The sequence below is a fragment of the Paenibacillus sp. 01T47 genome, assembly GCF_056398245.1.
On sequence record NZ_JBFTPA010000016.1, the window covers coordinates 115344 to 173014 of the forward strand.

Below are 57671 nucleotides of genomic sequence, written 5' to 3' on the forward strand. Positions count from 1 at the left end.
AGCCGCTACGTGATTGATAAGCCTCCGGATTATGCTTGGGAGGAAAGCCTATCCATACATCCAATTCATCGCGGAATTCTCCAATCTCATCCTGCTCATACCAAAGCGCATAATCCGAAATGCCGCACATTGCCGTAGCTGCGGCAAAAAAATCCGGAAACTTTGCGATTATGGCATAAGCGTTCCCGCCTCCGCCGCTTCCACCCTCGAAATAGACCAACTGAGAATTACTAATGTATTCTTGATAATGGTCTTGCACAAACCGGACTGCATCTATTACATCGAGCAGCTCCCACCCATTGCAGTCAGGGCGGCCATCAGAGAAAGCTCTCCCTCGCATATCAACCTCGACCACAAGATAGTTGCCACCCCCGTAAGGCTCTTCCCTATGTTCGAAGGGTGGGATGCTCATATGCCATCCATGTGTCGTGACTAAAATAGGCGAAGGCTCTGTAGGCTTTAATATTCTCATCGCCAGGCGAAGACCAGGCTCCTTGGATGACGGGTAATAAATAAAATCACAATAGGGTGAATATTTATTAAAGCGTTCATCATGGCTTTGGCGTTTTTCTATAATCCGATCCTCATACTTCTCTAAGGTCATGCTGCTTGTGCTCCCTTCAAATGCGGTTTAATTATTCCAAGCTTATCGAGCTGTACAATTACCGTCTATAATCATCGCCGAGCGAGTTGGCTTAACCTTGCACACATAATCTTTAGCGAGTCACCATAATCATTGACGGAGATAGCCGAGAAAGGGCAGCTACATCAGTCATTTCAATATTTTCGAGCCCCACGCTTTGCGTGTAAAATCAAAAAAAATAAGCCTCGGATTCCACTTTGATTGTGGTTTCTGAGGCTTATTCTTTCAGCTCCTTGCGACCGAACAGGCATTGTTTTCCCATTTCGTCAGAGCCTCACTATTTATAAGGAATAAGGCAGTCATTCCATACTAAAAAAACCGACTACTCAATGTCGGTTTCTTAGTCACAGCGAAGCGAATACTCGACTAGCTGCAGATTTTCTCCAATTTTATTTTGAGCGATGCCGTTGTAAAGGGCTTGCCAAGATACTCGCAAACCCTATTTTCAAAATTATACTAATTCTTAGTTTCTCCATCACCGGCGATAACCTGAACATTAGTGAATACTGCCTTATTATCACTTGTACTAGCTGGATTGCTGAGTGCCAAACCTATATAGACATCATCATTCATAATCGTTTCAAAACTGCTGACTACCGTCCAGTCCACTCCATTATTTGAAATTGAACCGGTAAATACATTGCCGCTGCGATTCAGCTTAAGCCACAATGGCGGACTACCAGCCATCGTCTGATCGACGGTGCCTCCCCCCTCATTTTCCCGATATTGAAAGGTGGCTCCATTAACTGGGGTAACCATCATGTCTACATGCTTAGCGTCCACGTCCAACGTCTCACGAATCATCAAGCCTGCTTTGGCCCATTCACTCATTTCTTCCATCATAGTCACTTGCGCTATAATCGATCCATCCCCATGCAGTGGCTTATAAATATAATTTAATAGATCGTTATTTCCCCAAATATCGGTTGAACTTCCTGTTAACGTGAATGTCTCGTCCGCCGCATCATAGGATGCATCGCCAGTCTTCAACCCGATATTTCTAGCTTTCCAAGGCTGTGGCAGAACAGCATCATAATCATGCTCCACAGGCGGCTCCCAGCCTGCAGTTGGCCAAGCTCTTCTCGCATCGATTGCTTTAAGCACATTCCAATCCCAAGCGCCATAATTAAAGTAAGAGAGATGTGTAATAGCAGGAAAGTTCTCTCGAATTCCGCCATACACCGCTTGATATTCGTCATCCGTCCAATTGTCATCGAGCGTTGGCACGATCGCTACTCCAGAACCAACAAGGAACGATGTATCGGATAAAATCCCGTTCTCGTCATAGACCCATTCCTCATCGAATCCCCAATCATCGAAATAAGCCATCGGAGCTACAAAATTTACTGCATCCTTGAACTTCGAAGCATTTTGGCCAACCTCTACGAATTCCGGAGGCAAAATGAAAACGCCCAGCTCCATGCCCGCTTTAATCTGCTCGATATCCTCACGAACATCCTGCACATAGCCGCCGATTTGATCCGTTCTCCATTCATTCCATTCAATCCTGCGAGTAGAATCTTCATCAAAGTTAATATCCAGCGGCGAATATCCGTATATGCTCTCGTACAGGTTAACCGTGTAGCTGCTTACATCCATATTGTAATTATCGAATCTCAACCAATCGAGAACCACGCCATCTATATCATAATTGCTTACGACCTCTTCAATAATCGAGCGCTCATAGGCTTGAACATCGGGATGGATCGGGTTGACGAAATACTCACTGCCATTCGAGCCTGTATAAGGAACTGCAATACCGTCAACTAAAGCGTGCATCTGCCAGCTTGGACCCTTATGAAAAGCTGCCTGATCATGGAACTGAGGAATCCATGCACGAACCTCAATACCCTTCTGATGCGCCTGCGTGATCACTTGCGAAAGAGCATCAAAGCTCTCATAGCCATCGGCTATGGGGGCGATCGCACTGTTGTAAAATACATGGCCTGAAGGCACTTCATCGTCTTCGTCCTGTTTGACACTCATATTAATAATATCCACATTGTACTTAACGGCTTGCTCAACAAAGTCCGCTACATCACTTGCACTCCGAAACTGGTTAACCGTTCGTACCGTAATCTCGGTTTTGAACGGCGTGTTCTCTTCTTCAACTGGCGAGGTTACTCCCCCGTTGCCGTTGCCTCCATTATTGCCGCCGCTATTGCCGCTTCCGTTATTGCCGTTTCCACCAACATTCCCGTTTTCCGGTTTGATGGGAAGCTGGCTTAATTTAACTTGCAGCGAGCGATCCAGGATAACCACCAACTCCGCACGTGTCAATGGATTCAAAGGCTTAAATGTGTTTGCAGAATTATAGCCGCGCATTATACCTTGAATGACCACATTGCCAATTGCTTCCTTGGCCCATTCGGCAAATTGTTCACTATCCGAAAACTCCATCATCGCAGCATTTTTATCCACTTGCAATTGAAGCAGCTGATTTATAACAACAGCCGCTTGCTGCCTTGTAATGAACTCTCTCGGCGCGAATTGCTTTGCACTCTTGCCGCTGATATAACCAGCTGCGACAGCCTTTGCAACATCTTGATAAAACCAACTATGCTTAGGCACATCCTGGAAGGTCAGCTCGGATTCATTCGTGAATTGAAAGGATCGATTAACAAGCGCTACAAATTCGGCTCTTGTTAAAAGCTGATCCGGCTGAATTGAACCATCCCCGTAGCCTTTCAACCAACCCTTATCCATCCATTCTGTTAATTCCTTATTAGCCCAATGATCGACAATATCCCGTTCCGATTCTGCCTCCGCTGCAAAGCTAAATGAAGTGAATAACATACTAAAAATAAGCATTAATGCAACGATCCTATATGATTTTAAATGACTCATACTCCGGCCCCCCTATTGTAGAACTGGGTTACACCTTGCTCCACTCAATATTCGGCATTAATTTTCTTAACATTCGCCTGCCATTTCTCGGTTTTAAATTCGAGCAGCCGCTTCAGTCCTGCTTTTTCTGCGTCATTTGATGTTTTCTCTAAGATGGATGCGACCTCATCATCAGATTTAGCAAACACCATATTTGCAAAGGCTACTGTGAAAATATCAGAGATTTGCTGTGAGATAATGCCGAGCTCTGAATCAGGCAGCGGATCCACATTGACGAATTCGGTAATGTCCTTTGATGTCTCCCAAGTGACAGAGCTTTGCGCTATCGTCTCCCATGATCTTAGCTTCTCCGACAAGGCCATCTCCAAGCTTACCTTGGCTTTATCGATGAAGGTCGTGTTGCCCGCCCAGTTGAAATCTTCAAATTTCCTCATCGTTTCCGAACGCTTATTGACGTCCCCATTTTTATAGTTTTCATTCGGAATTGGAGATCCATCCTCATTTTGCTCATCCCAATAAAGGCCTTGCGGTCCGAAGAATAGTACCTTCTGTCCTTCAGGTCCTGTAAGCCAGTCATAATAAGCGAAGATTGCTTCGGGATCTTTGGCTTCAGTCGTAATAACGTTGACATTCCATCCTAAGCTTTCAAATCCACTCACAAAAATATTCTTTTTGTCCAATCCAGCTTTATGAATCGGCCAAATAATTTCGTAACCACCGTCTGGTTTAACCTTAGTCAATTCACGATGCCCTTCTGCTCCGTAAGTTGTAATATTCGATTCGACCATAACAGCCACTCGGCCTGTGTTTACTTTTTCTTTGACTGCATCCTGGGTTTGTGTAATAGCATCTTGGGTAATCAATCTCTCTCGGAATAGCTTGCTAATATACTTCATCGTTTCCTGAAATGCAGAGTCCTCATAGATCGAGACTAGCTTGTCGCCTTCCGGATAACCCCTCATACCGATGAATTTGCTAGTTACACCTTCTTTGAAGCCTCCGTACAACAATTCCAAGCCGGCGCCCTTCTCCCCAACTTCAAGCGGTACAACATCTGGGTACGTGTCTCTGACTTTAATTAAGTAATTGTATAGATCATCGAATGTTTCCAGCTTCGGTCTGCCAAGTTCATTATAAATTTCTATGTTTACCATCCATCCGCCGTTCCCAAAGGTTCCCGATGTATACCAATTTGGAATTTGATAGATTTTCCCATCCTCGGAACGAAGTAGATTGAGCGTAGATTCCTTCACATACTTTTTGAAATTGGGATACTTATCGTAATACTCATCAAGCGCCACAAGCTTTCGTGCTTGAACCAAGCGGTCAACTGTCGCACCGCGATCAGTAAATATGACATCTGGCAAATCGTCAGAGACAATCATCGTGTTCAGCTTCTCCACCGATGCGCCGCCAGATTGAATCGGCTTAACGGTAACTTTCTTGTTGTCCAAAATCCATTTGGTCGCTTCGTTATCCGCCCAAGGTGCCGTCGTTAACCAATCATAATGACCATAAAATGAAAACGTTACCGGCTTTGGACCGTCGTTTCCTCCGGAATTATCCGGGTTGTTCGATACTTGCGGCCCATTGTTGTTGTTTGAACAAGCAGCCAGAAAAACCATCAGGACAATCAATAACGACACCCATCTCAATCTTGTATTCATTTTTTCCCCTACCTTCTTTTTTTTATTGGGACTATCCCTTTATCGAACCGATCAATACCCCTTTGACAAAATATTTCTGCAGGAAAGGGTAGGTCAGAATGATGGGAATAGTAGCAACCATCATCGTAGCCATCAGAAGAGACTTTGTCGTTATGCTTCGGTTTCTGTTGATATGTTCCATTGCGATTGCATTGCCGGACGACATTTCTGTCATAATATTCGAATTCATAATTTGCCTTAATAAGGTCTGAATGGGCAATAGCTCATCCTTGGAAATATAAATGGCTCCGGTAAACCAATCATTCCAATGCCCCACCGCCGTAAATAATCCAATGGTAGCTATAATTGGACCCGAAATAGGCACAACAATTCGAAAGAAGATTCCGTAATTGCTGCATCCATCGATCTTCGCGGATTCTTCCAGTCCGTCGGGAAGCGCGGAGAAAAAGGTACGGAAAATGATCATATGATAAACACTGATCAATCCCGGAATAATCATGACCCAGAACGTGTTCATCAATCCAAGGTTTCGCACCAGCAGGAAGGTCGGAATTAATCCGCCGCTGAAAAACATCGTCACAATGAAGAAAATCATATAGTAATTCCTTAGCTGTAGATCTCTCTTAGACATCCCGTATGCCAGCAGCGACGTAACGAATACGGACAGAATCGTGCCGATCACTGTACGCATCACCGAGATCCAGAAGGAATTCAACAATCGAGTATCCTTGAATACAACATTATAATTTTCAAGTGTAAATGCCCTCGGCCAGATCGTAACTCCGCCAAGTGCCGTATCTCTTCCTTCATTAAAGGAAATAACTAGAGAGTTCCAGAAAGGATAGAACATCACGATCCCCAAAATGACCAGGCTCGCATATATCAAACTCTGAAATACTTTATCACCCGTGCTTAGCCTCATGCTTGCATTCCCCCCTTTATATTGCAAAATGAATTACCAAAGACTAACTCCCGCCCTGCGTGCCACTCTATTGGCTATTAGCAGTAAAACTACACTAATAATAGATTTGAACAAACCAACAGCTGTCGCGTAAGAGAACCGTGAATTTTGAATGCCTACTCGATAAACATAGGTATCTATGACATCTGAATATTCTCTGAGAATTGGATTGGAGGCTAGCAATAGAATATCTTCAAATCCAGCACTAAGGATCCCGCCAATGGCCAAAATCATGAAGATGATAATAACCGGGGTTATACATGGAAGCGTCACTAAATACATTTGCTTAAATCGGCTTGCTCCATCAATAGATGCAGCTTCATACAGCGTCGGATCTACTCCTGCAATGGCGGCTAGGTATACAATGCTTGCAAACCCAACCTCCTTCCACACGTTGACGCTTACTAGAATCGACCAGAAGTACTCAGGGATGGATAGAAAATTTATGGGATGCTCTATGAGATCCAGTTTTGCGAGAAGAATGTTCACTGTACCGTTATCAACCGATAACAATGAGACGACGAATCCGGATACGATGACCCAGGATAAAAAATAAGGCAGGTAACTGACCGTTTGAATGATGCGCTTAAACGCCATATTTCGAATCTCATTAAGCATGAGAGCCAAAATAATCGGTGCTGGGAAAGAAATGAGCAGCTTTAAAAAACTGATAGCTATCGTGTTGCGCAGCACATTAAAAAATTCCGGAGCATTAAAAAATAGCCGAAAATTAGTCCATCCCACCCACCGACTATCCCAAATCCCTGCGAAAATGTCATATTGCTGAAAAGCCATTAATACCCCATACATCGGAATATAACTGAATACAAATACGAAAATGATTCCGGGCAAAACCATAGATTGAAGATCCCATTGTTTCATAAATAGGCTGCGTCTAGTTGGCTTTGAGTTGATTTTCATTCGCCTTTTGCTCCTTTGCCAAGATTAAATAAATCAGATAACATAGGTATTTAATATCTCTTGAGTTGCTAGTTTGAACCGCTGCTACCTGCTGCTGTAGCAACTCATCCTTCCTATAGGAATAGTTCTAACAATGGAATGGAACCGCTTTCAGTATACGAAAAATTCAATGACACCAATTCTGATAAAGAGCATAACTGGCATGATGCGATTACAGATAATTCCCACTCACTATAATTATTTTTTACATCGTTTTTTAAACATTTTGAATATTTCGAATATTTTTTAGCTTAAATTCGGTTAAGTTATTCATAATATCGGGTGATACCTCCTCACCACTGCTCTCCATGGCTAGAATGAGAGCACCAACCGCCGGCTCCGTATGTAAAATAGTAATCGAACAACGCGGCGCTGCTTGCTTAACCTTTCGTTCAATAATACTCCGCAGCAGCCCGTCCTGATCGCCGCGTGTCAATATACTGCCTGCCAAGACAATATCGAATTTCTCCTCGTTCATGGCTAATCGATTGATAGTTGCTGCGGCCGCTAAACCCAATTCTTCGCCCTGCTTTATCAAGATACGCCTAGCTACTTCATCCCCTTGCTGCACGGCATCGAACAACAATTTTGCAACTTCGACAGGCAAATAGTTGGAGTAATCAAGGAAATTATCCCTTAACGCCTCAACGCTTTCATACCCTAATTTATTTATCAGCAAATTCGATAAGCTCGTTTCTTCCTCTCTTCCCTCCCAGGCACGCATTACACTGCGGAATACCTCTATACTCAAATCTTGCCCTCCGCCAAAGTCACCGAACATATAGCCGAATCCCCCGCATTGAAAGGATTCGCCTTTTCTGTTCATTCCCGAGCAATTCACCCCTGTTCCACAGATGAGAACAACACCAAATGGCTGATTCGTTCCTGCTCGAAGCGCTATTGTTGTATCACACGAAATATTTGTATTCGGAAGATTCATCTTCTGAATGATTGGCCTTAAGATGCGATAGTCGCTTTCTCTGTCCGCACCAGCTAAGCCAAACCAAGCAAATTCGATTTGATCAACGGTTAATTGGGCTTGCCGTAATGCATCTGAGACTGCACTACGCAGGCTTTCTTCCGCTTGATCACGATTTGTTTGGTGATTGCCGTTTCCCCCTCTTCCTACACTCAGAATGGTTCCCTCAGAATTAGCGACGAGGGCATAGGTTTTACTTCCCCCTGCATCAATACCCATATAATATTTCAAGTAAATCGTCACTCCTATTTATATCGAGTTATTTTTTCTCAAGTAGGCCGTTGATTCTCTAATTAATAATTGGGGTGTAAGCTTGGTGATCGTTGTTTCCTGAATCGTGCCGTTAATATGCTTCAGGAGCAGTTCAACACCGATAGTGCCTAATTGTGCTTCAGGTTGCCTGACGGTCGTTAATCTTGGGAAAAACCCAGCAGCCAGCACCTGATCATCATAACCTACGACTGAAATATCATGAGGAACACTTAGCCCTTCTTCGCTTAGAGCATGGATAACCCCAAGTGCAATGAAGTCATCTGCTGCGAATATGGCCGTCGGCAGGCTGTCATCTCTGATCCATTTCTTAGCTACCTTGTAACCATCACTTACCGTAAACTGACTATACTCAATAGCAAATGGGGTTAGCCCTGCTTCGGACAAGGCTTGCAAGTACCCCCTTCTTCGCTCCTTAACACTCAAGAACAGCGTTGGTCCCCCAATATGGGCAATCTCCGTATGACCTAGATCTATCAAGTGCTTCGTAGCCTCATACCCACCTAAATAATTGTCTACAACCACACTCGATACATCCTCATGCTCTTCTTGATTATCCAGTAGAACGAAAGGAATATTCTTTCTTTTCAACTCGGCGATATAGCTTTCTTCTTCAATCGGGGAGAGGACAATAATGCCATCCACCCTGTCCTTCTGAAATAAGAAATTGCTGGTGTCCCCTTCCCCCTCATTTTCCGAAATTGACAAGGTTAGAAAGTATCCTTGCTCTGCTAATTTCCGATTGGCTGCCTTAATCACTCTATCGTAAAAAGAATCGTTAAGATTCATAATGGTCATGCCAATAATTCCGGTCTTTCCTCGAATTAGGCTTTGGGCAGCGGAGTTGGGCTGATAATTCAATTCTTCCATCGCCTTTAATACCTTCTCCCTGTTCTTTTCACGAACAGACGGTGCATTATTGATGACTCGAGAAACCGTTACAACAGATAAACCGGATTTTTTTGCCACATCATGTATATTCACTGTAATGTTGTTCTCCTTTTAGTAAGTATTAAAGTTAAATCCTTTTAATTTCAATGTGATGCTAGCATCCATCCAGCATTGTGTCAATCCTGGATGGATGCTAGGCGTTGTGTACCCTATAAATAGCTGCTTAACGCACAATCTTGACCTCATTGAACAAGGCCTGATTGGAGGTAGAACTGCCTGGATTGCTTAGAGCGAGCCCAATGTAAGCTCCGCTGTTCATGGTCAACGTGCGTCTGCCAACCTCTGTCCAGCTGACCCCGTTGGAGGAGATATAGCCAATGAATTGATTGTTTATTCGCTCCAGCTTAACCCAGCGCGGCAAGGATGCGGCAGTTACGGTGTCCGTTGTTACGCCTCCAGCTGCCTGCCTGTATTGAAATGATGCTCCATTGCTAGGGGTGATAAGCATGTCGACATGCTTCGCATTGGCACCCAAAGTCTCACGAATCATGACTCCCGCTTTTGCCCATCCGTTCATATTTGTCATATTGGAAACCTTAGCGATAATCGATCCATTACCGGTTAACGGAAGATAAGCATATCGCATTTTGTCTGCGGTTCCCCATATATCAGTGTCTCTGCTCGATAAAGTATAAGTTCCTGACTGAAAATGGGCAGCTCCTGTAGTCGAGTTAATATCCGTGGTTTTCCACAGTACAGGCAAAGCGCCGCTAAGCGAGACATGATCGATTATGGCTTGACTATTGGCCGAGCTGCTAGAATTGCTCAGTGCCAAACCTATATACACATTACTGCCCATTGCAATTGATGCGCTGCTCACTGCGGTCCAGTTTTCCCCGTCTGTAGATATCGAGCCTGTGAACTGATTGCCGCTGCGCTCCAGCATTAACCACGACGGAGGAGCTTCAGCTATAATATGATCGACTGTGTTCCATTGGTTAGCTGCTCGGTATTGAAATGCGGCTCCATTCACAGGAGTTACGATCATGTCCGCATGTTTAGCATCCACAGCAAGCGATTCACGGATCATTAAGCCCGCTTTCGCCCAACCATCCATATTATTCATTCCTGCAACCCGAGCAACAATCGCTCCATCCCCTTGCAGAGATTGATAGATGTAGTTTAATTGATCCTCATTGCCCCATATATCCGATGAGTTGCCTGACAATGTGAAGACCCCGCCGCTATAGCTAGCACTACCTGGCTTAAAGCCAATATTTCTTGCCTTCCATTCCGTTGGAATATTCGCTGCATAGTCTTGTGCCACAGGCCAGGTCCTTCGCGAATTAATATCGCTTAGCACGTTCTCATCCCAAGCTCCATAGGAGAAGAAGGAGAGATGAGTCACTTGTGGAAAGTGATCTCTAATACCGCCATATACCTCCTGATATTCATTCACTGTCCAATCGTTATCCAGTGTTGGAACAATCGTTACTCCAGAGCCAGCAAGCGACGATGTATCTGACAAAATCCCATTGGCGCCATAGACCCATTCCGTGTCAAATTCCCAATCATCAAAATAAGCCATTGGTGCAACAAAATCAATCGCATCCTTGAACTTCGCAACATTCTGACCAACCTCTGTGAATTCCGGCGGCAAAATATAAACACCGAGCTCCATATCTGCTTTTATCTGATCGATGTCTTCACGAACGTCCTGCACATAGCCGCCGATTTGATCCGTTCTCCATTCATTCCATTCATTCCTGCGATTAGAATCCACATTAAAGTTAATATCGAGCGGAGAATATCCGTAAATACTCTCGTATAGGTTAACCGTGTAGCTGCTTACATCCATGTTGTAATCGTCAAATCTCAACCAATCGAGTACCACGCCATCTATATCATAGTTGCTTACAACCTCTTCAATTATCGAGCGCTGATAGGCTTGAACATCGGGATGGATCGGGTTGACGAAATATTCACTGCCATTCGAGCCTGTAAAAGGGACTACATTACCGTCAACGAAAGCGTGCATTTGCCAGCTTGGATCCTTAACAAATGCTGCCTGATCATGGAACTGGGGAATCCATGCACGAACCTTGATACCATACTGATGCGCCTGTGTAATCACATGCGAAAGCGCGTCGAAATTCTCATAACCGGCGGCAATCGGGGCAATCGCACTGTCATAGAATACATGACCAGAAGGCACCTCATCGTCTTCATCCTGCTTTACGTTCATGCTAATAATATCGACATTGTACTGAACAGCTTTTTGAATGAATGCCGTTACGTCAGCGACATTTCTAAATTGGTTAACGGTCCGCACAATGATCTCGGTTCCGAACGGTGCTTGTTGGCTTGCCTGAACTCCCAATGAATGAGTAGGAAATAGGACACTGACAAATAACACAAATACCAGCAATTTCAAACCTTTAGTTTTAATCACCCTAACATCTCCACCTTTTTCGTTAAAAGTTTAAAGCATTTAACTTTCAGGCTAAAAAAAATGTTAAAAACGTGAGATCACATATCGAGCGACTAACTGTTTGATGACTAAGTCCTAACAATGGTTTGTTTTTTCAAGTTGTTATTCAATCCACTGCAAGCGCTTCAAAAGTTTAAAGCTTTTAACTTTAGCTAGATATTATCACTCAATCGGAAATACGTCAATAACTGGAAGAAAAATATTGTTCTTCAGTGCTAAGCGATTCAGTACTGTACTGACAAGAGGAACACTACATTCAGGAGGAGAACTAGATGCCTCGCATTTATCCGATCACGTTCGCAGTGGACACAAAGGGAATAAGGGGGTAGAAAAAGGAAAAGAACTCCTTACACCCGTCCCCAAGCGGAGCGTGCAAGAAGTTCCTATCGAAATATTGGAGTTATAGCGTCTACTTGTTCTACCTAAGCTTCTTCGACATACTCCCAAACTGGATAAAAACTACATTATTTAACGACGCCATGGGGATCTATAACAAATTTCCGGGAAACGCCGCGATCAAAATCTTGATAAGCTTTTGGAGCGTCATTTAATGATATAAGCGTGGCATTCACGGCTTTAGCAATTTGTGCACGTCCGCTCATGATCGCCATCATTAATTCTCTGTTGTATTTCATAACTGGCGTTTGGCCTGTCACAAACGTGTGGGACTTCGCCCAACCGAGACCAAAACGAATTTTCAATGTTCCAATTTTCGAATCCTCATCCACAGCACCCGGATCTCCTGTTACATAAAGTCCCGGAATTCCTAAGCTGCCGCCTGCACGAGTAACTTCCATAATGGAGTTCAATACCGTTGCTGGCGCTTCGCCATGCCCCTCCCCATGCCCATGCGCTTCAAAACCAACACAATCTATCGCCGAATCTACTTCAGGAGATCCCAAAATTTGATCAATTTGTCCGGCCAAATCACCATTCTCGCGAAGATTAATCGTCTCACAACCAAAGCTTTTCGCTTGGGCAAGACGCTCTGCATTTAAATCACCGACGATAACAACCGCTGCCCCTAGCAATTGAGCAGAATGCGCTGCAGCAAGACCTACCGGACCTGCACCGGCAACATATACCGTTGAACCTGGGCGAACCCCAGCACTAACCGCACCATGGTAACCTGTTGGGAAAATATCGGAGAGCATCGTTAAATCCAGAATTTTTTCCATTGCTTTCTCTTTATCTGGGAACTTCAATAACTGAAAGTCTGCATAGGGAACCATGACATATTCGGATTGCCCGCCCACCCATCCGCCCATATCCACATAACCATAAGCAGAACCAGGACGGTCTGGATTTACATTTAAACATATATTTGTATTACGTTCTTTACAACTCCGACAACGTCCGCAGGCAATATTAAATGGAACAGAGACCAAGTCACCCTTTTTGATAAACTCGACATCACGACCTACTTCAATAACTTCACCTGTTATCTCATGGCCTAAGATAAGACCGGATGGAGCCGTTGTCCTTCCTCTAACCATGTGCTGATCGCTTCCGCAAATATTCGTTGTAATCACTTTCAGAATAACCCCATGCTCACATTTACGTCCTACATTCAATGGATTGACACCCGGCCCATCCTTCAATACCAAGTCTGGATAAGCGGTGTCTCGTACCTCAACACTTCCTGGTTTACTATAAACAACTGCTTTATTTCCAGACATGTTCTCATCTCCATTTACTAGATTATTTAATTACAGTTTAGATGCTTTATCAGCCTGTATGCCTAAATAATGAAGATCCTTTACCACGAAATTATGCAAGTGTAAGCTTAGTTATACGTCCATCGAAAATCCATTCCGCAACATAGACAGAACCTTTGGAATCAACACAAATACCATGTGGTGAACTAAATTTATTATCCCTGTAGTAAGACTTAGGCAAATTCGGCCAGCCTGCTTGTTTGTAAGCCTGCTGATCTTCACCTAAATGACAGATCAACCGATCATTTTTGTCGAAGATCGTAATCCGACTGTTTAAGTCTGGGAAAAAGAGATCGTCCCCGTGATAATAGAAGCTGCAGGGCTGATCCATATCATCGACGATGGCTCTTTTGAAATCGCCCTGTAGAGTGAAGACTTGAATCCGATGATTGCCACGATCAGCTACATAAACTTCTTCTATACCGCTGCGAATATCAATGGAAATACCATGCGGGCAGTTCAATTGTCCTAATTCTGTACCTTTCCCACCCCACGAACGGATATATTCTCCTGCGGCTGTATATTGATGAATCCAGCTTTGTCCATAACCATCGGATACATAAATATCACCATTTGCCGAAACGGCTACATCTGTAGGGACATATTTAAGCTCCTCGTTATAAATATCAGGACGATCAGGTGTTCCCAATGTCAATAAGTGCTTTCCGCTCAAATCCATTTTCACAACATTACCGCGAGCTGTGTCTGTGATATAAAGGTATTCGCTATTTTGCTCCTTATGAAGATAAAATCCGTGTGCGCCACCCTCGAACTCTTCGCCCCAAGCCGCTTGAAACTCCCCGTTCTGATCAAATTTGAAAATGGAGGGTTTTCCTGTATGAAAGACATAGACATTATCCTGTTGATCTACGACGATTCCATGTGTATAGCCAAACTCCAAGTGAGCAGGAAGCTGTGCCCAGCCTTGAACAAGATCATAGCTGCGTGCGGTATTTCCTAATTGCGGTGTTTTGTTTGTGATCATATTTAAATCCTCTTTTCCTTAGTTGAGTGATTAACTTTTTTGTTAGCAAACGCTATCATGAATTGGCTCATCATTTGATTTAAGATCAGCTTCTACCCGCCCGCGAATCAACAAATGATAGTGTTGTCTGATATGATAAACTCCCAAACTAAATTAGTCTTTGAACAAACGAGACTTAATTTTGCACTATGTGGACATTTTGATAAAAAAACGGAGATTTTGATCATTGGCTTCTTCGATAAAAAAGAAGGGAAGGCTTTTTTGCCTCCCCCTCTTCTTAGTTAACCCAGTATCAATCTAGCAACAACTTCAAGATCCGACCGCTTTGGCCCTGAATTAATCCTTCACCGTTTCACTATTAATTCGCCTTATTATTTATGTTCCAACATGCCTAAGATCATGACCACCGCTTCCGCTCTCGTGGCGTTCTCATTCGGTGCGAAGAGATTCTTCCCGCGCCCCTTAATGAGCTTCGCTTCATACGCTGCGGCCACAGAGGGTCTTGCCCACTCAGCTACCTTGTCTGCATCAGCAAAAGATAACTTCGCATTCGGATCGACCTTCAGCCCCAGTGCACGAACGATCATTACCGTCATTTCCGTGCGGGTAATATTACGTGTCGGACGGAAGGTGTTATCATCATAGCCCTTCAAAATTCCTGCTGTTATCGTTCGTGAAATGGAAGGTCTAGCCCAAGCGGGAATCTTATTAAGATCCGTGAAAGGCAGCTCTTTTTCTACGCCTTCCAGTTTCAATGCACGGCTCAACATGACTGCGAATTCACTTCGTGTTGTTTGTGCATTCGGTCGGAATGTACCATCTGTATACCCCGTAATGAATCCAAGCTTCACCGCTTCTTCGATAGACAATTTCGCCCAGTGACTAGAAATGTCAGTTAATCCGCTGCCAGAAGAACCGTCGCTTTTCACATCAACTTTCACACTGCCAAGGCTTGAAACAACCTTCGACTCTAACTCGGAATCCACGAGCTTCATACTTGAAAGTGTAATTTCGGCCGATCCCGCAGTAATTGCCTTAAAGGTTAGTGTAGCCAGAGTCACATTCCCCTTCTTGCCTGCTGTGTTTCCTATTTGTGTATGCGCTAACTGAATCGTATTCTCTTTCAAAATCGGACTTACTCCGAACCCTTCTTTTCCAAAGTCCGCGCTCACAAACTGCAGTCGTTTCGAATCGTAAGTTAGATTAATTTCGTAGGCGTACAAATCGATAACATTTGTTCCATTCACTTTGACTTGAAAGGTTTGGTTCGCCTTTGAACCGGTATCTTCGATGGATAGCGAAAATGCTTGATCATTCGCAGCAAACGTAGTTCTCGGAGGCAAGCAGGATATACACAGAAATAATGCCAAGCTGCATAAAAGTAATTTACGGATCATCATTGAACCATCCCTTCGGTAAACAAAGATAAGAGTGCGAGAGTAGCCTATTAATGTTTGACCACTCTCTCACCGTTTACTACTATCAGTATATGTTGATAATCCTACATAACTAAACTATAAAAATCGGAGAAAACAACAAAATCTATGCATTCGTAGCAACAAAAAACAAAGTACTTCATTGAAAGCTTGTTATTGTTGACTGCCTAATTATTCTTCGCATCAGGGTATAATCATTTATTATTCTTTAACTCATTGATATAATCTTCCATCAAAATAACTCGGCTTTCCAAACGTGATTTTTCAGCGGCGAAAGCAATCAGATGGCTCTTTACAGAGACACCTGCACCTGTAAGCCCTTCTTCCTTCCCATCACTTCGAACAAGACGTACAAAATCGCTCATTATACCTGTATCACCGCCGCCATGACCTGCCAAGTCCGTATCCAAAGTGATAGTCTCCGTCTCCCGAGTAACGAAGCTCGTCACTTCAATTACATTCTTCTCCATATCGCCTCTGATCTGACCATGAGTGCCCATTAGCTTCACCGAGCGTCCGCCTTCATAAGTAAATGCGCTCATTGTGAACGCAACCGTCACTTCATTTGCAAATTCCATGTTCACTACCTGATGATCGACCACATTGTTATCGCAATGATACACGCATCTTCCATATGGCCCATTTTTCAGTGCTCGAAGCACTCCCTCATCACTTGTATCGTTGCTAACAACCGTGCGAAGCACTTCACCCACCCAATCATCTCGTTCAATATACATTTTAGGTGCATAATAAGGGCAGCTGTCCTGTACCGGGCAACCGTCCAAACAGTACTTAGGCGCGCCTTCCGGCGCACTTTCTTTGCGGAAATGAGTTAATGAGCCGAAAGATGAAACCTTAGTACAATCTGCATCAACAAGCCATTGTAATATATCCATGTCATGGCAGCTTTTTGCCAGAATCATTGGACTCGAAACCTCTGAATCACTCCAGTTACCTCTTACAAAGCTATGTGCTTGGTGACGATGTTCTACATTTTCAGTATGTTGAATTGAAACGAGTTTGCCGATTTTTCCCTCCGTAATAATCTGCTTGATTGTTGAAAAAAAGTCCGTATACCTAAGTACATGACATATCGAAAATACCCGATTATATTTCTCAGCATATTCCCCCATGACAATACATTCTCTTGGATCGGGTGACATCGGCTTTTCCATTAGCACATGGTACCCTTTCTCCAATGCTTTCAGCGCAGGCTCATAGTGCATTTTATCCTGAGTACAGATGAGAATCGCATCGGCTAGCTTCGGCCCTGCAAGCAGATCCTCCCAGTTCGAGTAACAATTCTCATTCAGAACACCATGGTCTTTTTGGAATCGCTCTATTCGCTCAGGATCGATATCCGCAACGGCAACGAATTGAATGTCGTCTGGATGTTGCAAGGCATATGGAGCGTAAGCACCTCCCCCTCTTTGTCCAGCTCCAATTAATACAGCAGTAATTTTTTTCATTCCTGTGCTCCACTCCATCTCTATTGTTAGTTAATATCAGCTTAAATAGGTTCGTCCATTTTGAAAATAATAAAAAGTTTGTATTTCTTCGAAAAGTAATACAAATCGACTACTATTTAATATCATTTCTCTGAATTCAATCTGATAACTTTCAAGTTAATAAAAAAAAGCCCAATATCCGCAATGGAATCAGGCTCTTCAGAACGATACTAATATTGAAATGGCATATCATTTTCATGATCTATCTCTTGCCCAAGCTGCAGTCTGTAATCACTCAAAGACATGCCAAAATGCTTTTTAAATCGCGTGTAAAAATAATTATTTCTCTCTAGTCCCACCTTTTCAATAATGGATGTTAAAGGAAGCTGCGTATTGCGCATATATTCGTCCAGTTTTTGCATTCGCGTGTCGAAAATATACTGCGCAATAGACTGCCCATGTGCAGTTTTGAATATATGGCCGACATAGTTAGATGATAACCGTAATTTTTCGGCGATAGAGCTCAGGCATAATTCTGTGTTGGAATATTCTTGCTCGACAATTGCGACAATACGTTGGATCAGATGATCATTACTATTGGAAGTGTTCCTGAGAACCTCCACTTTATTACACAGCTTCTGTAAAAATGAATCCATTACGCTGTCCATATCTGTACTCACTTCTGCATTTTGAATCCCGCGCAAAAACTTTTGTAGTGTTAAATCCTGACTATCCTTTACTGCAGGCATCTTGCTTAGCACACTGGAGTAAACACTGTAAATCAAATGAACAATGCAATACAAAATTTCGTCGTAAGTGTATTGATATAACTTTGGACTAATACTTTGATAGATTGCGGCAGCAGATTCATAATTGCCCTCGAGTACTTTCTCAACCAACTGCTCTTCTTTCTTGACGGGTATATGAAAATTATCTGTGTTGATTTCATCCATCATGTAAGGAGTAATAATACAACCATGTCCGTAGCGCATCTTCAACAGAATGGAGCCCTTCATATTATTGTACATGCTAGGTAAATGCTCAATCCCCTGAAACATCGTGCTGTACGCCATAGATAAAGAAATACGAAGATACTTAAGTGTATTACTGTGTACCTCGAGCAAGTAACGCTCTATTTTCTCCTGCAGCACTTTATATTGGGTTACTGTGGAACAATCCATAATCACTACGAATTTATCGGGCTCACTGCTGAAAATTTCGCACACACCATAGTCCGCTGCCAGTTCTGTTGCAATATTCACAATAGCATAGCGTAGTGCCCATCGTTCCTTCTGGCTATTCACAGATACAAATTGGCTGTAATTATCGATTTTAATGAGACACATGCACAACTGACTGGTGGCGATATAATCCAGTTTGATGTCATGTAGTTTCTCCTGCACTTGGTCTATAGAGTGTGTAGTACTATCACTTAATAGTGCATTAAGAAAGTCTTGTTTGACCGCATAGCCTGCTTCATGGATTATTTTATCAAGCTGTTGATTTCTCTCCTTCATAGACTCGAATACAGACAAAATAAATTGAAATTCTTCCATTCTCGAAATGACTACATCGTTTTTCTCAGAAGCTTCGCCGTTAATAATTTTCGTAATCGTTTGAATCGGATGATTCAGTCTGCGAGCCAAGTACAGACAAATTATTGCGCAAATGATAAATACAACAACTACGATACCCGCAGACACCATTGATGCTTGAATTACATCCTTAAACGTTTCTTTTACAGGAGTAAGGCCCATAATGTACCAATTGTTTGCGTTGCTTTTACTGCTGGATACCAAATAGCTGATACCCCCAATTTCTCGTATCTGATTATTGCTTCCAACAAGTTCATTTACTTGCTGGCTTAATCCGCCTACTTCACTCATATTATGCTCAAACTCCGGTGTGAGCGTCTTACTTAGAATAGAGCCGTTTGAATCAACGACTAAAAAAGAAGATTTCGTTTCAGGGTCATTGCCATTGATCGCTTGAATAGATTCCGTAAGCGCTTTCGTGCGAATGTTGACGACAATAGCATTTTTCAAGCCCGATAATGTCTCCCCCGGTTCAAATAAGATATAGGAACATGTATCGGCCGATTGCGTTGCTTCTTCTACAGATGTCACAATAGGCCGACCACGATACTCCGCTATAAAATTTTTATCGGTTAGCAGCGCTACAATCGCTTGATCTGAGAAGGTAGAGGCTGATTGGCGTTCACCGCTCCTTGAAGAATAAAACAAATCCGCCCCCGCATTGTAAAGATAAACGCTATCGATATCTTTTAGTGTCAGAAAGTGCTTGTCAATGACCTTGCTTGCTAAAATCGCCACGATCTCATCATTTTTCTTCATATTAATAAATTGGATGATATCTTTATCGCTGTACAGTGCATTTCCTAATTTTTTTGCAGTCTCATCTAGGTAGGTAATACTGTAATTGTAATGTTCAATCAGCTCATGATTGAAGCGGTTAATCATCGAGATACTCGTGCGTAAATAAGTAATGGTCAAGAAAACAGTAAGCAATACAGTGATGAGGATCGTAATAATCAGAAAGGAGAAGAATGATTTGCGAAAAAAGCTCGTACTGTTTTTTTCCAATATCCTCGGTAGCTTCATTGTGATCCCCCAGTTCATACGACTTCGATTTTCTATGTATTTACAATTATCATCATAATAGCATAAGTATCCATTTAGCATCACAACGATTAAAGCTCTTTGTAGATTTCATTATTTTTTAGAGATGCCATCTGTCGAAAAACTAAGAGAATGATGGTTTTGATTGTTGTGGATAAAAGTACCACTAAATACAATGAGGGAAGTAAAAGATTATTTGCAAGGAAGGGGGTGAACTCAATGAAACTAACTACAAGACCAATTCATAACAGAACATTGCGCAGCGTACGTAAACAGTTTCCTTTCTATTTAATGATGTCACCTGGTCTACTATTCATTGCAATCATGTGTTATATCCCAATGGGCGGTGTCATAATCGCCTTCAAAGATTACAATGCACGCGATGGTATATTCGGAAGCGCATGGATGGATCCACTGTTCAAAAACTTCGAATTTTTCTTTAAATCCGAAACAGCGAGAATTGTTACGTTCAATACACTTTTCTACAATATCATAGAGATGGTTACCGTTACGCTCGGTGCACTAATATTGGCCATTCTATTGAGCGAAGTGAAAAATAAAAAGCTCTCAGCCACCTATAAAGGTGCTTTATTGCTGCCAGTTTTCCTTTCATGGATTGTAGTTCAGTATATTGTGTTCGGTATGCTTAGTGTAGACCGAGGTATTGTCAACAATGTTATCGAATCAAATGGTGGAGAAGCTATTTACTGGTACAGTGAGCCTTCACATTGGCACTATATTCTTCCCTTAGCCTATCTGTGGAAGAATATCGGTTACTATTCGGTATTGTATGTAGCAGCGATCGCGGGGATTAATACGGACTATTATGAAGCTGCTCAATTGGATGGCGCTTCGAAGTGGCAGCAAGTCAAATATGTTACACTGCCGCTGCTGAAACCAATAATTATCGTCCTTATGTTGTTATGGGTAGGTAAGTTGTTCAATGGCGGATTGGGCGACTGGAATGGATTCTATACCCTTTCCAATGATTCAGGAGCACTATATGGTGCAACAGATGTTATAGACACCCTTGTATTCCGCTCTCTGAAAAAGCTGAACGACTATGGCATGTCGTCTGCAATTGGTCTATATCAGGCAGTGATTGGTCTCGTTCTTGTCCTGATTTCTAACTATATTATTAAAAAAACAGACCCCGACAGCGCCTTATTTTAATCGATCAGCGTAGAGAAAGGGAGGGATTTTCATTTTAGCAAGAAACTTTCACATGTCAAAGATCGTGATTCATCTCATATTCATTGTATCAGCACTAGCCTGTATCATTCCGTTGCTATTAGTTGTATCGATATCGTTTACAGCTGAAAAGTCGCTTATGGTCGACGGATATAATTTTTGGCCCAAAGTGTTTGATATTTCAGCTTATCGATACGTATTTAGCGGAGCAGGCTCGATTGCCAATGCATACGCAGTAACGATCTTTGTAACCGTTGTTGGTACGCTGCTGCATTTACTTGTTACTTCGATGCTGTCCTATTCGTTGACGCGACCTGAAGTTACCTATCGAAATGCACTCACTTTATTCGTGTACCTTCCCGTGCTGTTCAATGGCGGACTTGTTCCATCCTACATTTTAATAACACGATATTTGCATCTTAAGAATACCATCTGGGTTCTCATTGTCGTCTTCCTTGTGTCAGCGATCAACGTGCTCATTATGAAAAACTTTTTCAAATCGATTCCTAGTTCCTTGTTCGAGTCTGCACGCATAGACGGCTCAGGTGAAATTCGTACTTTTTTCAGTATTGCACTTCCACTTTCAAAACCGTCACTGGCGACTATCGGTCTGTTCACAGCGATTTCCTACTGGAATGACTGGACGACCACTGCCTTGTATATCGAAAAGCCGAAGCTGTACACATTGCAATATTTACTGCAATCTTTAATGAACAATATCGGCTATTTGCAAGCCAATGAAGCAGCATCTAAATCTATGGAAGCCGCTATCGGCATGCTTCCTAGTGAAGGAGCACGGATGGCGACCTGTGTACTTGCCATCGGTCCGATTATATTACTGTATCCTTTTCTACAGAAGTATTTCGAGAAAGGCTTAACAATAGGTGCTGTAAAAGAGTAATTTTACAAGAATCTAGTTGAGAATAAAATTAGTTTTTAGGGGGATATCAATGAAAAGAATTTCTATGTTGTTGATCAGCGTAACTCTGCTTCTCACCATGATCCTGTCTGGCTGCTCAAAGGTTTCACCAAACGCTAACGGCGATTCTACGACTCCAGCACCTGATACTAAAAATGCTGAAAAAGAAAAGGAAAAAGAAAAAGAAGAACTCGTTACCCTTAACTTCTATATGTCGAACAGCCCTGTCAATGACTTTGACCGCATCATGAACAAAGCTAATAAAATTATTGCTGAAAAAATCAATGCCAAATTGAATTTAGTACTTGTAGACGGCAGTACTTATGCAGATAAAATGAATCTGATGATCAATTCGGGCGACGACTGGGATCTTGCTTTCACTGCATTCTGGGGTGGAATTAATTACTTTGGAAACGCTGCAAAGGGAGCGTATGCTGACTTAACTGACCTTCTTCCTGTACATGCGCCTGAAACGTTTTCCCGCATCCCTCAAGGTCTATGGGATGGTGTGAAAATAAATGATCGTATTTATGCAGTTGTCAATTATCAGCAATGGGGCGTTGCCAAGCGCAGTGGCTTTATCTTCCGCGAAGATGTTCTTAAAGAAACGGGGTTTGACTGGAAAGCTGTTAAAGGCAAGCCAACCATAGAAGCTCTCGAAATGGTAGGACCATTCCTTGGCGAAGCGTTAGCTAAGCATCCTGATATGATCGGATTTGAAACTAGCGCTAATCATAGTTTTTTTGCCAATGAGCCGCTTTACTGGGATATGGAGCCTGTAGGTGATTTGCTAACTCCTGGCTGGGTCAATCTCAATGCGCCAGACAAAGTTATCAACCAGTTTGAAACTCCTGAGTTCGCTAAATACGCTGAAATTATGCGTGACTGGTTCAATAAAGGCTATGTGCGCAAAGATGGTGCAACGGTAAAAGATACAACTCCTGATCGTAAAGCTGGCAAAATTGTTTTTGCGATGCACTATGGCTGGCCTGACAGCATCGATCTTCCAGGTCAAGAGCAAGCTATGTCCATGACAGAATACAAAGATTTCCCTGCTCTATCCGTATCTACTACTCGTACATTGATTTCAGCTGGAGCTGCCTCCAATGCAGCTATTGCTATCAATTCAGGTTCAAAAAACGTTGAAAAGGCTTTGCAATTAATTGAGTTGCTAAACACTGATGATGATCTATACAAACTCATTACATTAGGAGAAAAAGACGTTGACTACACCTACAACGAAAAAGGTGACTTCACTCAAATTGAAGGCAAATATAATTTCAACTGGAATGAATGGCAAATCGGTCAATCCTTCAGCCCAACATTCAACCGTGCCGATCATGCCGAAAATGCGGCTGGCGAAATGAAGAGAAAAGCTCAGTCAATCGTTTTTGAAAATGATCAAACAGCAGATGTTTCGCCATTATCAGGCTTTGTATTTGACCCAACTCCTGTAAAAACGCAAGTTGCCAACGTAGCTTCCGTTATGACTGAGATGATCCCAGCTATCAGCTCTGGTTCGATTGACCCGACTACAGCCGTGCCTAAATTCCTCGAGCGTTTGAAAACTGCTGGCGTAGATGACATCATCAAAGAAAAACAAGCTCAATATGACACTTGGAAAAAATAAAAATCTATCACTCAGTAATGAAATCCGGTGTATCGCTTACACCGGATTTCTATTTTGCAAACCACTATCTGCCTGCGACAGGATGGGATGCCGCTGCCGTCCTGAGATGCTGAAGGCAGCTTTGTGGCGTCATCCCCACGATGAGGCTGACTCCGTCCGTATAACCCTCTTCTCGTCCGGTAAGTTCTAGAATCAATCGGTCTTTCCAACAGTTCAACAACTCTGCGCGCTCCGCAGACTTTACAAGGTTGCACAGCTCTTGCGGGTCAACCTGAAGATCAAACAATTGCTCCTCGCCCGTCTGGGAATACCAAAAATATTTGACCTTGCCATCGGTTAAGTAGTGATAGGAAAGCTCACCGTAGGCATGCTCACCGTGGATGTAAGTCCTCCATTCGGATGTGCCGGCATGCGTCCCCAAAGGAATGATGCTGCTTCCGTCTACCGTGGTTGGGATCGGGACATCTGACGCCTCCAATAAGGTTGGCATAATATCACGCAACTCGACGATTCGATCCACTTGTTTGCCTCGGACGAGGCCTAACTTGCCTGTAGGGTCATTCAAAATGAGCGGCACTTTGGCGCTTCCTTCGTAAGCTAATATTTTCTTATAGAGAAGATGGTCCCCCATCAGGTCCCCGTGATCCGACGTGAAGAGGATGATCGTATCGTTGCTTACACCGAATTCATATAGGGCGTTCATCAATCGGCCGATCTGGTTGTCGATATGAGTAATTAAAGCATAGTAGGCCGCCAACGATTTTTGGCGCATACGCTTATTCACGATTCCTCTGCCAGTCGTCGGATTCAGCCCGTCACGGTCGGGATCATCGAGGCGCGCCCAATCGCCAATCGGAGGTTCCGGCAAATCGATTCCATCATACAGATCAAGAAACGCTTGCGGAGGATCCAAAGGCGTATGTGGTCTTACGAATGAAGTCCAAAGAAAGAACGGCTTGCTCGGATCCCTCCGCCGCAAGAAATCAATAGACTGAGTAACCGCCCAGTTGGTCGGATGTAACGCTTCTTCCAAATGCCAAGGTCTCGCGACAGTCGAAGCGTTACAATCAAGACCGTGATCCATAATATCCTGTTGTGATCCGGCTCTCTCTTTCAACCAGCTGATATAATCGTCCGTTTGATCCCACCACTCATTCGCCGTCGATCGGGAGCGATCACGGTTATAATGCATATAGCCGTCATGCAGTACGATGTTGTGAAATCCGCACAGATTGCGCGTGGGATACACATGCATCTTGCCTACGCATTGTGTATGGTACCCGGCCTTCGCAAACTCTCCAGGCATCGTATGCTCATAGCTCCAGGGCACTTTGTCCTCATACCCAACTCTTCCATGGTTTTGCTGGCTCATTCCTGTTAAAATGGCGGCTCTTGCCGGAACGCAGGATGGAGTTGCTGTGTAAGCGCTTGTATACGCAACGCCGGTTCTCGCCAAGTTGTCCAAATTTGGTGTTTCGATAACGGGATGGCCCAAGAAATGAAGACAATCCGCCCTCATCTGATCAACGGTGATTAAAAGTACGTTTGGTCTCATGCGACGCCTCCTTCTCGCTTGCTATATGAAATCCTTCTCCTCTACTCCTAATACTTCTTCAAACGTAGGCGTTATCCTTTTGCAGCAAATGCGAGCTTCTCGTTACTAGAGTCACTGAGTCACTGATATGCATCGAAAGGGTATACAAAAAGGTCCCCAGACGCTAAACACTTCTAAGTGTCCAGTGTATGGGGACCAGTTTGGGCTCTTTTTTGTATGTGGAGCGATGTCGCGCCTTTCCATCGCTTCACTTAAATCTATTTTATTTTTGGAGATTTAGAAATAGCACTCTTAAGACAATGTTAGTCAACAATAAAAGTTTCTTGTTCTTTATACACTTGCAAGCTTGACCGAGGAAGGCTTTAAACCTTTAGAATAAGCCTTCACTTTGATTTCCCCAGGCGTCTCCCGCGACTGAAGCAGCACAGTTGCGATGCCAGCTTCCGCCCTTACGGGGTTCTCGCCGACGATGACTGCAGGACCGTCAATTTCAAACCAAACCTCATGGCAGGCGGGGGACACCACGGTCCCGTTCGCGTCTTTGATTTCGGCGTAGACAAAGATAAAGTCGCATCCGTCGGCTGTAAGCTTTCTCCCGCTCTCGTCAATGCGGATGGAAAGCATCTCAGGCTCCAGTGGAGTATGCACGACGCATACAGCAGCTTCCCTGCCGTCTATTCGCCCGATTGCCTTTAATTCTCCGGGCTCGTACGCTACATTGGTAAATGTGAACGGAGCTTGCGTCAAATTTCGGCAGTTTCCTCCGTCATGCGGATAAACCTTCATGTCACCAGCATCCGTTTTCCCATGCACGCCTGCTTGATTCCCTTTATGCTGTTCTTCATCCGTAAGCCAATAGTCCACTTCGTAGCCTGTCACACGTTCTCCGTATTCCGTATCCGGACCATGATCAGCTTTTCTCACACTGACTGATTTCCCGTTTACAAATAACTCGACCTCGCTGCAATTTGAAAATACGACAACCTTCGTCGGCGAGATGCGTTCCGTCCAATAATTCGCAATGTAGACCATCGGTCCGCTTTCCACATGTTCATGAGCGATTTCCGCTCTTCGTTGACTCTGGTAAAAATAGTAAACCATTTTAGGCAGACGGAACGTGTCGAGGGCCCCGCATTCCGCCAGCCTTGGATAACAACCGCGGTTATGGTCGATGCCAACCCACGAGGCGTCCCCGAGCGACCATCGGTTACCGCGGTTCCGGTTCAGCGACCATTGATAATTCCAGGCTTGCAATAGCAGCTTCTGTTCTCCGGCGCCGCGCGGTACCCTGCTTGTACTCTCATGGCCGCCGAACTCGTAATCTCCGTATTCTCTATCGAACCCCCCTTTCTCGGGCAGCACCTCTTCCAGTGGACGCGACAATGTTTCGTCTTTCCATAGTGTATAGGGCACATCAAAGTTGACGTAAGCCGGATTTATTCGTCCGATCGTGTCTCCAGAAGTAAACATTTGATCTCCCGGATATTCTTCATGGGCAATCAGATGGCATTCGTGAAAAAATTCGTCCGTCGCCCCTTTCCTGCCGGGATACGTTTCATTCAGGCTGACCTCCCACATGATCACGCACGGACGGTTCCGGTCGCGGCGGATCATATCACGTATGTTTTGCCGGACAAGATCCAGAAACTCTCCTTCCTCGCAGTACTGCCAGCCCGGCACCGGTTCGACGACCATCAGCCCGAGTTCGTCGCAGGCGTCAAGAAAAGCAGGCGCCTGGGGGTAATGGCCAAGCCTGACGAAATTGAATCCCGCCTCCTTCAGCTTCTTCGCATCGCGGTAATGTGCGTTATTCGAAGCTGCATTTCCGATATATGGATATTGCTGGTGGCGGTTCGTCCCCCTGATGACCAGCCTTTCATCATTTATTACAAAGCCGCCTTCTTTACTGAACGAAATCTTGCGTATTCCGGTTCGGGTGCGAATCTCATCCACCGTTTGGCCGTTTTCGAGGATTTCCGTTTGCAGGGTATACAAATAAGGGTTGTCCGGATGCCAGAGATGAGGCCTCGTTATCGTTAGCATTTGAACGAACGTATGCGCTCCGCCGGCTAAAACGGTCTCCACCGAACTTTCTTCCGATTCTACTTGCCGCCCCTGTTTATCCAAGAGTGTTGTCACGATTTTCACTTTCTTCATCGCTTCATGCTCATTAATCACATGGGTCAGAACTTCGACCGTCGCCGATGCTTGCGAGACGTCGGCGTATTTGACGAAGATCCCGCCTCCCGCAGGTTTTCCGGTATAAACGGCATCCGTGACATGGAGCTTATCCGTGACATGAAGGTGCACGTTGCGGTAAAGTCCGCCGAAATAGGAAAAATCCAGACTTTCCAGCGGCTTTCCCGGAGGTATGGCTCCGTTGTTCCGGTTGTCGAGTCGTACGGCAATTACATTGACCGCCTCGAAATCGACATCGTCGGTGATGTCGATCGTAAACGGCAAATAACCGCCTTTATGATTCAGCTTGAGCCTGCCATTGACCCATACAGATGCCTCATGCATGGCCGCTTCGAATTCCACAAAGAGCTTCTTTCCCCTGTCTGCTTCGTCCAAAGCAAATTGCTTGCGATACCAGCATATCCCTTGAAAATGCAAGTCCGCATGTAGCGTTTCAATTTTTGGCGTATGAGGCAGATAGACGGTTTCCCAGCTTTCGTCTGAATGACGCTTCTGCTGTGCTCCACATACGTCCTCACGAATAAACTTCCAGTTCCTATTGAAATTCATTGTTTTTCTGCAGCCATTCAAATGTCTCAATGATCAATAAGCCTCCCAAATTTGATTATAAAAAATTTGTTTAACCTAACTCGGCATAATCTTGCAGGGTAACGATTGTGTTTTTCGTTCCATGCAGTTCAAATATGATGAGTTCATTGTCACCGATACGCAAGAGCGGAGCAGGGATATATAATGTTTTTTGCGGACCAATCTCCCAATAACGGCCGAGATTGAACCCATTGATATAAGCAACTCCCTTCGTCCATCCTTCCATATTCAAAAAAGTATCACCGATTTCATCCAAGTGAATTACACCTTTATAGAAGGTAGGGGTAAAGGCCTCGTTTGTCTGTACTTCCCGGAATATTAGCTCCGATACATTGTTCAGAGGAAGCGTATGAATCGTCCAGTCATAAAGGAACTGCTGGCCCAGGCGAACGCCTTCCGTAATTCCTTTTGGATCCTTCATCCCGTAACCATAATTAATTCGTCCTAGGTTTTCCACTAGGATGCTGAGTGTTGCACCTTCTGAAGGAATGTCTAAAACGATATCGATATCTGATATATTCGGTGTTATATCATGTGTGTTTCGTTCAATCACTCCTTGATAAATACCGTCAAGGAAGATCAATGCGCGATCACGTACCTCCTGTATCGTTAATTTCATTTGCGATATAGGACCAACAATGTTAGTCGTATATAAAATGAAGCCATAGTCCTGATCAAGCCGCTCCATTGTTTCCGGACATGTGCTTTGAACCGGAGTCGACAACAAATTAAGCGAATCAAACAACCGCACATGTTCCATTAAGCGGACTTCACCGTAATGCTTCTTCGGCACAGGACGTGGTAGTTCAATCTCAGCAATTTCGGTATATTTCGATAAAACTTCACGAACTGCAATATATTTGTCCGTGATATCTCCTGATTCATCCAATAACACATCGTAATCATAGCTAGTCACCGTCGAATCATATTTACCCGAATAATTCGCACCGTTATAGAATCCGAAATTCGTCCCGCCGTGGAACATATAAAAGTTAACAGAAGCTCCTACCTTCAACATTTGATCCAGTACTTCCGCAACATCTTCATGCTTTCGCAAATGGTGTTCATGGCCCCAAGAATCAAACCATCCGTTCCAAAATTCCATACATACAAGCGGTTTATCCGGTTGATATTCCTGCAGCTTTCCAAAAGCCTCTTCAGGCCGCGACCCAAAGTTGACTGTGGCTAACACGTCTGGAAGGAGAGTCCCCCCTTGTAGATTGCTGTCGGTATACCCGTCCGATGTGAATAATAAGACATCCATTCCACGTTTAATCATCGCTTGCTCCAAATATTTCAAATACTTCTTATCATTGCCGTAACTTCCGTATTCATTTTCGATTTGCATCGCAATAATCGGCCCGCCATTCGTACATAGAAGTGGCAAGAATTTAGCCAATAGCTCATTGTAATAAGCATCGATTTTTTCCAAATAGGGTTGATGAAAACAACGTAAGCGCATATTTTCTTCCTTAAGCAGCCAAGATGGCAATCCTCCGAATTCCCACTCCGCACATATATACGGACTTGGGCGTACGATAACGAATAATCCCTGCTCATCCGCTATCTGTATAAAACGAACGACGTCAGCAATGCCACTAAAGTTGAATTCCCCTTCCCTTGGCTCGTGTAAATTCCATGGAATGTAAATTTCTACTGTATTAAATCCACAAGCTTTTAATTTAATTAGTCTGTCCTGCCAATATTCCGGCACAATACGAAAATAATGTATGGCTCCAGATAGAATACGAATAGGCTCCCCGTTATAAACAAATTGATTTCCTTCGATTGTAAAAGTAGACATAGCTTCTGCTCCTTCTTTCTTGATTAGTCATGTTGTCAGCTTAACAAGTACCCCTTCTTTAGAAAACAATGAAGAATAAACAATCCTCAAAAAAACATAACAATATCAACTATTTTTTTTAGATATTTCTCAGAATTATAACGATCTCACTATAAAAGCAAAAAAAGAGGGGAAGCATATAGCTCCCCCAAAACAATGTTCGATGTTATTTTATTGCAAGATCGCTTTTGCTACGATTGCAAGGTCTTCGATACCAACCTTACCGTCTTTATTGACATCCGCATTCACATTCCAACCCGCTTGACCTTGTTGTGTGCCATAAGCCGCTGCAACAATAGCCAAATCTCCAATCGAGACGCCGCCTTTACCATCGACATTTGCGTTTATCTTCTTGTTATTAAACGCTTGAATGGCTGCTTCCAATGCGCCTTTCGCATTATCCACTTGCGCTTGAGAAGCATTCGAATCGCTTGCTGTCAGATTAGCCGCATGGATAGCTGACTGTAATAGCGCTTTGGATCCAACCACATACTGGCCGTCCGCATTTCCTTCCACTGCAGCATCGTACTTCGCCTCAGCACTTGCAATCAGTGCATTTAGCAATGATTTATCCACGCTTTCCACGATTTGAATATCATGGTTGCTTCCTCTGATCTGCAGTTCATGCCCCTGTGCGTTAGCAATCGCAACATGATCGACAGAAATCGTCGTAGAGGTTGCCTGCGTTCCAGATTTGGCGGTAAATGCGAATGCAAGGACATCCCCTTGAGCATTCACTCCTTGGTTTTCGTTCACGCTAGCAGCCAAAATCCGGACTTGTCCCGGTACTTTTTCCTCATGATCGATGACTTTAAAACCGTCTTTTAATGAAGTAACCGATTCAAACTGTAAATGTGCCGGATCATAGTGAAGCGTCAAATCTTGAGCATACACTTGCTTGTATACACTATCCGTAACGCCAGACAATCCCATCTTCAGATTGAATGCTTGGTCAGCGTTCACCTTAACTGGCCCGGTTATAACCGATTGCGGCACTTCTACTGATTCCAGTAATACATTGATTTCAGCAGCCGATGCGTAACCACCAACGCCTGCTGTTGCTTCAAGCTTGACATATGATGCTTTTGTCGAAGTAAATGATGCGTATTTCTCCTTGTTGTCGTTTGCCCAATCTCCATTTGCAACTTTGGTAAAAGATACTCCTTCCTCACTGACATACACGTTATAGCTTGTAATATTTCCGTTGCTGCCTGATTGCCTTGGTAAATACGCAAGTCTATTGATTTGGTGAGTTCCACCCAGATTTAAGATAATCGATTGGGGAAGAACGCCGGATTTATCCCACTTTGTATGCCAAAACGTTTGTGGGTTTCCATCAACCGCCAACGAGGCTGCATTGTTCTCACCAGCCGTTTCCTGACTTGCCGCCGTTGCCGTCATTTGTGACTGAGGAACACTATTGCTAGCTACATTTATTGTCAAAGGGCGACTTACAACGGTCACCCCTTCTAAAGTAACCTTTACCGCAACAGTTGCTATAAACCCAACGCCAAAATCGCCTTTAACAATGATCGTGTTACTGCCGTCAACAACAGATAACCTTGCATCGCTAAATTGATATTCTACAGCTGCCTTTGATAGATCGACCGTCTCTCCAGTACTTAATATGCCATTAATAGTAGACACGATTGGATCATTCGGTTTAATAGTCGTTTTATTCAGAGTGAAGTCCATTTTCTCTAAATAAGGAGCCATGTAGATTTCCTTTTGCTCATTAACAAAAAGATACGTAACTTTGTCAATCGAACGTCCATCTATTTGCACTCGAATGTTAATCTTTGCCATGCCTTCTGAAACAGCGGTCAACAGGTTGGATTCGTCCACCGTAATCACATCCTGGTTTTCGCTTGTCACTGTGATCTTCGCATCTTTAATATCAATCGGTTCACCCTTACCCGTAAAAGCCGCAATGTCATATTTACCTGTAGCAGCATTCACCGGTTTATACTCATAATCGAAACGATCAAATAATCCGGACTTATCCACTCCGTTTATTGCCACTTCAAGCAAATCAATCGTTGACCCGTTTGAACCATTTTCAAATTGTAATCTAACGTATTGAGCTCCCGCTCCCGTGTTTATTACATATTGATTGTAGAATCCAAAATAAGCAGAGCCCGTCGGGCCGTTAACGGTGCTGACATCGTTCCAGTCCACGCCATCAGCGCTCGTTTGAATTTTTATTGTTTTAGGCGTATTGATGTATTTTTGTTCTAAAGAATTGAAGTTAAGATTGATACTAGCAATCTCGGAGATTGTCGGCAGCTTAAATTGAATCCAAGACTTCTCATTTGCTGGTACCGACCATTTGGCCCCGTCAAAATGAATACCGTCAATTGTTTTCCCATCAACTAATTGACTCACAGCATCTTGATCATGACTAGCTGTAATTTCAGCGGCCCCTGCAAGGTTATCATGCGGCAGCAGGTCCATGAATACTTTATTTGTTGTAAATGTTTGACCGTCTAAAGTTACATCCGCCCAAACGACTCCGCGTGTAAGTTTCTCTACGAACGGCGCAATAATTTCATTTTTCTTAAATGTAAACGTATCTACTTCTTTGATCGCCACGGGATTATAGTTATTACCCGCTTTTAAATCAATAGTACCCCCATGCCATGTAATATCTGCTGTATCAAGCCCGATCGCTCCGCCTTTAGCTGATCTGCCTTCTATTTCATAGCGTAGGCTTTTCAGTAAATTAAACTCACCATAGGCTTCTTTACCTTCAATCAACAAAGTCGCACCAATCATGCTCTCGCAAACATAAACGACTCCATCTTTAACGGTTACTTTTAAGATGTCCTCTTTCGTTACACCCTCATAAGCAGCACTTACGGTGATGGAAGTTGTTCCATTTGATACTGGAGTCACAATTCCGTTCGTATCGACCGCAGCTATTGCTGGATCTGCACTGCGATAAGTTAAATCTGAAAGCTGGGCTTTCAGCGCCGGGAATGTCATATATCCCTCAGCGTTGATTTTAAGTGAGGAAGGCGTTAACTGCTCCCCTGTTGCTTTTACATCCGTAAGCGTATAGTTTCGTACAGGATTGTCGGTTACAATCTTAATGATCGTATCAATCTGATCCTCTTGAACGTTAGCAAGATTGATTGTCAAGCTGTCCTCATTTTGTTCAAACGATGTGACCGGGACATTCTCGTTCAACCATGTCACGGATGTCACCTTATCTTTAACCGGACGAATGGTCAAAGACTTTCCTGCAATGGCGTCAAACCCTTTTTTGCTGTCGGGTCCTTTCATTACATGCAGATACACATTGTTGTCTCTATACGTTGCATATCCCCATTGTGGTCCTGTAGTGCTGTTAGCTAAAGCGAATTTTTCATAATTGCCTTTTCCATCATCTTCATAGCCATAGCCTGAGAGGAAATATGGCGTTGTACCCGTTGTTGCCTCGTGTCTTTCCGGCTTGCCCTCAGGCGCAAACCATCTTGCCAAGCTTTCTCTCACATCAATGTATTCCTGCTCTGCTTTAGGATATCTTGTCGCAATTTCCTCAGGAGAGTTCCAATTGGGTCCGCGGCTATCTACCGGCGTCTGATCATTATTATCCACATAACCTCTGCCGACATTCATGACCATTTCCTTGATAACTTGCCTGTAGTCATCTCGTATACCGTAATAGGGAGATTGTGCATTTTTTGTGTGAATCATTTTCCATGGTTCCATAATCGTACGTTTTAAAAGATGATTTGCAGCGCCATTACTGTAAATACCAGACGCTTCTTCGGTTCTTAAATCAGGGTCTCCATACTCATCGCCCCATGCATTGGAGTTTATAATAATATCATCGCTATAATTGCGTACAACACTGTATATCACATCAAAATTGGCGTTTGGTATCCCTTGCGGTCCATCAAAATAAATATAATCAGGCGTATACCGTCCAATCAAATCGGTCAGATTCTGCACATAGACGTCCGTCGTGTAGTATGGAATCCCTCCGCCATAATATAAACCGAATTTCATTCCATGACGTTTTACGGCCAGTTCAAACGGTTTCAATCCATCTACTACTTTGCCGTTTGCGTCTTTTGGAAGATACATATGCCTCTCATGTTTTGGATCCGCAAACTTGGACGGCCAAAGATAAGCTTGTTGTACCGATTCAACCGAAACTAATGAATGCCCTTGACGTTTCGCTCTTTCCGCCCATAAGTCGGCAGAGAAATTCGGGTCAACAAAGTACTGGTAAATTGGGGCAGCATGAGTTAAAGCGCCCACACGCCCTTCTTCAAACCATTTATTAGGACGTTCCTTTACTGTAATCGTCATATTCTTGCTAGCCGTATTTCCATTTCCATCCTTTACTTGTATCGTAAAGTTATAATCTCCTGGTTTCGTATTGATACTAATGATGCCTTTGCTGCTATTTAAATCGACATTTCCATTCACTAATCCATCTGCGATTGTGCCATCGGCATTTAATTCCAAGCCGTCCGGCAGTTTGCCCTCTACGATACTCCAAGTATAACCGGGAGTTCCCCCGCCCGCCATAAATTGGAAGGATGATGCCGCTAAGCCGTATTTCTTATTCCCTTTCGATTTATTCCATACATATGGCCATTCCTTGTAGCCAATCGGCATGGTTTGGGTTGGAAGCGGAGTTTTAATGGCATCCTCGGTTGATAGTCCTTGCGTGACGATATTTAGAGCTTCCGTTTCGCCTTCAACCGAAGAAATAAGTCCATTGATTTTATTGCCATTTTGGTCAGTGACTCTCCCATAAAACCCAAGGTACGCTGCGCTGTCATCAAATCCTAACGGGACATTATTTGAATTCACATCTTCTGTATACGTATGCTTGATTTGAATCATCAGTTTATTCCAACCCTGCTTTAACAGGACTGCTTGTTTGGTCAAATCCTTTTGTACTTCTACTGGTACAGTCGGTGCGGTCAAAGTTTTATCGTTTACATAAATGCGATATGAACCGCTGGCACCTACATTAAAATACGCTTGTTGTGCTATCGGACTGTATATGTACGTGTGAGCATACACATATTTGTTTCTTGTGTCGACACCTTTTTTGACCGTATAGTAACCGTATAAGTCTTGATAATCATCATAGTTTCTGTTATAAATTCGATCATCAAAGTACTCCCACTTATTACTTTCACCGTCAGAATTTAATGAATCGCCAATATTGGGAGTGATCGCAGTCGTTGGCTCTCCGCCTGTCACTGCCGGATTGTTATAAACTTCTATTTCTGAGAGGCCGGTAATTGTTGGATAAGGTGTGCGTCCCTTATCTATTTCAACCTTCATTTGAACCACATTCTTAAGTCCGGATGATAATGCATACACAGTTGGTTCGGATGGGTTAGAAGATGTACTTTTAACCTCTCCCGATTCTACTTTGCTGCCGTCTTCAAGAGTGAACGTAAGATGATACCCATTGTTTACGTGACGCCCATCGCCCCATTGCGCTATTTTCAGTTCATTGATTGCAATAGGTGTACTCCATTTTAGATTTACCCATGGGCTAGAGTCTCTTTCTGTCACCCATTGCTTTTTTTTGTCTCCATCAACCAAATTTGATACAGGGTTTACTGCAAGCGTTGACGACGATGCTGTTATTTCTGATGCCAACGGCGCATAATTTACATTTTCACCCACTTCAGTCCCGTAAATCTTGTCCACTACTGGCGCATCAAATGGACCAGTTACCAGCCACGAATTTATAAAAGGCGCATTACCTGTCACTTGCTGTGCATTTACTCTCGTATTTGAGAATACAAACGTAAATGTTGTCATAATCATTGCAGCTGCCAATGTTACAGAAGTGATTTTTTTGAATCTGTTCATCATTAATATCTTTCCTCCCAATTCTGAATTTCTCCGCTTATGAACCTGAAACAAAAAGCATATTGTCGAAACAGTAGTTGAGGTATTCCTAGCAGAGTAAGGCGTAGCCATTCGCAGGATAACATGACAACGCTTTCTTTTTTAATCATGTTTAATGGTTGCTCATTCGAGAACCCCTCTCTTACGAGCCGTTCGCTATTCTCCGTTCATTGATCTGTTTTTGCTTCTCGGCGATAATATCATCCGCACCAGCTGATCGACCTCCCCTTCTCTTCAAAAGACTCCATTGTTGCTTATTTCTATTTCACAATAGCTGATAAAAAAAGTGTTGAAAACATAAAAAAGTGTATTTTCCTTTGATAAATCATCATTGCAGCTCTCTAAAAAAGATAATTCTCTCTAAATTTTGATTTTCAAAAAAAAACAAAGATTGCACTCGCATCCTTCTATGATTTAACGGCTCCAAGACGTCTATTTAGGGAGATTTTTCAAAGAGGCAACAGGAAAATCAGTTGCCGAACACAAAACAGGTACCCATACACTCGACACTTTAAAAAAAGTGTTTAGCGTATGGGTACCTGTTTTAGTCGTTTAAAAAGCATTTTGGCATGTCCTTGAGTGAATACAGACTGCAGCTAGGGCAAGAAATAGATCATGAAAATGATATGTCAGTTCAATATTAGCTTGTTTTTTTGTTCTAATACCTCACCACAACCATTAAAAAAACGATCAAACTGAGCGCCATACAGCCGGCGAACTTGTAATTCGGTGCAGCTATCTCAAACACTGATTTCTTTTGTAAACCGGACAGCAAGTTGTTTACAGCCGAAGCCGGCGAGATGGGATTAGACAAAGCCCAGCTTCCAAGCAGCAGCACCGCAAAATAAGTTGGGCTGATTTGCACGCTCACGGGATCAATGGCTCCAGCGAGCATAGTCACTGGCACGATTGGATGGAGACCAATTATTGAAGTGCTTGCAATCAAAAGAACGGTTAATATCGTGAATGTGAAGGAAATCGGCATTGGAACAAAGTCAAGCAAATTCGGAACCTTTGAGCCGAAGTTCGTAATCCCAATTGCGCCACTGAAAAAGCCGGCGGCCAGAAAAAGCGTAATCTCTTTCTGCAAAGCCGGCAAAGTGATTGTTATATGATTTATAATTCCTTCTCTATATATATTCATGGTCCCCTTTATAATGCACCAAAACAAAGGGAAAACTACTGCAGCCATACAGATTAATAAGACCATTGGCAGCTTGATCATACGTTCCATGGTTAAGATGACAATTATGGCGCCTATTAAATACATGCCGAGTCCAACTGGAAAATTCGAGTTCTCCTTTTTGTCTACTGCCTCTTCAAATTCATCTAGACTAGCGTCACGCAATTCCCGAAAGTCGACTGCCCAGCTTATGCCGAGGCTAAGAATGGCGAGTCCAAGCATATAGGGCAGAACGGACGACCAGGACAGTCCTAACGTTGAAGTCACTAGTGTCATGGCAGCGAAATAAGGTGACCAGAGAATCGCTCCCGCAAAACCTCGGTTGAGCGCATTTGCAAGCAAACGGCTCATCCCTGGCTGCGGTTTAATAAAGACCATTTGATAAACAACCGGTATCGAACCTACGTTGATAAATACGCCCATAATTTGAGTGAGCAGCTGCGTTCCCAAGAATAGAGCGGCCTTGCTGTGCAGGTTAGCTTCGTAAAACCGCTTCAAGGCCTTAACGTATTCAGGAATACGAACTGGAATTCCGAACAACGGAGCGAATAGGAAAAGCGTTACAATGGTCACGTTTATTCCAGCCGACTCGAACCAAATCCTAGCATTTGCTTTCTGCAGCGCAAGAAGTACAACTCCAATAGTCACAAAGAAAATCGTGAGCCAAAACGTCATCCCCTTCAGTTTTGGCAACAGTAAGGCGATTGCAGAAAACACCAATCCACCGAGCAGAAAGACCAGCATCTCAAGCTGCGCCGCCTGCAACGCAATATACACAGCTGCAATGGAAAATATTATTATTCTCTCCGCTGCCGTCTTAAATGCGGATGTCATCCGATCTGCCCTCTTTCATTTCATCTTAATTGAACTGCCAGCAGCTTAAGCTTAGGTTACCGTATTGGTAGCTGCGGTGAAGAAGTTTTGCGTTACGGTTGACGTCACCTGCTCCCATGGCGAGAAGAAGCGGAATGAAGTGCTCATTCGTCGGTACGGCCTCTTGGGCATGGGGAGCGAGCTCACGGTATTGAAACAGGGCTTCGGTATCCCATGACTCCAGCTTACTTTGAATCCAGTTGTCGAATTGTTCCCCCCACTCGTCAATTCCCTCCGACCGCCAGTTCAATTTCCGTAAATTATGAACGGTCCCACCGCTTCCGATGATAAGAACATCCTGCTCGCGGAGTTCCGCTAATGCCTTGCCGATTTGATACTGCCTTTCATTAGATAAATAACGATTTACGGATAGCGCTACGACCGGAATATCTGCATCCGGATACAGTAGTTTTAGAACAGCCCATACCCCGTGGTCTAAACCTCTTTTTTCATTTTGAACGTTCTCAACACCATGCTTTGTAAACAAGTTTTGAATCTGATCTACTAACGATCGGTCACTTTGTGCCGGATAAGTCATCTGGTAAAGCTCATCTTGGAACCCGCCAAAATCATAAATAGTTTCATAAGTTTCTGCGGCGCTAACCGTCTGTATCGATTCCTCCCAATGAGCGGAGAAGAGAACGATAGCTTTCGGTCTTGGCGTGTGCTCTTTAAATTGCTTAAGCAACATTGTATATTCGTTATCATCGAGCACGATTGATGGTGCACCGTGCGCAAAAAAATAGGATGGCATCATATGATCTCACTCCTTATTTATATTTAGTTCGGCATCCTTCTTCATCCACTTCATAAAATCAAGCTGGTTCTCTTCGGATACGCCGTGGTCGGTCGGATATAGTTTGAAAGTTAAGCGCTCCGTCTGGTCTTTTAAATAGGCAGCTGTCTCGTGCCCGATACGAACCGGGAATACGGAGTCGAATTCTCCATGCGAGACAAATATGGAAACATCCTTAGCACTTCGAAGTGAATACTCCGTTTTTACAAACTCAGGAATATATCCGTTCAACGCTACGATTCCCTTTAATTGATCTCCCATTGTAAGTGCAAGCGTCATGGACAGGATTGCGCCTTGGCTAAAGCCGAGCAAATAACGTTTGTCAGGATCGATTGGATACTCCTCAGTCGCATAATGAATGAATGCTTCGAGATCTGTAACCGCTTGGTCATACATCTCTCGAATAGGGTTTCCTAGGCTTTTCAAATCGTAATATTGGAATCCCGTACCAAGCGGCAAATTACCGCGAATCCCAATGATGATGAAATCTTCAGCCAATGGAGCAACCAAACTGAACATATTTCGTTCATTCGATCCTTTGCCATGGAAAGTGAAGATCGTCGGATATTTCTTTCCTTGCTCTAGTTTAACCGGTAAGTGAACGTCATATTGATATTTCGGATTCATCTTCGTTTCCTCCATGCTGTAAGTTATTCACTGCGCTTGCTCATAATAAAACGGTCAACAGAGAACGGTGATCGATCGGCAACAACCAGATACAACGAGACCATGATGAATCCAAGATCCAGCTCATAACCAGCCATCTGACCGTTACCAAGAAGTCCAGCCGATAACTTCGCGGTTATAATTGCACCGATGAGTATGATGACAAACAATCCTGCTACATAACGAGTAAACAACCCCAAGATCAACAATATACCGCCGATAAGTTCAATCGCTGCAACAACATAAGCTAAAACTCCCGGAATGCCTATGGAACTGAACCAAGCTTCTACATTGCTTATTCCCTGAAACTTATCCACTCCGTGAAATATAAATATGATGCCCAACACCACTCGCATGATAATGGAAACAAAAGCTGTTTTATTCATTCTTTTTCCCTCCAAAATATTAGTAATAGAAATATATTTTCTATAGGTGTAATTTAAAACGATTTACATTGACTTGTCAACACAAATATTGATAATATAAAATTAAATTTAGTATTACAAATATTCTAGAGGTGTGATTAGATGGATATTGGCTCCACTATACGAGCGATCCGGAAGCGAAAAAATATCACAATCGCTCAAATATGCGAAACAACCGGCCTGTCTCAAGGATTTATGAGTCAGGTTGAAACGAATAAGACCTCACCGTCCATCTCAACGCTAGAAAGTATAGCTCAAGCACTTAAAGTGCCACTTGCCTACTTGCTTCTAAAGAAAGAAGAGCGAATGAGAATTGTTCGGAAAAACGAGAGGACAATCACTACAAGCGGTTCAGAAAATCTAAAAGTCGAACACTTGAGTTCCACAAAAAACGTACGGATGATGATTATAGAGTTTCCTCCTGGTTCTACGACTGGCAATACTCCTCATGCTCATGAAGGCGAGGAGGTCCATGTGGTCATTAAAGGGAGAATTTACGCGGAACAAGGGGAAGATAAGGCTGAATTTGGAGAAGGTGATTCCTTTAGTTGGAATGCATGTACGCCACATTTAGTAAGAAATATAGGTGAAGATAAGGCAATCGTGCTGATCTCCATCTATAAAGAGAATGATAATGAAAATGAGAATGGATAGAACCTCATCTAACTAAGCCAAAAACCCACAATCGAGCCAGTTAGGCCGAATGTGGGTTTTTTTCAATAACTTTTGAAAACCTGTATTGGATAAATTCGAAACAGATGGAATTTCCAACGATTTTAGGCAGCCGCAATCAGATGGAACCAAGAACTACTCCTAAATCTTATACGCCTTCATAGCCTTGCGGATTTCTTTCAAGCTAGGGCGCTTTCCGTACATGAGTACGCCTGTGCGGTAGATCTTAGCGGAGATGTAGACCGCCGCGTAGATCGAGACGAGCAAGATGCCGAAAGAGAGAAGCGTCTGCCACATCGGCACTTCCGTCAGCCCAAGGCGGAGCAGCATGACGAATGGCGAGAAGACCGGAATGTACGACGTCACCTTCACGAGCATGCTGTCCGGCGCGCTTATGCTGAAGATTGCGATGTAGAAGCCCGCCAGAGAGACGAATGTCAGCGGCATGACCGCTTGACCCAGGTCTTCCGTCCGGCTTACGATTGAACCGACCGCCGCGTACAGCGTCGCGAACAGGAAGAAACCCGTCAGGAAGAACAGCAGCGCGTAGATGAGCAGAATCGGATCGACGAGCGACAAGTCGATGTCGAGATTGCCTAATGCCCCTTTGTTATGCGGCATGGATATGTTCGTCAGAATGACGGCTAAGTAGAATGTGACCTGCACGATGACGACGACGAACATGCCGAATATTTTGCCGAACATTTGCTTCAGCGGCGATACGCTCGTAATGAGGATTTCCATGACACGCGAGCTTTTCTCCGCCGTAATCTCCGACGCGATCATGTTGCCGGAGGTCATGATTGCCATGAACAGGAAGATAATCATGACATAGATGACGCCCATGTTGACGCCTTGCTCCGCCGGTGTTCTGCCCGTGTTGCCACTGCCCGAACCTTCGCCGGTATAAATCTGAACGGTGCCGATCTTGATCGGAGCCGATAGCTGCGCCATTTGCTCGGCCGAAAGGCCCGCATCCTGGAGCACGTTCGTTTGGCGAATTTGCAAAAGCGCTCCCTGCAGTGATTCCGTCATGCCGAATTCCATCAGCTTCTCGGACTTGTAAGTCATTTCCGGGAAACCGCTGTCCGTCATATCGCCGAACTCAAGGTAGCCTTTGATTTCCCCTTCATCGATTGCTTTTTTCAACTGCTTCTCGTTTGCCGAAGCATCGCCTTTGTCCTCAAAAGGAACCATCACGATGTTCGAATTTTCTTGTTTCTCGTAGTACGCCTTCAAGCTGTCGCCTGTTGCCGTGCCGCTCGCCGCTTGTTCGCTCTGCGACTGGATATAGCCGATATTTGTTACTTTGTCGCCTTTATCAAACTGTGCAATGATATAAGGAAGATTAATGCCGATGCTGATAATTAACGCGATAATCAACGTAGTAATGACGAAAGCTTTGCCTTTGACCTTATTCCGGATCGTAAACCCTACTACCGTCCAGAAACTATTCATGACGATCACCCACCATTCGGATAAAGATTTCATTTAGCGTCGGTTCCTTGATTTCGAAATGATTCACGTTCGCCTGCTCCATCGCCAAACGCAGAATGTCAGCGCCCGCCGCTTCGTAGGAGATGGCAATGTCGTAACCGCGCTCCGTGCGCGTGACGCCGGTTACGCCGGCCAGCCGATCGAGTCCGCTAATTTCTTTGTCGACGCCAAGGATGACCCGTTCTCTCGGGAATTGTTTTTTAATATCCTTCAAACTGCCCTTCAAGACCGTGTTCGATCGATGCAAAATCGTAATGTTGCGGCACAGCTCCTCGACATGCTCCATCCGGTGCGTCGAGAACAGGATGCTCGAGCCGGAGTCGCGCAGCTCCTTCACCGTCGACTTCAACAATTCGACGTTGACGGGGTCAAGTCCGCTGAACGCTTCGTCCATGACGACGATGCGTGGTTTGTGGTTGACAGCTGCGATGAACTGAATCTTTTGCTGGTTCCCCTTCGAGAGCTCTTCGACCTTCTTGTTGTAATATTCCGGTACCTCGAACCTCTCCAGCCACTGCTTCAGGTTGCGGTCGGCATCCGCTTTCGACATTCCTCTGAGCTGCGACAGATAGATGATCTGATCGCTGACCTTCACCTTCGGATAGAGCCCGCGCTCCTCCGGCAAATACCCGAGCAGGCTAAGCTGCTCATTGCTGTAAGGCTTTCCGTTGTAGAGAATCCGCCCTTCGTCCGGATAGATCAAGCCGAGCACCATCCGCATCGTCGTTGTTTTGCCGGCGCCGTTGGCCCCGAGCAGGCCGTAAATCTCGCCCTCGCTTACCTCCAAGCTAATTTCGTTTACTGCTGTTTTATCCCCGTATTGCTTAACTACCTTTTCTACTATTAATGGATTCATTTCATTACTCCCCTCTACTAGTTCATTCTTGTATTTAATCTATCTTGTGTAAGCAAGGCATTCATAATCTCATCCAGCTCAAGTGCTTGCCTGCTTACAATCTGATAGCCTTCCTCAGCACACCATGCTTCAGCTTCTGCAGCCTGATTTGTCGCAATTCGATAAGTCGTTCCGCCTGCATGCTCTACAACAGTTTGACCTGGGATGAATGCAGCTTTCTTCGGAGTCAGATCCGCTCCACTTACAAATAACGTAAACCAACTGCTGAATAGCTCATCCTTCTCGTACATGCCAAGCACTCTGCCTTGAGCCATAAAAATGATAAAATCAGCAAGTCGTTTCACCTCTTCGATGATATGGGAGGTCATAAGAATGGTACGATCTCCTCGATCCATGTACCGATGAAGCACCTCAATCATCGTTTTCCATGCAAGCGGATCAAGCCCCGAGGAAGGCTCATCGAGCAGGAGCAGCTCCGGATTATGTGTTAGGGCTAGTGCAAATTCAAATTTGCGACGCATCCCCTTCGACATTTTGCCAAGCAGCTGATTATCATCGACCTCAAGAATGCGAAGCAGCTCCCGATAACGATTCACATCCCATTTGTCATACCAGAAGCGATGAAACTCAGCTTTCTCCGTCCCCTTCATGTTGTCCTCATGCGAGGAGGATTGATCATGCAGGTAACCAATTCGTTTTTTAACCTCTGTGCTGAGCCCATTCTCCACTTGCTCTCCTAGCAGCTGAATGGTGCCTACATCCGCTTTATCCAGATCAAGCATTAAGCGAAAGGTGGAGCTCTTACCGCATCCGTTCGGCCCAACAATGGCAGTGATGTAACCCTGTGGAATACTCATATGGACCGGCCCTAGTTTGAAGCTCGCACGATTTTGCACAACGCCGTCTAATTGTATCGCCATCGTCTCATTCATCATATGTCCCACCCTTTAATCAAAATGCTTACTCATCGCTTCTTTAAACATCGTCTGCAGCTCTTCCTCTGTGCACTGAACCCGCTTGCCGGCTACAACTGCCAGCTCTAGCGCTTCAATAACAGCAGCAAGACGATGCCGGTCACGTTCCTGATCACCAACCTGTGCTACATAGGTGCCAGTTCCTTGCCTTGTTCGAAGCAGCCCTTCCGCTTCCAAATCGTTATATACTCTTTTTACTGTAATTACGCTGCACTTAACGGTTTGGGCAAGCTCGCGTATCGATGGCAGCAGCATCCCTTCCGAAAGTTGACCGCTGACGATTAATGCTCGCAATTGTACTTCGATCTGATGATAAAGCGGCTCTGCACTTTGTTCATTAATTTGGATCGGCAGCCGCATGAGGTTCACCTTCTTCCATTCTCAAATATCTATGCTCTGTAGGTTCTTTTCTCCAGCCGATTTTCAATTCGTTTAACGCCGAGGAACGCAGCAGCAACACCAATAGTTACGGTTATGATTGGCAGCCACCAGCTGCCGTTGTCGATTGCATGCAGCGAACTTGAAACAATATTTCCAATATCCAAAAAGGCTAAACTGATTGAAAAGATAAGCAGAAAAGCGAGATAAGTGATGTTGAAGAAAAAATATGTTTTTCCTGAATGCCCCAATTCCCAGTATACATAACCAGTCCCCATTGTCAGTGAATAGCCAAACCAGCTTGCTCCATATAACACGAAGCTTAAGGCTGAAATATCAACGCCCATATTCCGTGCAATGATAAATTGCAATAGGAAGAAAACAAGTTGAGCAGCAAACAATACGATAGCAAGCTGAATGATTCTCCCTAGTGCAATTTGTTTCGATGAAATCGGCAGCGTTCTCCATTGTGCGATCTTCCTCGTATAGGAATTCTCTTTCCAGGAACGCATCATTGTCTTATTAGCAATGAACCCTAGAACAGGCAGAATCGAAAGGTAAATGAAATCGAGTGACCAGTTTCCGAATGGGCCATTTTCCCCTATGAAGCCATCCCGCATTAAAGGAACGGTAAATAACAATAGATATCCGATAAAAAATAATGTAAAAAGACTTTTCCAACGATCTTTAGCCAGCTCATGCTTCGCTAAATACCATGCACCCTTCCATAACCCCACAGCATTTGCTCCCTTCAATCGCTTAGCGAATATACTGTATATATCCTTATACACAGTATATTCAGTGTATACACAGTTGTCAAGTACTCCCATAAAAAGATTTTTGGAGGAGAATTCCCTTCTACGGTAATTACTCCTGCACAATGGAAATTCCCCTATTTATAAGCCCATCACATCTGCAAAAACATAAAAAAAGCCATGTTCTCAAAAGAGTAGTCTCTTTTGAAAACATGGCTTACACATTGTCGTTCTATCCGAAAATAGCATCAATAACGGGTTTTGTATGGCCGCCTGGATACATAAGATACAGCAATACGTACACCGCTGTGCCTGTAATAGCTGTAATAAACCAAACCACTGAAGTTACTTTACCCCATTTGCGATGCTTGGCAAACTTCTTCTTATAACCAAGCGTTAGTGTTGTAATTCCGAATGCGCCGCCAACTGTAGCAAGCACGATATGAAACAATAAGAAGACAAAATAGTAAGGCTTTAAGCTGTCTGGGCCGCCCCAGATTGTATTTCCTACGAATATCGAACGCGATACATATACGATAAAGAAGATCGTTGCTGACACTGCTGCATAGAACATTACCTTCTGATGCTCCGCCAGCCTGCGCTTAATCGCGAGCCTCCAGCCTACGGCTACCAGCACCGCACTAAGCACAATGAAAAAAGTACTGATTGTCGGTACAATATTATATTTGTCCACTTTTACCCCACCTAATGTTCGTTAAATAATTGGTATTAAGCTGTTCCTGTATTCGTATTCGGCAATTCATCGTCCTTATGCTCACGCTTGAACCATTGCTTGAATATATACGCCAATATAATGCCATACATAATTTCCTGCACGAACTTCATGACGATTCCGCCAAGCTGCTGGTCTTCAACTACGTCCATAATATTAAAAAATTGCGGACCGCTAAAGCTCTCCAGCAAACGGCTCGGATCACCCGATACACAGTACCCCATCGCTGTAACCCAAACATTAGGATCGCTATAAATCGCATACATAGACGTTTTGGCAAAAATAATTAAAGCACAAGCTGGTGTCAGAAGCATGCCGTTCGCAAACACATAAGCCATTCTCTTCACATCGCTAAGTCTGCTCCACTCTGGAACAGGTGAGGCAATCTGCCACCACATCATAAACGACGTTACAAGCAAAATAAAATAATAAAGACGATGCACAGAGAAGTGCGTCATCACATAGTCATGGACAATTGGGACATGATAAACCGAGAACAAAATATTAAACAACAAAAGACAAATAATAGGATGCATCATGAAGCTCAGTTTTTTCCAAAACGGAGCGGAGAACATTTTTCGCCATAAGAAGCTTGGAACTCCAAGCAATACTAGCGGCGGTACAACTAAATAAGATACTGACATATTGACCATATGAAATGTAAACATAAGGTGACCTAATAGATTTAAAGGTCCTCCGTGAACCATATAAAACATAATTGCAGCCGAAACAAACATAAACTTCTGAAGCTTTGTCGCTGCATCAGCCTCAGGAGCATTCTTCTCACGCCATGGTCCAATTAAGTAGTAATATAGAATGACAATTGCGGCCATTCCGAATAGAAACATGGGGGTCCACAATTCCTCGAAGCGAAAATATTGTAAGCCAAGCATCGTGGAAACTCCTTTCAATTACGCTAGCTTTTTTACAAAAGAGGAGGGACCCAAGCCTCGGGACCCTCCTCTCCTCCAATAGTTAAATCGGTTACCACCAAGCCCAGTATTCAGCCATAATGACACATGTGAAGACGATGAATACACCAGTCAAAATCCCAATAATTGCGAAAGTATGACCACGGTCTTTCATGTGCATCCAGAATGCCATTTGTACGAACACTTGCAATACCGCTAAGCCGATCAAAATGATGTAGATAAAATCTTTGTTGATTTCTCCGCTTATTACAGTCGCGAATGCGATGAACGTAAGCAAGATCGAGAAAATAAACGCGATAATATGCTTCTTAGGTCCTTCGACCTTATGACGCTTGGGGCTTTCCTCAGTGGCTGTATGATTGCTTGCCATGGATTAAACCACCTTTCCCATCAAGTAAACGACGGTGAAAATGAATACCCATACAACATCGATAAAGTGCCAGTACATACCAGCAACATATACTTTCGGTGCTGTTACTACAGTCAAGCCTTTTCTTGCTAATTGAATAATAATCAATGTGATCCATGTAATACCAAAAGCAACGTGTGCTCCGTGGAAGCCTACCAGCGTATAGAACGAGGAGCTGAATGCGCTCGTTGTAAAGCCGTGGCCTTCATGTACATAGTGCCAGAACTCGTAAATTTCAAGAGCAAGGAAACCTGCGCCAAGAATGACCGTAATAATCAGCCAGTTAATTAACGCCTTCACTCTGTTTGTATGCAGCGCATGAACAGCGAACACGCTTGTTAAGCTTGACGTAAGCAAGAGTGCTGTCGCAAGCGCAACGAGTGGAAGCTGGAACAATTCATGTGCTGGCGGTCCATCAAGGACTTGATTCCGTAGTGCTAGGAACGCTGAGAACAACGTTCCGAACAATACAGTTTCTCCGCCAAGGAAAAGCCAAAAGCCTAATACTTTATTGCGTCCCTCGAGGGTCGCCTTTTCGGGCTCATGAGGCAATTGCCCCTCTACATGCGAATGCGCACTCATGCTTTACCCCCCATATCTCTAAGGATTTCTTCTTCTTCAATGTGGAAGCCGTGATCATCGATTACGGAACGAAGGAACATGCAACCGAACAAGATCAGCAAACCAACAATACCGAGAGCATAACCTGATTTGAATGATCCAAACAAGTTGCCCCAATCTTTAGCGTACATGAAACCTAAACCTGCGATAAACAATCCAAATCCCATGAAGAAAGGCAGGATCGAAGGAGAAGGCATATGAATTGGACCAATTGGCTCCGCAGGCGTCATGCCCTTGTGACCGTCCGTTTTTTCTTTCCAGTATGCATCATAGCCGCGTACAAGCGGTGTTTGAGCAAAGTTGTATTCAGGAGGTGGCGATGGAATCGTCCACTCTAGAGTACGACCGTCTTCCCATGGATCAGCTGGTGCATTTTGTGGTTTGAAAGCTGTGATAACAACGTTCAGCAAGAAGAAAATTGTACCAAAGCCCATCAAGAATGCGCCTACTGTACTGATCATGTTCATTTCGTTGAAACCAAGACCGTCGAGATATGTCCAAATACGACGAGGCATACCTAGCAAGCCAAGGAAATGTTGAATAAAGAATGTTAAGTGGAAGCCAATAAAGAATGTCCAGAACGTCAATTTACCAAGTGTTTCATTCAGCATGCGTCCGAACATTTTTGGCCACCAGTAGTGAAGGCCTGAGAAAATACCCAGTACCAAACCACCTACGATAACATAGTGGAAATGCGCTACGACAAAATAAGAATCATGATATTGGAAGTCAGCAGGTGCTGCTGCCAGCATGACGCCGGTAACGCCGCCCATTACGAAGGTTGGTATAAATCCGACAGCGAACAAGTTAGCTGTCGTGAATTTAATGGAACCGCCCCACATCGTAAATAGCCAGTTAAAAATTTTGATACCTGTTGGAACCGCGATAAGCATCGTTGCAATGGAGAACAGCGCATTCGCAACTGGTCCAAGACCAACCGTGAACATGTGATGCGCCCAAACCATGAAGCCCAAAAAGCCGATCAGGATTGTAGCGAATACCATCGAGCTGTAACCGAACAAACGCTTACGTGAGAATGTACTTATTACCTCGGAAATAACGCCGAAGGCCGGCAAGATGAGGATATAAACCTCAGGATGCCCGAATATCCAGAAAATATGCTCCCATAGGACCGCGTTACCGCCGCCAGAAGGATCAAAGAAATTTGCATCAAACAATCTGTCGAACATGAGTGCCGCTAGACCAACTGCCAAAGCAGGGAATGCGAACAGGATTAGCGCCGAAGTAATGAACGCAGCCCATGTGAACATCGGCATACGCATGAACGTCATGCCTGGTGCACGCATGTTAATAATCGTTACGAGGAAGTTAATACCCCCGATAAGTGTTCCGATACCAGCTATTTGCAAACCTAGTACATAATAGTCAACGCCGTGATCGCCGTTATAGGTCGTCCCCGCGAGCGGTGCATATGATGTCCAGCCTGCATCTGGAGCGCCGCCAGTAAACCAGCTCACGTTAAGCAAAATACCGCCGAACAAGAATGTCCAGAAGCCTAATGAGTTAACGAAAGGGAAGGCTACGTCGCGCGCGCCGATTTGAAGCGGTATAACCGCATTCATTAAGGCGAATAAAAGCGGCATCGCTGCAAGGAAGATCATCGTCGTTCCGTGCATGGTTAAAAGCTCATTATATGTATCCGCGCTAACAAAGTTATTTAGCGGCTTCCACAATTGAACCCGAATCAAAATCGCTTCCAAACCACCGACAAGGAAGAAAAAACCGCCGGCAATCATATACAATATTCCGATTTTTTTATGGTCAACCGTAGTCAGCCAGTCCATCAGACCGCTGTAACGTTTGACCTTATGCGTATGCGCATGAGCCAAAGTAGGTACCTCCTTCAATCACCGATAAATTATTGTTCGTAGTTAAGCTTCAATTCAGATAAGTATTTAGCAATACCTTCAATCTCTTGTTCAGTCAAATCTTCGATTTTACCCATTTGGTTGCCCGGTTTAACTTCGTCCGGGTTTTTGATCCAACGGTGCAAGTTGTCGTATACTGAACCTTCATTGGAATATTGCGGATCATCGGTGTTAACAAGTATACCCCCGACAGTCTCACGGCTTCCGATACCTGTCAAGTTAGGATAAGCAGGTCCGCCCAAATCACCCACTGCGTGGCAAGATAGACATTTGCTTTCAAATGCTTTAGCAATTGCCGGATCGCTTGGAAGCGCTACAGGTTCTTTAAGTGCAGCTACCCAACGATCAAATGACGACTCGTCCACTGATTTAACTTTAAAGTCCATCAAACCATGTGAAGGTCCGCAAAGCTCAGCACATTTACCCAGGTAAACGCCTTCTTTTGGTGCAGAGAAGTACATTTTATTTACGTTTGCACCAGGGTTGGTATCGATTTTCCCAGCAAGCGATGGAATCCAGAATGAGTGAAGCACATCTGCGGATTTCGCTGTGATGGAGATCGTCTTACCTTTTGGAATAATAAGCTCTTGTGCAGTCTTGATTCCGTAAGCTGGGTATTCAAACTCCCACCAGTATTGGTGTGAAGTAACGATGACCTGAACCGCTTCCGGATCTTTGCTGTAGTCTTTAGCAAGATTAAATACGGATTGAACGGTTGGAACACCCAAAATGATAAGCATGATGATTGGAATTACTGTCCAAATAATCTCAAGCTTATGATTTCCTTCCACCTGCTTAGGAATTGTTTTGTCTCCTGGACGTCTGCGGAAACGAATAATTACAAACAAAGAAATCGCAAATACGGCAACAATCACGATCAACATGATTCCAATTGCCAGCTTCATCAGCCCGAATTGTTCTTCCGCTACAGGTCCCTGAGGATTCAGCGTCGACAAATCGCTCCGCCCGCAAGCCGCTAGTACTAGCACCATCATGGCCATAAGCGGCGCAAGCCGTTTTACAAATCGCCACCGTTTCATCATTAATCAACCCCACTTTTGACGTTTTCGCAGCTGCCTAATTTTCACGTGGCATACGGCTGGCTGCGTGTTTCACAGATGTTATTACAACTCCTGCAACTTAAATCACTTTATTAAATATAAAGTTGAAGCCCCTATTTGTCAATGTTCCACAGAGAGTTCACAAATTGTTCTCAAAGCTGTCAAATTCGCATCATTACTGCGTTTTTTCGCATGATAAACTGTCTTGTTTAGCCCGTCTGCATGGCATTCTCTCTATCCTACATTGTGCACCAAACCCATGGTCAATTATGTATGCTTGCAAAAACGTATATTTACGGAGCCGCGGCAAAAACTAAAGCCATTATCGTATGAATGGGGGTCCGTTCTTTATGGTTAAACGAATTGCCGCATTGCTGTTGTCGGCAGTCATGATAACAACTTCAGCCGGCTGTGCCTACAAACAGTATGCTCAGCAAAGCGACACCGATTATGGAAGCCGTCAAGCTAACGATCCGAAGATGCTCGGCGGCAGAGCTTATGGCAAGGCGACCAACAATGCTGACCAGCATAATAATTCATTTTTTGAATACAGCTCCGTCATCTCCCGCAAAGTAACTGATCTAAACGGCATAGCTTCCGCAATCGTTATGCTGACAGACAAAAATGCTTATGTCGGTTTAATGCTTGATTGGACCGCAGTTGGTACTCGGAATTCAGGCGGCAAAAGCGAGCAAGACAATACAGGTACTAGTGATGGCGTATATAACCATGATACAGGCAGTCCGTATGGCAACAGCAAGATCCTTGTATCACCGTACAACTCCTATTTCTCAGTCAACGATGTTAATGATTTGTCGGATGAACTTAAGCAGACTGTCGCTCTTAGAGTTCGCGAGCTGGCTCCAGCTGTACAAGAAGTTCATATTTCAGCCAATATGGAGTTCGTAAATTACTTCAACGATTTTGCCAAGGAAGCATGGGGCGGACGATCCTTAATGCCACATATCGATAAATTCAATACCGTAGTGAAATATCATTTTGCCGGTGGAAAGGATATGCCCCCTCCAATTACACAACCAGGCACCTACAGCCCATCCGAGACTCAAATGAATCATTAAAAAAAATCGCTTCTATTATATATATAGCAAAAAGGCACTTCTCTCGAAGAGCCTTTTTGCTATTTCTATCATTTTGCTTTTTAACGCATCGGAGCAAAGCCGCTGATTTCTGCCAAGATTGCTTCAGTTTGTGATAGCAGCTCATCTGACAGTTCAATGTCTACAGACTTTATGTTTTCTTCGATTTGAGCCGGTCGGCTCGAACCGATAATAGCTGAGCTCACATTCGGCTGGCGAAGCACCCATGCTAATGCAAATTGTGACAATGATGCTCCAATCGTTGCAGCCAGCTGCTCCAGTTTCTCTGCAACCTGCAGTACATCTTCTCGCAAATAACTGTTAATGATGCCATTTGTCTTATCATTTGCAGCACGACTGCCTGCCGGCACGGCTTGGCCTGGCTTGTACTTACCTGTTAAAATCCCTTGTGCAAGCGGTGAGAAAACAACCTGCCCCATGCCTTCTTGCTCACAAGCTTCGATAACGCCCCGTTCAATATACCGCTCAAACATATTGTAAATCGGTTGATTCGAAATAAGCTTCCGGAGGTTAAGACGTTTCCCTATCGCTGCAGCATCCGTAATTTGCGCAGCTGTCCACTCGCTGACCCCTGCATAAAGCACCTTCCCTTGTGCCGTCAAATCATCGAGTGCCCGCAAAGTCTCCTCAACCGGCGTTTCCGAATCAAAGCGGTGGCATTGATAAAGATCTATATAATCAGTACCCAAACGCTTCAAGCTTGCATCACATTGCTCGACGATATGTTTTCTAGAAAGTCCGCGATCATTTAGTCCTGAATCGATTTACTCCGCTCTTCATCTGTAGTCTATAGTACAACTTTCTATTATTAAAGTAGTGAATGTTTTTTCACTTTATTATCTTATATATACATACTATACTATTGGTAGCAGATAGCAGAGAGGGGAATTGTCGATGAGTGCACATAATTACATTCCGAAGGAACCGCTCCATATCGAATGTAATATTGAGAAGACATTAGATGTGATCGGCGGTAAATGGGCTTTTTTAGTGCTGAGAGAACTTTTTTGCGGCACCAAAAGATTCGGAGAAATACAGAGGCTTATTCCGGCGGTTAGTCCTCGTGCATTAACAAGCACGCTCCGTCATCTCGAGGATAAGGGCGTGCTTGAACGCAAGGTTTTCCCAACCGTGCCCGTTACCGTCGAATACACACTGACACCTAAGGGCGAGGACTTGCATCATATTTTAAAAGAGATGAAGCTTTGGTCGGCTAGATGGACATAGGCTAATGCTTCAACAGCTGATCAGGCAGTGACTTTGTGCTTGCTTGAAAGCGATCAATTGCAGTCTGATAAACGCGTCGATCGCTTTCATTACGAGACAATCGTTCAAGTCGAATCAGCTCCGCCTCAAACTGCTCAATCAACATAATAACACGATCCTTGGGTTTGGATTGTTGACTATTTTGCGGCTGCTTGCTCTCTTCGCCGGTATCGATAAGCAGCTCGCCATTGCTGTCAATTTGGGCAAAAAATACTTCTGATTCCTTCACATTTCGCTTTTCCAGCTCATGCAGCAGCCATTGCCGGTCATGTCCTAAATTCGCAAGCACCTCATCCTGTATATCCCCATCCATCAAAACGGTCATTGCCTCTCGCTCATTCGGCACCTGCCAGCCAAGCGTATCCGGCGTTAAAGGCTGATAGGCTTTCTTCAACAGCACATTGACTTCACCGCTTGATTCCATAACAGCAAACTCCACGTCGGCTACACGGTATACATCCTTTTTGCGCAATTGCTCGAGCATCTCATCCAAGGTCAACCGTTCCTTGTGCAAGCTTTCTTTGAGCAGCTGGCCATCTTTAATTAGCACAGTACCTTTTCCGTCAATAAAGTCACGAGCCTTCTTGCTTTTTATGGTCAAAAATTCCATTCCGACCGACACACTAACCCAAACCGCTAATGATACCAGTCCCAAAAACCATAAATTGTCGAGATCAAGCGAGATATATGCGGCAATATTACCGATAGATATACCTGTTATGTACTCGAACAGCGACAGCTGAGAAATTTGGCGTTTTCCCAAAACCTTCGTAAGCGCAAATAAAATAGTGATGGCCGCTAACGTTCGCAGTACAATTTCAATCCAACTTGGCATTTTACTTCCCCCTTCCATTTCTAGAGTATCCAGAAAGGAAAAAGTCATTCGCTGTAATTTGTTGTTGCATTTAAATATAATATGTAGTATGATAATGGGAATGTATAATATTTAACCCCATAACATCCCCAGTAAGATTCAATGATTTCCTCAGATTTTGATTTCTTTGCTGTTAATTCCAAACCTGTTACGTGATGTATTTCTGATTCACACTGGCGCGGTCATCGGAGCCGCGAGGACGGAAGAGAGGTAGGGCTTTCGTTGTTTTAGGATGCGAGTTTAAGACAACTTGGTACACATGCTGTTTGCTGTTAACAAGGGGACCCAGTACGGCCTTTCTTATAAGAAGAAGAGGTCCGGTTAAATATATGATACAAACAAGGGCTGTCCGGCTAGCGCATTTATGTGCTACCTGGGCAGCCCTATCCAATTTTTTAACCTTTAATTATTCATTAGGACAACCGCTTGCTGCAAAATGACCCGAACGATTCACTTTTGTCGCGAGATACCTCTCATTATGCTCCGATCGATCTCCCCAAAGCGGAATACGATTTTTCACATCAAGTCCCGCCGCCTGCAGTGCATCCAGCTTCTTCGGATTATTCGTAATGAGCGACACTGGTTTCTCACGAAGTGCTTTCAATACGAGTATCGCATCACTATAACTGCGAGCGTCATCCACAAAGCCAAGCTCCTCATTCGCCTCTACGGTGTCATAACCCTTCTCTTGCAGTAAATAAGCCATCGCTTTGCTAAACAAACCGATTCCTCTTCCTTCATGATTGGCCAAATAAAACAATGCGCCTGTACCCTTTTCCACAATCATGTGCATTGATTCATGCAGCTGATAACCGCAATCACAACGTTTGCTGCCAAAAATATCGCCCGTATGACAAATGCTGTGCATTCGAATCCACGCCTCATCTGCCTGTTCGAAATCGCCATACACCAGCACGCTTGATTGCTGCATTTCTGCTAAATTAATCGACGAAAGCTTCTTGATGATTTGCTCCGCATCGTCAAGCTGCTCTTTGCAGAGCAGCCAACAATACCATTGAAAAATTGCCTCGCCTTCATCAAGCTTCACCGGAAGTTGAATGGGACCGACTAAATAAATAGTGCCATTATCGCTTTCAATCACTTTTATCTTCTGATCAACTATAGATACTGCTTCTTTAAACATATCGCAATGCTCCTGACCTGTTCATAGTCTTTGTTTCGACTATTATGTTCGGTAAGTACATTAGCTATGCTAAGTGCCGTTTACAGCATTGGAATGTCGCTTATAGAACTGGGATCATTCCTTTGTTTAACTCTCGGTAGGTTTCAATAGGAAGCTTCGGTTCTCGCTCGAAGGACAGCAGGCCATTTTTCTCCTGCTCAACATCCGTTAACTGCGTATAACAATAACCTTGCAGTCCGCCAGCTGCTATAATCGGACGCATCACGGCCACTAAACGGTTCAAGAAGTCCTGATCGTCTCTAGCCGAAGAATACCCCCAACCTACTTCATTATCCTTAATATACGAAATACCGCCGAACTCCGATAACTGCACCGGCTCGCCATTATAAGTGAACCCAGGCACAAGTATTTTTCTGCCTTGAGGATCACATTTGACGGACATTTCAGGCGTTGCATATCTACTTGCCAGTATCTGTTCATTGCTTTCGTAATCATGAACCGTGTAAATATCAGATTTCACATGCTCCCAACCATCGTTTGAGATAACAGGTCTTGTATCGTCGAGAGATTTGGTCAAATAATAAAGAGTAGAGGCATGGTGCTGCTGCCTTTTGTCTATTAATATATTTGGCGTTCCCCAGCTTTCATTAAGTGGTACCCACACAACGATACAAGGATGATTGTAATCACGGTGAACAGCCTCCTGCCATTCATTCATGATACGCGTCACGTATTGTTCAGAGTATTGATACGCATTGGCCATCTCGCCCCAAACGAGCAATCCAAGCTTATCGCACCAATACAAATAACGCGGGTCTTCAATTTTTTGATGTTTTCTCGCCCCGTTGAACCCCATTTGCTTGGTCAGCTCGACGTCCGTACGGAGCATTTCATCGCTTGGAGCTGTTAGCACACCACCTGGAAAATAACCTTGATCCAAAATTAGCTTCATATAATAAGGGCGATTGTTTAAGCAAATAACGCCATCCTCAATGGATATCTTTCTCATGCCGAAATAGCTTTTGACATGATCCAATTCTCGTTCTCCATCAAGCAGCATAAATTCAACGTCATACAAGTTTGGCTTCTCCGGCGACCACCAGCGGCCAAGCCCATGATCATTAAAATCATGAAGCTTGATAGAGACCTCCTCTTCCTGCTCCATAACACGAATAACATCCTCAGCGATTAATTCACCTTCAAACGATATTTTAATGCTGAGTCGCAAGCCATGATATAATTCCGTTCCCTTAATAAAGCTGCGAATATGAATTTTATTATGATCGATATCCGGCGTCAATCTCACTCGGCTCACATGTGCTTGATTGACAGCCTCCATCCAAACCGTTTGCCAAATCCCAGTCGTTCGCGTGTAGAAAACTTGCTCTGACTGCTCCTTCCAATACTGCTTCCCTCTGGGCAGCGTGACGTCTTTACTATAATCTTGTGCACGCACGACTATGCTATTGGGGCCTATTGCATTCAACACAGCAGTAATATCCGCATGAAATGGGGTGTGGCCTCCCTCATGACTTGCTACTAAATGTCCATTTACCCATACCTTTGCTTCATAATCAACAGCACCGAAATGGAGAATGATTCGTTTCCCTGCATACTCCGTTGGAACCTCAATACTTTTACGATACCATACGATATCGTGAAACGATTTTTCATTAATGCCGCTTAACTCGCTTTGGTAACAAAATGGCACCTGAATCTTGCGATCAAACTGTTTTCTCTCGAACCATTTATTATCACAACCTGCGTTTGAGTCATCATACTCAAATTCCCATTCCCCGTTCAGGTTTAACCAGGATGATCGCTCAAATTGCGGTCTTGGATATTCATTTCGTATTGCATCCATCATGTTCCCACTCCAGTCCTATTGCTTATGCTTATATATTATTTTTTTAGCGGATTTATCATTAAATGGTTGAACAACATTGTTGATCGTTCTGACCGAATGCCTACCTTGCCATGCAAAAATGGATAAGGGTCCGTATAATTAATAACTGGAGTTGAGCCATCCCCCAGAAATACTTTTAGGTTCCCGTCTTTTGCAACAACTCTGAACGAATAGGCTTTACCGGTTTCCAGTTCTGCGCTTTCACTAGCTACTAAATTGGAATCATAGTTCATCCGATTCAAAGTCAGCTGCGAAGAAGAAATACCGATGTAATAGCCCATGACTGCATCCCTAACCTGAGCCGGATGGTAGGATTCATTGGAAGCTCGAACAAAAACGCCTCCGATATCCGTTTCTGCATTCAACTGCACATCAAACGCCAGCTCATAATTGTCCCAATTGTCACTGCCCGCAAACAACATGTCATCATCTATGCCGCTGCCGCTATAATCATCCTCCGATTGTCCAAACAGCCCCATTCCCGTTTGAAAGGATAATGAATGGAACGGCTGCTCCTTATCCAGCAGGTCTATAGCAAACAGCTCAAAGGAATGCACTTCCACTGGTCCAGCTTTCAGCTCTATCTTAAGCTCATGAAAACCTGCCGCAATTTCGATTGTTCCAATTCGAAGCTTCGCTGTGCCTTCTACAAAGGCTGGGTCATCGGCTTTGATCTTCGTCTTCACGGCTTCGCCGCCGTTAATTGACCATTCCAAGACAACATCCTTCTCCGGCTTTTTAAGCGTTAAGCCGATCCCGTATTTCGCATGATCCTTCACATTCAGCTTGTATTTCAACCAGTCACCGCCTTGCAGCAGGCTCACGGAATAACTGCCGTCATCCAGCTTGCGAATCGGTACACCGTCTGCTTTTCTAAAATCACTGATCTCG

General features: G+C 43.9%; 42 protein-coding genes and 1 pseudogene (2 of these 43 cut by a window edge). 6 read left to right on the plus strand and 37 right to left on the minus strand.

Translation table 11 applies throughout. The features are described from left to right. From AC1DOV_RS25745 to AC1DOV_RS25805, 13 genes are all read right to left on the minus strand, one after another. Positions 1-604: the 5' portion of an alpha/beta hydrolase family protein gene (locus tag AC1DOV_RS25745; RefSeq protein WP_477510881.1), read on the minus strand. It extends 458 nt beyond the left edge of the window; only the first 604 of its 1062 coding nucleotides appear in the window; its start codon is at positions 602-604; its stop codon lies beyond the left edge, outside the window. Positions 605-1099: 495 nt separating this feature from the next. Continuing rightward, positions 1100-3490 (minus strand): S-layer homology domain-containing protein, encoded by a 2391-nt coding sequence (locus AC1DOV_RS25750; RefSeq protein WP_477551352.1) that lies wholly within the window; start codon positions 3488-3490, stop codon positions 1100-1102. A gap of 44 nt (positions 3491-3534) precedes the next feature. After that, the gene (locus tag AC1DOV_RS25755) at positions 3535-5157 is read right to left on the minus strand and encodes an extracellular solute-binding protein (protein ID WP_477551353.1); all 1623 of its coding nucleotides are present in this window, start codon (positions 5155-5157) and stop codon (positions 3535-3537) included. Positions 5158-5188: 31 nt separating this feature from the next. Beyond that, positions 5189-6079 carry a carbohydrate ABC transporter permease gene (locus AC1DOV_RS25760; protein WP_441882597.1) on the minus strand — a complete coding sequence of 297 codons (891 nt, stop codon included), beginning with the start codon at positions 6077-6079 and terminating at the stop codon, positions 5189-5191. A 33-nt stretch (positions 6080-6112) separates the two neighbouring features. Then, positions 6113-7039: an ABC transporter permease gene (locus AC1DOV_RS25765; RefSeq protein WP_339204838.1), complete on the minus strand. Its 927-nt coding sequence runs from the start codon at positions 7037-7039 to the stop codon at positions 6113-6115. A 256-nt stretch (positions 7040-7295) separates the two neighbouring features. Next, on the minus strand, positions 7296-8288 hold the full coding sequence (locus tag AC1DOV_RS25770) for an N-acetylglucosamine kinase (RefSeq protein ID WP_441882599.1): 993 nt from the start codon (positions 8286-8288) through the stop codon (positions 7296-7298). An 18-nt stretch (positions 8289-8306) separates the two neighbouring features. Further along, complete coding sequence (locus tag AC1DOV_RS25775; protein ID WP_339204840.1) at positions 8307-9311, minus strand: LacI family DNA-binding transcriptional regulator; 1005 nt, start codon at positions 9309-9311, stop codon at positions 8307-8309. 130 nt (positions 9312-9441) lie between these two features. After that, entirely contained in the window at positions 9442-11670 is a 2229-nt protein-coding gene (locus tag AC1DOV_RS25780) for a family 10 glycosylhydrolase (protein ID WP_477551354.1), read from the minus strand. Positions 11671-12173: 503 nt separating this feature from the next. Next, on the minus strand, positions 12174-13388 hold the full coding sequence (fdhA, locus tag AC1DOV_RS25785; RefSeq protein ID WP_339204842.1) for a formaldehyde dehydrogenase, glutathione-independent: 1215 nt from the start codon (positions 13386-13388) through the stop codon (positions 12174-12176). 91 nt (positions 13389-13479) lie between these two features. Further along, on the minus strand, positions 13480-14412 hold the full coding sequence (locus AC1DOV_RS25790; protein ID WP_441882604.1) for an NHL repeat-containing protein: 933 nt from the start codon (positions 14410-14412) through the stop codon (positions 13480-13482). Positions 14413-14783: 371 nt separating this feature from the next. Further along, positions 14784-15812 (minus strand): S-layer homology domain-containing protein, encoded by a 1029-nt coding sequence (locus tag AC1DOV_RS25795; protein ID WP_477551355.1) that lies wholly within the window; start codon positions 15810-15812, stop codon positions 14784-14786. A 230-nt stretch (positions 15813-16042) separates the two neighbouring features. Next, positions 16043-17317, minus strand: coding sequence for a Gfo/Idh/MocA family protein (locus AC1DOV_RS25800; protein ID WP_441882608.1), 1275 nt, complete (start codon positions 17315-17317; stop codon positions 16043-16045). A gap of 209 nt (positions 17318-17526) precedes the next feature. After that, entirely contained in the window at positions 17527-19917 is a 2391-nt protein-coding gene (locus AC1DOV_RS25805; RefSeq protein ID WP_477551356.1) for an AraC family transcriptional regulator, read from the minus strand. Positions 19918-20154: 237 nt separating this feature from the next. On the opposite strand from AC1DOV_RS25805, the gene AC1DOV_RS25810 reads away from it, so the two are divergent. The 3 genes from AC1DOV_RS25810 to AC1DOV_RS25820 are packed head-to-tail and all read left to right on the plus strand — an operon-like array spanning position 20155 to position 23675. Next, on the plus strand, positions 20155-21108 hold the full coding sequence (locus tag AC1DOV_RS25810; RefSeq protein WP_477551357.1) for an ABC transporter permease: 954 nt from the start codon (positions 20155-20157) through the stop codon (positions 21106-21108). A 52-nt stretch (positions 21109-21160) separates the two neighbouring features. Then, the gene (locus AC1DOV_RS25815) at positions 21161-22027 is read left to right on the plus strand and encodes a carbohydrate ABC transporter permease (protein ID WP_256710832.1); all 867 of its coding nucleotides are present in this window, start codon (positions 21161-21163) and stop codon (positions 22025-22027) included. 49 nt (positions 22028-22076) lie between these two features. After that, positions 22077-23675 carry an ABC transporter substrate-binding protein gene (locus AC1DOV_RS25820; protein WP_441882615.1) on the plus strand — a complete coding sequence of 533 codons (1599 nt, stop codon included), beginning with the start codon at positions 22077-22079 and terminating at the stop codon, positions 23673-23675. 64 nt (positions 23676-23739) lie between these two features. Here the strand turns inward: AC1DOV_RS25820 and AC1DOV_RS25825 are convergent, their stop codons facing one another. From AC1DOV_RS25825 to AC1DOV_RS25860, 8 genes are all read right to left on the minus strand, one after another. Continuing rightward, complete coding sequence (locus AC1DOV_RS25825) at positions 23740-25230, minus strand: arylsulfatase (protein ID WP_477551358.1); 1491 nt, start codon at positions 25228-25230, stop codon at positions 23740-23742. 330 nt (positions 25231-25560) lie between these two features. After that, positions 25561-28008, minus strand: coding sequence for a glycoside hydrolase family 2 protein (locus AC1DOV_RS25830; protein WP_477551359.1), 2448 nt, complete (start codon positions 28006-28008; stop codon positions 25561-25563). A gap of 40 nt (positions 28009-28048) precedes the next feature. Further along, positions 28049-29821, minus strand: coding sequence for a glycoside hydrolase family 35 protein (locus AC1DOV_RS25835; RefSeq protein WP_441882619.1), 1773 nt, complete (start codon positions 29819-29821; stop codon positions 28049-28051). A gap of 210 nt (positions 29822-30031) precedes the next feature. After that, on the minus strand, positions 30032-35716 hold the full coding sequence (locus AC1DOV_RS25840) for a discoidin domain-containing protein (RefSeq protein WP_477551360.1): 5685 nt from the start codon (positions 35714-35716) through the stop codon (positions 30032-30034). Positions 35717-36410: 694 nt separating this feature from the next. Further along, the gene (locus tag AC1DOV_RS25845; RefSeq protein WP_477551361.1) at positions 36411-37769 is read right to left on the minus strand and encodes a hypothetical protein; all 1359 of its coding nucleotides are present in this window, start codon (positions 37767-37769) and stop codon (positions 36411-36413) included. Between the two features lie 25 nt (positions 37770-37794). Next, positions 37795-38565 (minus strand): DODA-type extradiol aromatic ring-opening family dioxygenase, encoded by a 771-nt coding sequence (locus AC1DOV_RS25850; protein ID WP_477551362.1) that lies wholly within the window; start codon positions 38563-38565, stop codon positions 37795-37797. 6 nt (positions 38566-38571) lie between these two features. Beyond that, on the minus strand, positions 38572-39231 hold the full coding sequence (locus AC1DOV_RS25855) for an alpha/beta hydrolase (protein ID WP_477551363.1): 660 nt from the start codon (positions 39229-39231) through the stop codon (positions 38572-38574). 23 nt (positions 39232-39254) lie between these two features. Next, a complete protein-coding gene (locus AC1DOV_RS25860; RefSeq protein WP_477551364.1) occupies positions 39255-39656 on the minus strand; it encodes a DoxX family protein in 402 nt (133 codons plus the stop codon). 141 nt (positions 39657-39797) lie between these two features. Here AC1DOV_RS25860 and AC1DOV_RS25865 point away from each other — a divergent pair, with 141 nt between their 5' ends. Beyond that, a complete protein-coding gene (locus AC1DOV_RS25865; protein WP_477551365.1) occupies positions 39798-40349 on the plus strand; it encodes a helix-turn-helix domain-containing protein in 552 nt (183 codons plus the stop codon). Between the two features lie 159 nt (positions 40350-40508). Here AC1DOV_RS25865 and AC1DOV_RS25870 read toward each other — a convergent pair whose 3' ends face one another. From AC1DOV_RS25870 to coxB, 11 genes are all read right to left on the minus strand, one after another. Then, entirely contained in the window at positions 40509-41825 is a 1317-nt protein-coding gene (locus AC1DOV_RS25870) for an ABC transporter permease (RefSeq protein ID WP_477551366.1), read from the minus strand. Continuing rightward, on the minus strand, positions 41818-42720 hold the full coding sequence (locus AC1DOV_RS25875) for an ABC transporter ATP-binding protein (RefSeq protein ID WP_477551367.1): 903 nt from the start codon (positions 42718-42720) through the stop codon (positions 41818-41820). Before AC1DOV_RS25875 ends, AC1DOV_RS25870 begins: the two co-directional genes overlap by 8 nt. A 17-nt stretch (positions 42721-42737) precedes the next feature. After that, positions 42738-43655, minus strand: a complete 918-nt coding sequence (locus AC1DOV_RS25880) for an ABC transporter ATP-binding protein (protein WP_477551368.1) — start codon at positions 43653-43655, stop codon at positions 42738-42740. Between the two features lie 12 nt (positions 43656-43667). Next, the gene (locus tag AC1DOV_RS25885; RefSeq protein WP_339204857.1) at positions 43668-44054 is read right to left on the minus strand and encodes a GntR family transcriptional regulator; all 387 of its coding nucleotides are present in this window, start codon (positions 44052-44054) and stop codon (positions 43668-43670) included. Positions 44055-44083: 29 nt separating this feature from the next. Then, positions 44084-44809 (minus strand): hypothetical protein, encoded by a 726-nt coding sequence (locus tag AC1DOV_RS25890; RefSeq protein WP_477551369.1) that lies wholly within the window; start codon positions 44807-44809, stop codon positions 44084-44086. A gap of 250 nt (positions 44810-45059) precedes the next feature. Beyond that, positions 45060-45521 carry a DUF420 domain-containing protein gene (locus AC1DOV_RS25895; RefSeq protein WP_339204859.1) on the minus strand — a complete coding sequence of 154 codons (462 nt, stop codon included), beginning with the start codon at positions 45519-45521 and terminating at the stop codon, positions 45060-45062. Positions 45522-45556: 35 nt separating this feature from the next. Then, complete coding sequence (ctaG, locus tag AC1DOV_RS25900) at positions 45557-46453, minus strand: cytochrome c oxidase assembly factor CtaG (RefSeq protein ID WP_441882640.1); 897 nt, start codon at positions 46451-46453, stop codon at positions 45557-45559. A 91-nt stretch (positions 46454-46544) separates the two neighbouring features. Then, positions 46545-46862, minus strand: coding sequence for a cytochrome C oxidase subunit IV family protein (locus AC1DOV_RS25905; protein WP_076267149.1), 318 nt, complete (start codon positions 46860-46862; stop codon positions 46545-46547). A gap of 3 nt (positions 46863-46865) precedes the next feature. Next, on the minus strand, positions 46866-47483 hold the full coding sequence (locus AC1DOV_RS25910) for a cytochrome c oxidase subunit 3 (RefSeq protein ID WP_076267150.1): 618 nt from the start codon (positions 47481-47483) through the stop codon (positions 46866-46868). After that, positions 47480-49327 (minus strand): cytochrome c oxidase subunit I, encoded by a 1848-nt coding sequence (gene ctaD / locus AC1DOV_RS25915; protein WP_076267396.1) that lies wholly within the window; start codon positions 49325-49327, stop codon positions 47480-47482. Before ctaD ends, AC1DOV_RS25910 begins: the two co-directional genes overlap by 4 nt. Before the next feature lie 74 nt (positions 49328-49401). After that, positions 49402-50454 carry a cytochrome c oxidase subunit II gene (gene coxB / locus AC1DOV_RS25920; protein ID WP_076267151.1) on the minus strand — a complete coding sequence of 351 codons (1053 nt, stop codon included), beginning with the start codon at positions 50452-50454 and terminating at the stop codon, positions 49402-49404. Between the two features lie 368 nt (positions 50455-50822). On the opposite strand from coxB, the gene AC1DOV_RS25925 reads away from it, so the two are divergent. Continuing rightward, positions 50823-51551 carry a YhcN/YlaJ family sporulation lipoprotein gene (locus tag AC1DOV_RS25925; protein ID WP_441882643.1) on the plus strand — a complete coding sequence of 243 codons (729 nt, stop codon included), beginning with the start codon at positions 50823-50825 and terminating at the stop codon, positions 51549-51551. A gap of 80 nt (positions 51552-51631) precedes the next feature. Here AC1DOV_RS25925 and AC1DOV_RS25930 read toward each other — a convergent pair. Further along, positions 51632-52354, minus strand: a pseudogene (locus tag AC1DOV_RS25930) (aldo/keto reductase); the annotation flags it as partial. Between the two features lie 130 nt (positions 52355-52484). Here AC1DOV_RS25930 and AC1DOV_RS25935 point away from each other — a divergent pair. Continuing rightward, on the plus strand, positions 52485-52817 hold the full coding sequence (locus tag AC1DOV_RS25935; RefSeq protein ID WP_076267153.1) for a winged helix-turn-helix transcriptional regulator: 333 nt from the start codon (positions 52485-52487) through the stop codon (positions 52815-52817). Between the two features lies 1 nt (position 52818). Here AC1DOV_RS25935 and AC1DOV_RS25940 read toward each other — a convergent pair whose 3' ends face one another. The 4 genes from AC1DOV_RS25940 to AC1DOV_RS25955 form a co-directional block, all read right to left on the minus strand. Next, complete coding sequence (locus AC1DOV_RS25940) at positions 52819-53691, minus strand: DUF421 domain-containing protein (RefSeq protein ID WP_441882645.1); 873 nt, start codon at positions 53689-53691, stop codon at positions 52819-52821. A 445-nt stretch (positions 53692-54136) separates the two neighbouring features. Further along, positions 54137-54874 (minus strand): GTP cyclohydrolase II, encoded by a 738-nt coding sequence (locus tag AC1DOV_RS25945; protein WP_441882647.1) that lies wholly within the window; start codon positions 54872-54874, stop codon positions 54137-54139. Positions 54875-54974: 100 nt separating this feature from the next. Beyond that, a complete protein-coding gene (locus AC1DOV_RS25950) occupies positions 54975-56738 on the minus strand; it encodes a glycoside hydrolase family 2 protein (protein ID WP_477551375.1) in 1764 nt (587 codons plus the stop codon). Positions 56739-56776: 38 nt separating this feature from the next. Further along, a protein-coding gene (locus tag AC1DOV_RS25955; RefSeq protein ID WP_477551370.1) for a family 43 glycosylhydrolase crosses the window boundary here: on the minus strand, positions 56777-57671 show its end. It continues 1580 nt past the right edge of the window; 895 of the gene's 2475 nt are visible here — the last part of the coding sequence; its start codon lies beyond the right edge, outside the window; it ends in the stop codon at positions 56777-56779.

What these genes read in the sequence shown, in the direction of transcription:
- AC1DOV_RS25750 (WP_477551352.1), bottom strand. Translation starts at nt 3,490, where the DNA reads ATGAGTCATTTAAAATCATATAGGATCGTTGCATTAATGCTTATTTTT.
- AC1DOV_RS25755 (WP_477551353.1), bottom strand. Translation starts at nt 5,157, where the DNA reads ATGAATACAAGATTGAGATGGGTGTCGTTATTGATTGTCCTGATGGTT.
- AC1DOV_RS25760 (WP_441882597.1), bottom strand. Translation starts at nt 6,079, where the DNA reads ATGAGGCTAAGCACGGGTGATAAAGTATTTCAGAGTTTGATATATGCG.
- AC1DOV_RS25765 (WP_339204838.1), bottom strand. Translation starts at nt 7,039, where the DNA reads ATGAAAATCAACTCAAAGCCAACTAGACGCAGCCTATTTATGAAACAA.
- fdhA (WP_339204842.1), bottom strand. Translation starts at nt 13,388, where the DNA reads ATGTCTGGAAATAAAGCAGTTGTTTATAGTAAACCAGGAAGTGTTGAG.
- AC1DOV_RS25790 (WP_441882604.1), bottom strand. Translation starts at nt 14,412, where the DNA reads ATGATCACAAACAAAACACCGCAATTAGGAAATACCGCACGCAGCTAT.
- AC1DOV_RS25795 (WP_477551355.1), bottom strand. Translation starts at nt 15,812, where the DNA reads ATGATGATCCGTAAATTACTTTTATGCAGCTTGGCATTATTTCTGTGT.
- AC1DOV_RS25800 (WP_441882608.1), bottom strand. Translation starts at nt 17,317, where the DNA reads ATGAAAAAAATTACTGCTGTATTAATTGGAGCTGGACAAAGAGGGGGA.
- AC1DOV_RS25805 (WP_477551356.1), bottom strand. Translation starts at nt 19,917, where the DNA reads ATGAAGCTACCGAGGATATTGGAAAAAAACAGTACGAGCTTTTTTCGC.
- AC1DOV_RS25810 (WP_477551357.1), top strand. Translation starts at nt 20,155, where the DNA reads ATGAAACTAACTACAAGACCAATTCATAACAGAACATTGCGCAGCGTA.
- AC1DOV_RS25815 (WP_256710832.1), top strand. Translation starts at nt 21,161, where the DNA reads ATGTCAAAGATCGTGATTCATCTCATATTCATTGTATCAGCACTAGCC.
- AC1DOV_RS25820 (WP_441882615.1), top strand. Translation starts at nt 22,077, where the DNA reads ATGAAAAGAATTTCTATGTTGTTGATCAGCGTAACTCTGCTTCTCACC.
- AC1DOV_RS25825 (WP_477551358.1), bottom strand. Translation starts at nt 25,230, where the DNA reads ATGAGACCAAACGTACTTTTAATCACCGTTGATCAGATGAGGGCGGAT.
- AC1DOV_RS25835 (WP_441882619.1), bottom strand. Translation starts at nt 29,821, where the DNA reads ATGTCTACTTTTACAATCGAAGGAAATCAATTTGTTTATAACGGGGAG.
- AC1DOV_RS25840 (WP_477551360.1), bottom strand. Translation starts at nt 35,716, where the DNA reads ATGATGAACAGATTCAAAAAAATCACTTCTGTAACATTGGCAGCTGCA.
- AC1DOV_RS25845 (WP_477551361.1), bottom strand. Translation starts at nt 37,769, where the DNA reads ATGACATCCGCATTTAAGACGGCAGCGGAGAGAATAATAATATTTTCC.
- AC1DOV_RS25850 (WP_477551362.1), bottom strand. Translation starts at nt 38,565, where the DNA reads ATGATGCCATCCTATTTTTTTGCGCACGGTGCACCATCAATCGTGCTC.
- AC1DOV_RS25855 (WP_477551363.1), bottom strand. Translation starts at nt 39,231, where the DNA reads ATGAATCCGAAATATCAATATGACGTTCACTTACCGGTTAAACTAGAG.
- AC1DOV_RS25860 (WP_477551364.1), bottom strand. Translation starts at nt 39,656, where the DNA reads ATGAATAAAACAGCTTTTGTTTCCATTATCATGCGAGTGGTGTTGGGC.
- AC1DOV_RS25865 (WP_477551365.1), top strand. Translation starts at nt 39,798, where the DNA reads ATGGATATTGGCTCCACTATACGAGCGATCCGGAAGCGAAAAAATATC.
- AC1DOV_RS25870 (WP_477551366.1), bottom strand. Translation starts at nt 41,825, where the DNA reads ATGAATAGTTTCTGGACGGTAGTAGGGTTTACGATCCGGAATAAGGTC.
- AC1DOV_RS25875 (WP_477551367.1), bottom strand. Translation starts at nt 42,720, where the DNA reads ATGAATCCATTAATAGTAGAAAAGGTAGTTAAGCAATACGGGGATAAA.
- AC1DOV_RS25880 (WP_477551368.1), bottom strand. Translation starts at nt 43,655, where the DNA reads ATGATGAATGAGACGATGGCGATACAATTAGACGGCGTTGTGCAAAAT.
- AC1DOV_RS25885 (WP_339204857.1), bottom strand. Translation starts at nt 44,054, where the DNA reads ATGCGGCTGCCGATCCAAATTAATGAACAAAGTGCAGAGCCGCTTTAT.
- ctaG (WP_441882640.1), bottom strand. Translation starts at nt 46,453, where the DNA reads ATGCTTGGCTTACAATATTTTCGCTTCGAGGAATTGTGGACCCCCATG.
- AC1DOV_RS25905 (WP_076267149.1), bottom strand. Translation starts at nt 46,862, where the DNA reads ATGGCAAGCAATCATACAGCCACTGAGGAAAGCCCCAAGCGTCATAAG.
- AC1DOV_RS25910 (WP_076267150.1), bottom strand. Translation starts at nt 47,483, where the DNA reads ATGAGTGCGCATTCGCATGTAGAGGGGCAATTGCCTCATGAGCCCGAA.
- ctaD (WP_076267396.1), bottom strand. Translation starts at nt 49,327, where the DNA reads ATGGACTGGCTGACTACGGTTGACCATAAAAAAATCGGAATATTGTAT.
- coxB (WP_076267151.1), bottom strand. Translation starts at nt 50,454, where the DNA reads ATGATGAAACGGTGGCGATTTGTAAAACGGCTTGCGCCGCTTATGGCC.
- AC1DOV_RS25925 (WP_441882643.1), top strand. Translation starts at nt 50,823, where the DNA reads ATGGTTAAACGAATTGCCGCATTGCTGTTGTCGGCAGTCATGATAACA.
- AC1DOV_RS25935 (WP_076267153.1), top strand. Translation starts at nt 52,485, where the DNA reads ATGAGTGCACATAATTACATTCCGAAGGAACCGCTCCATATCGAATGT.
- AC1DOV_RS25940 (WP_441882645.1), bottom strand. Translation starts at nt 53,691, where the DNA reads ATGCCAAGTTGGATTGAAATTGTACTGCGAACGTTAGCGGCCATCACT.
- AC1DOV_RS25945 (WP_441882647.1), bottom strand. Translation starts at nt 54,874, where the DNA reads ATGTTTAAAGAAGCAGTATCTATAGTTGATCAGAAGATAAAAGTGATT.
- AC1DOV_RS25950 (WP_477551375.1), bottom strand. Translation starts at nt 56,738, where the DNA reads ATGGATGCAATACGAAATGAATATCCAAGACCGCAATTTGAGCGATCA.